This is a genomic window from Phytoactinopolyspora halophila (assembly GCF_003287285.1).
Taxonomy (GTDB): domain Bacteria; phylum Actinomycetota; class Actinomycetes; order Jiangellales; family Jiangellaceae; genus Phytoactinopolyspora_A; species Phytoactinopolyspora_A halophila.
In genome coordinates this window covers 459,239-516,163 of record NZ_QMIG01000001.1, presented here as the reverse complement: position 1 = coordinate 516,163, position 56,925 = coordinate 459,239, and the positions used below count along the sequence as shown (strand labels likewise).

At 67.6% G+C, this 56,925-nt stretch carries 53 protein-coding genes (1 of these 53 running past the window's edge); 31 read left to right on the top strand and 22 right to left on the bottom strand.

Annotation, left to right across the window (positions count from 1 at the left end; genetic code table 11):
- The 3 genes from DPM12_RS02290 to DPM12_RS02280 all read left to right on the top strand — a co-directional run.
- Window positions 1-9, top strand: the final stretch of a protein-coding gene (locus tag DPM12_RS02290) for a GuaB3 family IMP dehydrogenase-related protein (RefSeq protein WP_112256607.1). It extends 1,101 nt beyond the left edge of the window; the window shows 9 of its 1,110 coding nt (coding positions 1,102-1,110); its start codon lies beyond the left edge, outside the window; its stop codon occupies window positions 7-9.
- Between the two features lie 29 nt (window positions 10-38).
- Window positions 39-821, top strand: coding sequence for an enoyl-CoA hydratase/isomerase family protein (locus DPM12_RS02285; RefSeq protein ID WP_112256606.1), 783 nt, complete (start codon window positions 39-41; stop codon window positions 819-821).
- A gap of 84 nt (window positions 822-905) precedes the next feature.
- On the top strand, window positions 906-1,823 hold the full coding sequence (locus DPM12_RS02280) for a hydroxymethylglutaryl-CoA lyase (protein WP_112256605.1): 918 nt from the start codon (window positions 906-908) through the stop codon (window positions 1,821-1,823).
- Between the two features lie 106 nt (window positions 1,824-1,929).
- Here DPM12_RS02280 and DPM12_RS02275 read toward each other — a convergent pair whose 3' ends face one another.
- Complete coding sequence (locus DPM12_RS02275; RefSeq protein WP_211658241.1) at window positions 1,930-2,478, bottom strand: GtrA family protein; 549 nt, start codon at window positions 2,476-2,478, stop codon at window positions 1,930-1,932.
- Window positions 2,479-2,603: 125 nt separating this feature from the next.
- On the opposite strand from DPM12_RS02275, the gene DPM12_RS02270 reads away from it, so the two are divergent.
- From DPM12_RS02270 to DPM12_RS02250, 5 genes are all read left to right on the top strand, one after another.
- Window positions 2,604-3,758 carry a 5-(carboxyamino)imidazole ribonucleotide synthase gene (locus DPM12_RS02270; protein WP_211658240.1) on the top strand — a complete coding sequence of 385 codons (1,155 nt, stop codon included), beginning with the start codon at window positions 2,604-2,606 and terminating at the stop codon, window positions 3,756-3,758.
- Window positions 3,759-3,868: 110 nt separating this feature from the next.
- Window positions 3,869-4,399 (top strand): 5-(carboxyamino)imidazole ribonucleotide mutase, encoded by a 531-nt coding sequence (gene purE / locus DPM12_RS02265; protein WP_112256603.1) that lies wholly within the window; start codon window positions 3,869-3,871, stop codon window positions 4,397-4,399.
- Window positions 4,400-4,572: 173 nt separating this feature from the next.
- Window positions 4,573-5,391, top strand: coding sequence for an ABC transporter ATP-binding protein (locus DPM12_RS02260; RefSeq protein ID WP_170313656.1), 819 nt, complete (start codon window positions 4,573-4,575; stop codon window positions 5,389-5,391).
- Entirely contained in the window at window positions 5,388-6,389 is a 1,002-nt protein-coding gene (locus DPM12_RS02255; protein WP_112256601.1) for an ABC transporter substrate-binding protein, read from the top strand. The genes DPM12_RS02260 and DPM12_RS02255 overlap by 4 nt, the downstream gene beginning before the upstream one ends.
- A gap of 74 nt (window positions 6,390-6,463) precedes the next feature.
- Window positions 6,464-8,542: an iron ABC transporter permease gene (locus tag DPM12_RS02250; RefSeq protein ID WP_123788343.1), complete on the top strand. Its 2,079-nt coding sequence runs from the start codon at window positions 6,464-6,466 to the stop codon at window positions 8,540-8,542.
- Between the two features lie 25 nt (window positions 8,543-8,567).
- Here DPM12_RS02250 and DPM12_RS02245 read toward each other — a convergent pair whose 3' ends face one another.
- Window positions 8,568-9,929: an 8-oxoguanine deaminase gene (locus DPM12_RS02245; protein ID WP_112256706.1), complete on the bottom strand. Its 1,362-nt coding sequence runs from the start codon at window positions 9,927-9,929 to the stop codon at window positions 8,568-8,570.
- A 19-nt stretch (window positions 9,930-9,948) separates the two neighbouring features.
- Window positions 9,949-11,580: a PucR family transcriptional regulator gene (locus DPM12_RS02240; protein WP_112256599.1), complete on the bottom strand. Its 1,632-nt coding sequence runs from the start codon at window positions 11,578-11,580 to the stop codon at window positions 9,949-9,951.
- Between the two features lie 133 nt (window positions 11,581-11,713).
- On the opposite strand from DPM12_RS02240, the gene DPM12_RS02235 reads away from it, so the two are divergent.
- The 6 genes from DPM12_RS02235 to DPM12_RS02210 are packed head-to-tail and all read left to right on the top strand — an operon-like array spanning window position 11,714 to window position 18,386.
- A complete protein-coding gene (locus DPM12_RS02235) occupies window positions 11,714-12,568 on the top strand; it encodes an FAD binding domain-containing protein (protein WP_112256598.1) in 855 nt (284 codons plus the stop codon).
- A 7-nt stretch (window positions 12,569-12,575) separates the two neighbouring features.
- On the top strand, window positions 12,576-13,043 hold the full coding sequence (locus tag DPM12_RS02230) for a (2Fe-2S)-binding protein (protein WP_112256597.1): 468 nt from the start codon (window positions 12,576-12,578) through the stop codon (window positions 13,041-13,043).
- A 3-nt stretch (window positions 13,044-13,046) separates the two neighbouring features.
- A complete protein-coding gene (locus DPM12_RS02225; RefSeq protein WP_112256596.1) occupies window positions 13,047-15,314 on the top strand; it encodes a xanthine dehydrogenase family protein molybdopterin-binding subunit in 2,268 nt (755 codons plus the stop codon).
- On the top strand, window positions 15,311-16,684 hold the full coding sequence (locus DPM12_RS02220; RefSeq protein WP_112256595.1) for a DUF6986 family protein: 1,374 nt from the start codon (window positions 15,311-15,313) through the stop codon (window positions 16,682-16,684). The genes DPM12_RS02225 and DPM12_RS02220 overlap by 4 nt, the downstream gene beginning before the upstream one ends.
- Window positions 16,681-17,904: an allantoicase gene (alc, locus tag DPM12_RS02215; RefSeq protein WP_112256594.1), complete on the top strand. Its 1,224-nt coding sequence runs from the start codon at window positions 16,681-16,683 to the stop codon at window positions 17,902-17,904. The genes DPM12_RS02220 and alc overlap by 4 nt, the downstream gene beginning before the upstream one ends.
- 56 nt (window positions 17,905-17,960) lie before the next feature.
- Window positions 17,961-18,386, top strand: coding sequence for a pyridoxamine 5'-phosphate oxidase family protein (locus DPM12_RS02210; protein ID WP_112256593.1), 426 nt, complete (start codon window positions 17,961-17,963; stop codon window positions 18,384-18,386).
- 101 nt (window positions 18,387-18,487) lie between these two features.
- On the opposite strand, the gene DPM12_RS02205 is transcribed toward DPM12_RS02210, so the two are convergent.
- From DPM12_RS02205 to DPM12_RS02195, 3 genes are all read right to left on the bottom strand, one after another.
- Window positions 18,488-19,534 (bottom strand): phosphotransferase, encoded by a 1,047-nt coding sequence (locus DPM12_RS02205; RefSeq protein WP_211658239.1) that lies wholly within the window; start codon window positions 19,532-19,534, stop codon window positions 18,488-18,490.
- Between the two features lie 72 nt (window positions 19,535-19,606).
- Complete coding sequence (locus tag DPM12_RS02200) at window positions 19,607-20,332, bottom strand: class I SAM-dependent methyltransferase (protein ID WP_112256592.1); 726 nt, start codon at window positions 20,330-20,332, stop codon at window positions 19,607-19,609.
- A gap of 86 nt (window positions 20,333-20,418) precedes the next feature.
- Window positions 20,419-21,810 (bottom strand): glycoside hydrolase family 5 protein, encoded by a 1,392-nt coding sequence (locus tag DPM12_RS02195; protein ID WP_211658238.1) that lies wholly within the window; start codon window positions 21,808-21,810, stop codon window positions 20,419-20,421.
- Between the two features lie 428 nt (window positions 21,811-22,238).
- On the opposite strand from DPM12_RS02195, the gene DPM12_RS02190 reads away from it, so the two are divergent.
- The 5 genes from DPM12_RS02190 (at window position 22,239) to DPM12_RS02170 (ending at window position 28,250) form a co-directional block, all read left to right on the top strand.
- Window positions 22,239-23,555, top strand: a complete 1,317-nt coding sequence (locus DPM12_RS02190; protein ID WP_112256591.1) for an ABC transporter substrate-binding protein — start codon at window positions 22,239-22,241, stop codon at window positions 23,553-23,555.
- Between the two features lie 61 nt (window positions 23,556-23,616).
- Window positions 23,617-24,597 (top strand): carbohydrate ABC transporter permease, encoded by a 981-nt coding sequence (locus DPM12_RS02185; protein ID WP_112256590.1) that lies wholly within the window; start codon window positions 23,617-23,619, stop codon window positions 24,595-24,597.
- A gap of 145 nt (window positions 24,598-24,742) precedes the next feature.
- A complete protein-coding gene (locus tag DPM12_RS02180; RefSeq protein ID WP_342778735.1) occupies window positions 24,743-25,513 on the top strand; it encodes a carbohydrate ABC transporter permease in 771 nt (256 codons plus the stop codon).
- A 16-nt stretch (window positions 25,514-25,529) separates the two neighbouring features.
- Window positions 25,530-27,689, top strand: a complete 2,160-nt coding sequence (locus DPM12_RS02175; protein WP_112256588.1) for a hypothetical protein — start codon at window positions 25,530-25,532, stop codon at window positions 27,687-27,689.
- Window positions 27,690-27,848: 159 nt separating this feature from the next.
- A complete protein-coding gene (locus tag DPM12_RS02170) occupies window positions 27,849-28,250 on the top strand; it encodes a VOC family protein (protein ID WP_112256587.1) in 402 nt (133 codons plus the stop codon).
- A gap of 8 nt (window positions 28,251-28,258) precedes the next feature.
- Here the strand turns inward: DPM12_RS02170 and DPM12_RS02165 are convergent, their stop codons facing one another.
- Complete coding sequence (locus DPM12_RS02165; RefSeq protein ID WP_112256586.1) at window positions 28,259-29,488, bottom strand: MFS transporter; 1,230 nt, start codon at window positions 29,486-29,488, stop codon at window positions 28,259-28,261.
- Between the two features lie 30 nt (window positions 29,489-29,518).
- On the opposite strand from DPM12_RS02165, the gene DPM12_RS02160 reads away from it, so the two are divergent.
- The gene (locus DPM12_RS02160; RefSeq protein WP_211658237.1) at window positions 29,519-30,157 is read left to right on the top strand and encodes a CGNR zinc finger domain-containing protein; all 639 of its coding nucleotides are present in this window, start codon (window positions 29,519-29,521) and stop codon (window positions 30,155-30,157) included.
- Window positions 30,158-30,200: 43 nt separating this feature from the next.
- On the opposite strand, the gene hutI is transcribed toward DPM12_RS02160, so the two are convergent.
- From hutI to hutH, 5 genes are all read right to left on the bottom strand, one after another.
- On the bottom strand, window positions 30,201-31,391 hold the full coding sequence (gene hutI / locus DPM12_RS02155) for an imidazolonepropionase (protein WP_112256584.1): 1,191 nt from the start codon (window positions 31,389-31,391) through the stop codon (window positions 30,201-30,203).
- Between the two features lie 69 nt (window positions 31,392-31,460).
- Window positions 31,461-32,864, bottom strand: a complete 1,404-nt coding sequence (locus DPM12_RS02150) for a formimidoylglutamate deiminase (protein ID WP_112256583.1) — start codon at window positions 32,862-32,864, stop codon at window positions 31,461-31,463.
- Window positions 32,861-34,090, bottom strand: coding sequence for an allantoate amidohydrolase (locus tag DPM12_RS02145; RefSeq protein WP_211658236.1), 1,230 nt, complete (start codon window positions 34,088-34,090; stop codon window positions 32,861-32,863). The genes DPM12_RS02150 and DPM12_RS02145 overlap by 4 nt, the downstream gene beginning before the upstream one ends.
- A gap of 34 nt (window positions 34,091-34,124) precedes the next feature.
- On the bottom strand, window positions 34,125-35,789 hold the full coding sequence (locus DPM12_RS02140) for a urocanate hydratase (RefSeq protein ID WP_112256581.1): 1,665 nt from the start codon (window positions 35,787-35,789) through the stop codon (window positions 34,125-34,127).
- Between the two features lie 35 nt (window positions 35,790-35,824).
- The gene (gene hutH / locus DPM12_RS02135; RefSeq protein ID WP_112256580.1) at window positions 35,825-37,438 is read right to left on the bottom strand and encodes a histidine ammonia-lyase; all 1,614 of its coding nucleotides are present in this window, start codon (window positions 37,436-37,438) and stop codon (window positions 35,825-35,827) included.
- Window positions 37,439-37,754: 316 nt separating this feature from the next.
- On the opposite strand from hutH, the gene DPM12_RS02130 reads away from it, so the two are divergent.
- Window positions 37,755-38,531, top strand: coding sequence for an IclR family transcriptional regulator (locus DPM12_RS02130; protein WP_112256579.1), 777 nt, complete (start codon window positions 37,755-37,757; stop codon window positions 38,529-38,531).
- A gap of 66 nt (window positions 38,532-38,597) precedes the next feature.
- On the opposite strand, the gene DPM12_RS02125 is transcribed toward DPM12_RS02130, so the two are convergent.
- Together DPM12_RS02125 and DPM12_RS02120 are read right to left on the bottom strand one after the other, a co-directional pair.
- Window positions 38,598-39,884 carry an MFS transporter gene (locus DPM12_RS02125; RefSeq protein ID WP_211658235.1) on the bottom strand — a complete coding sequence of 429 codons (1,287 nt, stop codon included), beginning with the start codon at window positions 39,882-39,884 and terminating at the stop codon, window positions 38,598-38,600.
- A gap of 2 nt (window positions 39,885-39,886) precedes the next feature.
- Complete coding sequence (locus DPM12_RS02120; protein ID WP_112256578.1) at window positions 39,887-40,993, bottom strand: flavin-containing monooxygenase; 1,107 nt, start codon at window positions 40,991-40,993, stop codon at window positions 39,887-39,889.
- Window positions 40,994-41,070: 77 nt separating this feature from the next.
- Here DPM12_RS02120 and DPM12_RS02115 point away from each other — a divergent pair, with 77 nt between their 5' ends.
- From DPM12_RS02115 to DPM12_RS02095, 5 genes are all read left to right on the top strand, one after another.
- Window positions 41,071-41,403 carry an ArsR/SmtB family transcription factor gene (locus DPM12_RS02115; protein WP_112256702.1) on the top strand — a complete coding sequence of 111 codons (333 nt, stop codon included), beginning with the start codon at window positions 41,071-41,073 and terminating at the stop codon, window positions 41,401-41,403.
- A 161-nt stretch (window positions 41,404-41,564) separates the two neighbouring features.
- Entirely contained in the window at window positions 41,565-42,338 is a 774-nt protein-coding gene (locus tag DPM12_RS02110) for an SDR family NAD(P)-dependent oxidoreductase (RefSeq protein ID WP_211658234.1), read from the top strand.
- 77 nt (window positions 42,339-42,415) lie between these two features.
- Complete coding sequence (locus tag DPM12_RS02105) at window positions 42,416-42,850, top strand: YciI family protein (RefSeq protein ID WP_112256577.1); 435 nt, start codon at window positions 42,416-42,418, stop codon at window positions 42,848-42,850.
- A 118-nt stretch (window positions 42,851-42,968) separates the two neighbouring features.
- Window positions 42,969-44,213, top strand: coding sequence for an RNA polymerase sigma factor (locus tag DPM12_RS02100; RefSeq protein WP_112256700.1), 1,245 nt, complete (start codon window positions 42,969-42,971; stop codon window positions 44,211-44,213).
- Window positions 44,214-44,342: 129 nt separating this feature from the next.
- A complete protein-coding gene (locus DPM12_RS02095) occupies window positions 44,343-45,305 on the top strand; it encodes a hypothetical protein (protein WP_123788345.1) in 963 nt (320 codons plus the stop codon).
- A 20-nt stretch (window positions 45,306-45,325) separates the two neighbouring features.
- On the opposite strand, the gene DPM12_RS02090 is transcribed toward DPM12_RS02095, so the two are convergent.
- Window positions 45,326-45,571, bottom strand: a complete 246-nt coding sequence (locus DPM12_RS02090) for a GntR family transcriptional regulator (RefSeq protein WP_112256575.1) — start codon at window positions 45,569-45,571, stop codon at window positions 45,326-45,328.
- A 250-nt stretch (window positions 45,572-45,821) separates the two neighbouring features.
- Window positions 45,822-45,986, bottom strand: a complete 165-nt coding sequence (locus DPM12_RS23020; RefSeq protein ID WP_158542678.1) for a hypothetical protein — start codon at window positions 45,984-45,986, stop codon at window positions 45,822-45,824.
- A gap of 517 nt (window positions 45,987-46,503) precedes the next feature.
- Here DPM12_RS23020 and DPM12_RS02085 point away from each other — a divergent pair.
- The 3 genes from DPM12_RS02085 to DPM12_RS23015 all read left to right on the top strand — a co-directional run bounded on the left by DPM12_RS02085 (window position 46,504) and on the right by DPM12_RS23015 (window position 50,702).
- Window positions 46,504-48,759 carry a terpene synthase family protein gene (locus DPM12_RS02085; protein WP_112256574.1) on the top strand — a complete coding sequence of 752 codons (2,256 nt, stop codon included), beginning with the start codon at window positions 46,504-46,506 and terminating at the stop codon, window positions 48,757-48,759.
- A gap of 5 nt (window positions 48,760-48,764) precedes the next feature.
- Window positions 48,765-49,700 carry a hypothetical protein gene (locus tag DPM12_RS02080; protein ID WP_112256699.1) on the top strand — a complete coding sequence of 312 codons (936 nt, stop codon included), beginning with the start codon at window positions 48,765-48,767 and terminating at the stop codon, window positions 49,698-49,700.
- Window positions 49,701-50,549: 849 nt separating this feature from the next.
- The gene (locus tag DPM12_RS23015; RefSeq protein ID WP_158542676.1) at window positions 50,550-50,702 is read left to right on the top strand and encodes a hypothetical protein; all 153 of its coding nucleotides are present in this window, start codon (window positions 50,550-50,552) and stop codon (window positions 50,700-50,702) included.
- Here DPM12_RS23015 and DPM12_RS24210 read toward each other — a convergent pair.
- Window positions 50,671-50,928, bottom strand: a complete 258-nt coding sequence (locus DPM12_RS24210; protein WP_112256572.1) for a helix-turn-helix domain-containing protein — start codon at window positions 50,926-50,928, stop codon at window positions 50,671-50,673. The genes DPM12_RS23015 and DPM12_RS24210 overlap by 32 nt on opposite strands.
- Before the next feature lie 178 nt (window positions 50,929-51,106).
- Here DPM12_RS24210 and DPM12_RS23010 point away from each other — a divergent pair, with 178 nt between their 5' ends.
- Together DPM12_RS23010 and DPM12_RS02065 are read left to right on the top strand one after the other, a co-directional pair.
- On the top strand, window positions 51,107-51,271 hold the full coding sequence (locus tag DPM12_RS23010; protein ID WP_158542674.1) for a hypothetical protein: 165 nt from the start codon (window positions 51,107-51,109) through the stop codon (window positions 51,269-51,271).
- Window positions 51,252-52,574, top strand: coding sequence for a glycosyltransferase (locus tag DPM12_RS02065; RefSeq protein ID WP_123788347.1), 1,323 nt, complete (start codon window positions 51,252-51,254; stop codon window positions 52,572-52,574). The genes DPM12_RS23010 and DPM12_RS02065 overlap by 20 nt, the downstream gene beginning before the upstream one ends.
- Before the next feature lie 607 nt (window positions 52,575-53,181).
- On the opposite strand, the gene DPM12_RS02060 is transcribed toward DPM12_RS02065, so the two are convergent.
- From DPM12_RS02060 to DPM12_RS02040, 5 genes are all read right to left on the bottom strand, one after another.
- Complete coding sequence (locus DPM12_RS02060; RefSeq protein WP_211658230.1) at window positions 53,182-53,946, bottom strand: DUF3800 domain-containing protein; 765 nt, start codon at window positions 53,944-53,946, stop codon at window positions 53,182-53,184.
- A gap of 106 nt (window positions 53,947-54,052) precedes the next feature.
- Window positions 54,053-54,775 (bottom strand): hypothetical protein, encoded by a 723-nt coding sequence (locus DPM12_RS02055; protein WP_112256570.1) that lies wholly within the window; start codon window positions 54,773-54,775, stop codon window positions 54,053-54,055.
- 214 nt (window positions 54,776-54,989) lie between these two features.
- Complete coding sequence (locus tag DPM12_RS24045) at window positions 54,990-55,115, bottom strand: hypothetical protein (RefSeq protein WP_281269612.1); 126 nt, start codon at window positions 55,113-55,115, stop codon at window positions 54,990-54,992.
- A gap of 26 nt (window positions 55,116-55,141) precedes the next feature.
- Window positions 55,142-56,305 carry an acyl-CoA dehydrogenase family protein gene (locus DPM12_RS02045; RefSeq protein WP_112256569.1) on the bottom strand — a complete coding sequence of 388 codons (1,164 nt, stop codon included), beginning with the start codon at window positions 56,303-56,305 and terminating at the stop codon, window positions 55,142-55,144.
- A gap of 9 nt (window positions 56,306-56,314) precedes the next feature.
- Window positions 56,315-56,920, bottom strand: coding sequence for a GNAT family N-acetyltransferase (locus DPM12_RS02040; RefSeq protein WP_123788348.1), 606 nt, complete (start codon window positions 56,918-56,920; stop codon window positions 56,315-56,317).
- Window positions 56,921-56,925 lie beyond the last annotated feature (5 nt).

The following is a 56,925-nucleotide window of genomic DNA, read 5'->3' as shown; positions in this document are numbered from 1 at the left end:
CTCGGCTGACGCCACGTCTGCCGGGGTAAGGTCGGTGGATGGAGACTGTCACGGTCCGGCGGATGGAGCCGGAAGGGGTCGTGGAGGTCGTGCTCGACCGCCCCGATGCACTCAACGCGCTCTCAACCGATCACGCCCGGGCGATAGCCTCGACCGGCACCAGTCTGGCGGCGGACACCTCGGTGCGCGCCGTCGTCGTGTCGTCGAGCTCGGACAGGGCGTTCTGTGTGGGCGCCGACCTCAAGGAACGGCACACGTTCACCGACGACGACCTACGACGCCAGCGCGAGGTGATGCGGCAGGCGTTTGCCAGCGTGCTCGAACTGCCGGTCCCCACCATCGCCGCCATTCACGGGTACGCGCTGGGCGGTGGCTTCGAGCTGGCCCTGTCCTGTGATCTGATCGTCGTCGACGAGTCCGCCGTGGTCGGGCTGCCGGAGGTGTCCGTCGGGCTCGTTCCGGGTGGCGGCGGTACTCAGCTGCTGACCCGCAGGGTCGGGTGGGGGCAGGCCGCCGACCTCGTCTTCACCGCACGCCGGGTCGACGGTGACGAAGCCTACGAGCTCGGCCTCGCCGACCGCCTGGTCCAGGCCGGACAGGCACGGGAGACGGCGCTGGAGCTCGCCACGCGGATCGCGGCGAACTCACCCGTCGGCGTGCGGCAAGCCAAGGGCGCGATGCGCCTGGGCATGGACACGTCGCTGGCGGCGGGCCTCGAAATCGAAGACGCCGCGTGGCGGGCGACGGCGTTCAGCCCGGATCGCCGGGAGGGAATCGCGGCGTTCAACGAGAAGCGGAGTCCGATGTGGCCGGGCCCCTAGCCGATGTCGTTGCGGGGTTCCCGCGCACCGATAGCCGTCGCCGGTGCCGCCCGGTCACGTTGGCACGGTGTGAGGTGAGCAGCTGTGAGTGAACTACCGAGCCGGGTGAGCTTGCGGGAAGTGGGTCCCCGCGACGGGCTGCAGAACGAGGAACCCATCTCGACGGAGTCGAAGGTCGCGTTGCTGGACGCGCTGTCCGGTACCGGCTTGCGCCGCATCGAGGCGGTGTCGTTCGTGCATCCGCGGGCGATACCGCAAATGGCCGACGCGGACGACGTCTGGAGCCGAGTGCGTCGCAACCCGGAGGTGCGCTACTCCGCGCTCGTGCCGAACCGGCGCGGGCTGGAACGCGCGATGGCGGCGGGCTTCACCGACCTCGAAGTCGTGATCTCGGCATCCGACACGCACAACCGTGCCAACATCAACCGATCCACGGCCGAGTCACTGGCCGACCTGCCCGAGCTGATCGCCGCCGCGCACGAGGCTGGCGCGAGCTTGCAGCTGATCGTGTCCACGTCGTGGGGTTGCCCCTACGAGGGCGACGTTCCCGTGGAACGGGTGCTGTGGGTGGCCCGGGAGGGCGTTGCCGCCGGCATCGACTCCCTCGCGTATGGCGACACCACGGGAATGGCCACGCCATCGCGGGTGATCCGCCTCGTGGGCGAGACCCGGTCGGCCCACCCGGATCTTCCGCTCGGCCTGCACTTTCACAACACGCGCGGTACCGGCCTGGCGAACGTGTACGCCGCGTTGCAGCTCGGCGTCGACGATTTCGACGCGGCCGTGGCCGGGCTCGGCGGCTGCCCGTACGCACCCGGCGCGTCGGGAAACATCGCCACCGAGGAAGTGGTGTTCATGCTCGAAGACATGGGCGTGGAGACCGGGGTCGATCTCGAAGCCCTCCTGGAAGTCGGGCTCATGGCCGAACGGTTCGTGGGGCACCGGGCGCCGTCGCAAGTGCTGCGTGCCGGGCCGCGCACCCGGACCGTCGCGGCTCCGTGACCCGTCTGGTGTGTCGCGACGGCAGCCGTAGCCGCTGCTGGACCGCCCGCGAGCTGTGGGCGAGGAGAACCTGTTGGCGAGCTATGGGCGAGTGGAGCCGTCCGGATCACACCTGGGCGGGCTCGGGCCGGTGCGCGGGGAACACCCACGTGCGATATGCCCAGTACCGGAACAGTGTGCCGAGCACCAGCCCGACGATGTTCGCGGAGATGTTGTCCGCGAGTGGTCCGGAGAGGTCGAGGACGTAGCGAGAGAATCCCAAACACGCCAGGGCGATACCCAAGCCCACGCCGTTGAAGACGAAGAACAGCGGGTAGCCGCGGGCGACCTTGACCGGTGCGCGGTGTCGGAAGGTCAACAGCCGGTGACCGATGTAGGTGACGATCGTCGCCGCGATGACCGAGAACGTCTTGGCGAGCAAAGGTTCGTCGTGGAGTGGTCCCGTACCGCCGCCGAACAGCAGGAGATTGAAGATGCCGATGTCGACGACGTAACCCACGCTGCCGACCATCGCGAACTTCAAGCCTTCGCGTACCAGGCGGTGCATCCGATACCAGAGCCGCCGCGCCGTGGAAGACACGCGTCTCGGCTCGGCGGATGGAGTTCGGCGCCCAGCGCGCGATGCGCGTTGCTGCCCCGGATCGGTATCGAGCACCCGCCAAGGGTAAAGCACATCGGGCAGGTATACACAGTCGAGGCCGCACGCGGGCTGGCCGGCGGGGCTTCGAACCCGGCCGAGGTGAGCGCGGTGAGAGACAGAGTCACGTAACCTAGGGCGCTGTGAACGATGCGTTGTGGCCGGTCGTCGGGATCGTCGGTGGTGGGCAACTGGCCCGGATGACGTACCCGGCGGCGTTGGAATTGGGTGTACGGCTGTCCGTTCTCGCGGCCCATCCGGATGACTCGGCCGCCCAGGTGGCGCGAGATCCGGTGGTCGCCGACGAGAAGGCACTGGACGATCTCGAAGCCTTCGCCAAGGCGTGCGACGTCGTGACATTCGATCACGAGCACGTGGCGCAGGAGCACCTCCGGGCTCTGGAAGCGGCCGGCGTGCCGCTCCGGCCCGGGTCGGATGCCCTGCTCTACGCCCAGGACAAGGTCGAGATGCGGGCCAGGTTGAGCGCTCTCGGAATTCCGTGCCCGTCCCACCGGATCGTGGCCGGGCCCGGGGGCGTCGCGAGCTTCCTGCGGGAACACGGTGGGCAGGCCGTGCTCAAGACCGCACGCGGCGGTTACGACGGCAAGGGTGTATGGCTGGTGGATGATGTCACGCCGGCGGAGGTCGTCGCCGAACCGTTCCGCGCTGGTGTCCCGGTGCTCGCCGAGGAACGGGTCGCGTTCCGGCGTGAGGTTGCGGCGATGGTCGCGCGTTCCCCGCATGGCCAGGCCGTGGCCTACCCCGTCGTCGAATCCGTGCAGCGTGACGGGGTCTGTGCCGAGGTGATCGCTCCGGCACCGGAGATGCCGGAGGAGCGGGCCGTGGAGGCGCAACGGATCGCGTTGACCGTAGCGGCCGAGCTCGACGTCGTCGGAATCCTGGCGGTGGAAATGTTCGAGACCACGGAGGGCGATTTCCTGGTCAACGAGCTGGCCATGCGCCCGCACAACTCGGGCCACTGGACCATCGACGGCGCGGTGACCAGCCAGTTCGAGAACCATCTGCGCGCCGTCTTGGACCTTCCGCTGGGTGAGCCGCAGGCACGGGCTCCGTATACGGTCATGGTCAACATCCTGGGTGGCGACCTTCCCGAGATCTATCCCGCGTACCGGCATGTGATGGCCCGTGATCCTGGCGTGAAGGTGCACTGGTACGGCAAGAGCGTGCGGCGCGGACGCAAGGTCGGGCACGTCACCGCGTATGGCGACGATCTGGAGTCGCTGCGCGAGCGGGCGTGGCACGCTGCCGAGTACATCCGCGGTGACATCGACGAGTGACATCGGCGGGGCAGGTGACGTCGCGGAACGGATGACGTCGGCGAGCGACCGAGCACGCACCGTTCGGTCGCGTAGCGCATCGAGAACGGGCAGTTGAACGGGAGGGATAGATGAGCGAGCTGGTGACCCGGCGCGGATCTGGCGAGCCGCTGGTCGGCATCGTTATGGGGTCCGACTCGGACTGGCCGGTGATGTCGGCGGCGGGCGAAGCGCTCGATGCCGTGGAGGTTGCCCACGAGGTGGGCGTGGTCTCGGCGCACCGGATGCCGCAGGCGATGCTGGATTACGGGGCGTCGGTGGCTGGGCGCGGGCTCCGCGTGCTGATCGCGGGTGCTGGCGGCGCGGCGCACCTGCCGGGGATGCTCGCATCCGTGACGTCGTTGCCGGTCATCGGTGTGCCGGTGCCGTTGAAGTATCTGGACGGTCTGGACTCGTTGCTGTCGATCGTGCAAATGCCGGCGGGCGTGCCGGTGGCAACCGTGTCGGTGGGCGGCGCCCGGAATGCCGGTTTGCTGGCCGCGCGGATCGTCGGCGCCGCCGACCCGCAGGTTCAGGCTCGCCTTGACCGGTTCCGGGCCGAGCTCGAGGAGACGGCTCGGGCGAAGGGCGATGCCTTGCGCCACACCCTTACCGAGGGTTGACACGTTTTCTCCGGCCGTAGCACGTCTACAGGCGTGTTACGGCCGGAGAAAACGTACCAAACATGATCATTCAGGGGCAGGTGGGTGGGGTGGGGGTGGTGGGATGTGAGAGATCGGCCCGATATGAGTTAGATTAGGCATGCCTAATACTTCTGACGGCGGAGGAGCAGAGCGTGCCTTCTACTCTCGTGGCCGAACAGGTTCGCGCCAGCTACGACAGTGAACCGGTCCTCACTGGCGTCAGCGTGGATCTCATACCCGGCGGTGTCACCGTACTCGTCGGCCCGAACGGTTCCGGGAAATCGACCCTGCTGCGTACCCTTGCCCGGCTGCACGTGCCGGACACGGGTACGGTGACCGTCGACGGCGTCGACACGTGCGGCCTGCGCGGCCGCGAGCTGGCCCGCCGGTTGGCGTTCCTGCCGCAGAGTTCCCCGATCCCCGCTGGCATCACGGCGCACGAGCTCGTCAGTCACGGCCGGTACGCGCACCGGGGTGCCCTCGGCCGCGCGCGGGACGCGGATCGCGAGGCCGTCGAGTGGGCGCTGCACGTCACGGGGACCTCCGAGTTCGCGGACCGGCACGTCGACGGCCTCTCGGGCGGCGAGCGGCAACGGGTCTGGATCGCGATGGTTCTGGCGCAGCAGACCGGCGTTCTCCTCTTGGACGAGCCGACTACCTACCTCGACCTGCGATACCAGGTGGAGATACTGAGCCTGGTCCGTCGTCTCGCCGACGAACACGGGATCACCGTCGGCCTCGTCTTGCACGACCTCAACCAGGCCGCGGCATACGCGGATCGGATCGTGGTGCTCGCCGGCGGCGCGGTGTACGCCGTCGGCGCCCCGGATTCGGTCCTCACCAACACCACGATCGAAGCAGCATTTGGCCTGTCGGTGCACGTCGTGCCGCACCCGTACACCGGCCGCCCCACGTGCCTGCCCTATGGACACGAGACAGTCGCAAACATCGTCGAAATGGAGTATCAATGATCGCGCTCGGCAAGACCCGGCCGTTCGCCCCCGCCGTCCTGTCCGCCGCGCTGCTGCTGGCCGCGTGCGGGTCATCCGAGGACACGTCCGACGACACCGCCACGACGGAGGACGGCGGCTCCGGCAGCTCCGGGTCGATCTCCGTGGAGACCAACCATGGCCCGGTGGAGCTGGACGAACCGGCGACGACGGTCGTCGCGCTGGAGTGGTCGTTCGCGGAGAACCTGGTGGCGCTGGGAATCCAGCCCGCCGGCGTGGCCGACGTCGAGGGGTATTCGCAGTGGGTGAGCGCCGGACCGGAGCTCGGCGAGGACGTCGTCGACGTCGGTACGCGCCAGGAGCCCAGCCTGGACCAGATCGAGGCTCTGGAACCCGATCTCATCCTGACCGACGACGACCGCTCGGTGGTGAATATCGAGGAGTTGCAGGACATCGCGCCGACCTATTCCTCGGACTTCTACGGCCACGAGGGAGGCCAGCTGCAAGCGATGCGCGACATCTTCCAGGACACGGCCGTGCTCACCGGAACCGAAGACGCCGCAGACGAGATCATGGCCGACTTCGACGCCCGCATGGAGGCATTCGAGAAGGCGCTCGACTCGGCCGATGCCGCCGGTGAACCGTTCCTCCTGGCACAGGGATTCACCTACGAGGGCGCGGCCACCGTGCGCATCTTCGGCAAGCCCACGTTTGCCTCGGAGCTGCTCGAAGCCGCCGGCATGGAGAACGGCTGGCCCGGCGACACCGACGAGTACGGCCTCACCGACACCGACGTCGAGGGACTCACCCAGGCCGATCCCGCGTCGTCGTTGATCTACGTCGCCCAGGAAGACGACAACATCTTCACCGAGGAGCTGGCGGACAACCCGATCTATCAGGGGCTGGAGTTCGTCGAGGAAGACCGTGTGCACCCCATCGACCCCGGCACCTGGCTGTGGGGAGGTCCGGTGACGGCGATCACGGTGTATGACGAGGTCCAGGCCGCGCTCGGGCTCTGAACGTGACACCTTCACGTCCCTCCACCACCGTGGCGGGTTCCGGGGCTCCTGACCGGACACGACAGGACGGCGGCGTGACCCGCGGGCTGGCGACACTCCTGATCGCCCTCGGGCTGTTCACGGGCGTCGTGGTGCTGCACGTCGGCCAGGGCAGCTCCGGGATCACCGGAGCGGATCTGCTGCGGCTGCTGACCGGCTCCGCCGACGAGCACGTCGCCGACATCTTCCTCGGTGCCCGGCTGCCCCGCTTGCTCACCGGTATCGTCGCCGGAGCGGCCCTGGCCGGTTCCGGAGCGCTGGCGCAGGCGGTGACGCGAAATCCCCTGGCTGCCCCGGAGACGCTGGGTGTCAACGCGGGCGGTTACCTCGCCGTGGTGATCGTCGCCGCGCTGGGCGTCAATATGGGCGCGTTCGCCTCGACCGGCCTGGCCACGATGGGCGGGCTGGCGGCCGCCGTCGCGGTCTGGGGCCTGGCCGGCCGCCGGGGCGTCGTCGTGGGCGGGCGCGTCCTCCTCGCCGGTGCGGCCGTGACGATGGCGTTGATGTCGGTGGCGACGCTGTTCCTCGTATGGTTCGAGCGCAGCACACAGGGCCTGTACTTCTGGGGCAACGGCTCCATCGCCGCGATCGATTTCACGCGCGCCATGCAGATGGGGCTGGCCGTCCTCGTCATATGCGGCCTGCTTGTCTTCTTGATCCGCGCGCTCGATCTCCTGGCACTCGGCGACGAGGCGGCGCGTGCCCTCGGTGGAAACGTCACGTCAACCAAGATCGCGGCACTGATCTTCGCGGTCCTCCTCGCCGCCACGGCGGTCACGGTGGCAGGCCCGATCGCGTTCGTCGGGGTCGTGGCCCCGGTGACCGTGCGGATGCTCGGTGTGCACCGGCACGCGTGGCTGTTGCCGTCGGCCATGGTGTTCGGTGCCGGGCTCCTGCTGGCTGCGGACGTCGTCGCACGATCGTTCCTGCGCAGTGCCAGTACCGGCGAGCTTCCCGCCGGTGTCATCACGGCCGTCGTCGGCGCGCCCGTGTTCATCATGCTGGCGCGCCGGATCCGGTTCGGCAACGTCGACGATCAGGCGGCCGTCACCGCGCAGCGCCGGATCCGGCCCGGCGTGGTGGCGGCGGTCGGGCTCGGGCTCCTGGTAGCCGCGCTGGCGACCGGTTTGAAGGCCGGCGACGTGAACGTGACCTGGGCCGACATCGGTGACTGGATCCGCGGCATGGACGTCTCGCTGGTGGATCGGCGATTCGGCCGCCTGGCGGTCGCCGCGGTGGCCGGTGCCTGCCTGGCCGTGGCCGGAGTGGCGGTGCAGGCGGTGGTGCACAACCCCATAGCCGAACCGTCGATCATCGGCGTGACCGGTGGCGCCAGTGTCGGCGCGGTGGCGTCACTCATGCTCGCGCCACAGGCACCGGCGTGGGTCCTGCCGATGTCCGCGCTGGTCGGCGGCGTCGGCGCGATGATCGTCTTGCTGCTGGCGGCGGGCACCCGGACCGGTGACGGGCGACGACGGGGGGACGGACAACGAGGGAACGGGCGGCCCACGCGCCGGTGGGAAGCACCGCTGGCGGGTATCACGCTCGACCCCACACGGGTCGTGCTGGTCGGCATCGGGGTGAGCGCCGTTTCCACGGCCGTCGTCGCCGTCATCGCGATGCAGGCTCAGCTCGCGGTGAACCGGGCGCTGACGTGGCTCGCGGGCAGCACGTACGGTCGCGGGCTGGACGATCTGCGGTGGCTGATCGTGCCAGCTGCGGTTGCCGCCGTGCTGGCCTTGCTCGGGCGGTCGCTGGACCTGTTCGCCTACGGTGACGACCTGCCGCGCGCGCTGGGGCTGAACCTGCACCAGATGCGGCTGGCCGTGCTGCTGTGCGGTGCGATCATGGCGGCGGGCGCCGCGTCGGTGGTGGGCACCGTGGGGTTCGTCGGTCTGGTCGCGCCTCACACGGCGCGGGCTCTGGTCGGGCCGTCGCACCGGCGGCTCGTACCGGTGGCGGCGCTGTTCGGTGCCGTGCTCGTCGTCGCCGCCGACGTCGTCGGGCGTACCGTCATGGCGCCCCGCGAAATTCCGGTGGGCCTGGTCGTCGCCCTGGTCGGCGCGCCCTACCTGGCGTGGCTGTTGCGCCGTTCCGGCCGCCGCCGGGTCTGAGCCCGACCTGCGACGGCACGGCGGCTCACCCCTGAAGGAGCCCGCGGCTCGCGGTGGTGGTCTCGCGGGCGATGTCTGCGGTATCGGCGGTGACGAGCTTGTCGTGCTCGACGACGATACGGCCATTGACCGCCAGCAATGTCAGGGGCGGCCGCGCACCCAGGGCGAGGGTGGCGATCTTGTCGTCGATCGAGGCGTGCTCGAACCCATCCACGTCCCAGACCGCGAGGTCGGCCTGCTTGCCGGATTCGAGGGAGCCGAGCTCGTCGCCGCGACCCAGCACCCGCGCGCCGCCCATCGTCGCGAGCCGCAGCGCCTGCCGCGCCGTCAACGCCTCGGGACCGCGACGTGCCCGGGCGAACAGGAGGGCGGCGCGTACCTCGGAGATGGCGCCGCCGCTCTCGTTGGAGGCCGCGCCGTCGACACCGAGCCCGACGGGCACCCCCGCCTCCAGCATTTCCGGGACGGGGGCGATGCCGGCACCGAGGCGACCGTTCGACGACGGGCAATGGGCCACTCCGGTGCCGGATTCGGCGAACCTCGCGATGTCGGTGTGCTCCACGTGCACGCAGTGGGCCAGCCATACGTCACTGCCGAGCCACCCGAGATCATCGAGGTACTCCACCGGCCGCACACCGAACTGCTCCAGGCAGTAGTGATCCTCATCGACGGTCTCCGAGCCGTGCGTGTGCAGCCGGACCCCGTGGCTGCGGGCGAGGGACGCCGACTCGCGCAGCAGATCGGTGGTGACGGAGAACGGCGAGCACGGCGCGATCCCGATGCGCACCATGGCGCCGGGTGACGGGTCGTGGTGCGTCTCGATGGCCCGCACGCTGGCGTCGAGGATGGTGTCGAGGTCTTCCACGGCATAGTCGGGTGGCAAACCACCTGCGGATTCGCCCAGGTCCATGGATCCTCGCGTGGCGTGCAACCGCACCCCGAGTTCCCGCCCGGCGCGGATAGTGGCGCCCAGCACGTCGCCACCCTCGCGCGGGAAGACGTAGTGGTGATCCGACGTGGTCGTGCACCCGGACAGCAGCAGTGCCGCGATCGACCCGCGGGCCGCGACGTAGACGGAGTCCTCGTCGATGCGTGACCAGAGCGGGTAGAGGGTCACCAGCCAGTCGAACAGGGTCGAGTCCTGGGCGAGCCCTCTGGTCAGCCACTGGTAGAAGTGATGGTGCGTGTTGATCAAGCCGGGCGTCACGAGGCGGCCCGTGCCGTCCACCCGGCGCGTGGGAACATCGTCGGCGTGGATCGGAGCCGGACCCTCGCCGACGGCGACGATCGTGTCGTCTTCGACCACCAGGTGGCCGCGGTCGATCTCGGTGTCGTTGGCGTCGACGGTGGCGATCGTGGCGTTGTCGACGACAAGGCGCTCCTGCATGGCGTCCACTGTGCCACGACTACGAGCCGGGCCGCGCGACCTTCAAGGCCAGGAAGACGTCGACGCGGTTTTCCAGACGCGACAGGTCGCGCCCGGTGAGCTCGGCGATCCGTTGCAGGCGGTAGCGGACGGTGTTGACATGGACGTGCAGCCGCCGCGCGCAGCTGCTCCACGATCCGTCGGCGTCGAGAAAGGCCTCCAGTGTCGGTATCAGCTCCCCGCCGTGATGCTCGTCGTAGTCGAAGACGGGCTGCAGGATGCGGGTGGCGAACGTGCGCCGCAGGCTGTCCGGCAGGGCGGCGAGCAGCGCGGCGTGCGAAGCCACGTCGTCGAGGGAGACGACGCTGACCCGTGCCGGCCACGTCGCCGCGACGTTTGTGGCGTGGTGGGCTCCGTCGAGAGCGCCGGAGAGCGTTTCGAAGTCGGCGGCGGTACAGACGCCCACGAGCAGCCGCTCGCGATCGAACGCCGGCGCCAGCCGTTCCAGCGCCGTGCGGAGCGTGCCGGTGGCTGCCGGGTGACCGGTCGCGATGGCGATCGCCCGGTCGCCGCGGATGCCGCTGATCGGATGGTCCGTCACGTGCAACATGGCATCGTCCAGTGCGGCGCGTGCCGATCCGTGGGCCGCTGTACGTGCGGGCGTGCCTGCTGGCGCGGCGATCGCGACGACGAACGGCCCGGCGGGATCGATACCCAGATCGGCCATGCGCACGGTCAGCTCGGCACCGGAGGTGTGGCCCTCGGCCAGCGCGGCGAGCACGTCGTCGGCGATGCGCTGCTGGGATCGGCGGCGCTCCTCCCACCGGTGCCGTTCGAGCAGGATCACCGAGGCGAGTTCACGCAGGCTGGCATGCACATCCTCCGGCCAGTGCTCGTGCTCGCCGGTGCAGACGAGGAACCAGGAGGCGACGCGCGCGTCGATGCGCGGCTCGACGGGGAAGATCGAGGTGGAGCTTCCGTCGGAGAGCGAGACCGTGACCGGAAGGCGGCCGGCCGTGAGGAAGGTGCGGGTGAGCCGGTCGACGTCGGCCGCCGGCATGTCACCGGTGTGTCCCGGGGTATCCGGTCGAGCGGACCGCTGGGCGGGCATGCCCGTGCTCGCCGGGGCGGGTGCGCCGGGAGCGGCAGCGACGAGCCGCCCGGTGGGGGTGCGCACGTGGCAGCCCACGCCGAGCTCGTCGCGGGCCAGGGCGAGCAGCTCGTCGAGGGAATGGCCTTCGGCGACGGCGGACAGGAGCTGGCGCTGCCGCCCCAGGGCGGTGGCCAGCGCGCGCCGCTGCTCGGCCTCGCGAGCGGTCGAGACGCGGTCGCTGATCTGGCCGAACGACACCTCGACGGGAACGCGGAACAGCGTGACGCCGTGGTGCCGGCACGCGGCGGCGACGTCGTCGGGGACCTCACCCAGCGCGGCCTCGCCGGCCGCGATGGCGATCGCGCCGCTGTCGACGACGGCACTCACGAACGCGTCGCTGTCTGCCGGTGTGCGGCGCCACATCAACCCGGTGAGCACGAGATCGCCAGGACGTACGTAGTGGCGGGGATCGCGGAGGTCGGTGGTGAACGCCGACGTGACCGGCTGGTCGAGCGCTTCGGTCCCGTGCAGCAGCGTCAGCCCCAGCCCGGGATCGTCGAGGAGCTCGCGCAGGATCATCGGTGAGGTCCCTTCACCCGTTTAGAGGATCCTACAACCCGTCCGCCTCCACACCCTCCCAGTTTTGTGTCCGATGCCGTTGGCCTGCCCGCCCGTTCCGCGATGTACTGCTTGGATACGACGAGGGGGCGCGATGGAGTTCCTGCGACCACGCACCTGGAACGAGGCGGTGGCGGTGAAGGCCGCGCACCCCGAGGCGCTTGCCCTCGCAGGGGGCACCGACGTGATGGTCGAGCTCAACTTCGACCGCACGCGCCCGGCGTCGTTGCTGGACTTGACCGGCGTCGACGATCTCGCGCACTGGGCGCTGGATGGCGACGTGCTCCGGCTGGGCGCCGGCGTCACCTACAGCAGGGTCGTCGACGAGCTGGGCTTCGCCCTTCCCGGGCTGGCCACGGCGTCCCGGACGGTGGGATCGCCCCAGATACGCAACCGCGGCACCATTGCCGGCAACCTCGGCTCGGCTTCCCCGGCAGGGGACGCGCACCCGGCGTTGCTGGCGGCGGGGGCGGAGGTCGAAGTGGAGTCGGTCCGCGGTGTGCGGCACGTCCCGGTGGCGGAATTCTTCGCCGGTCCGAAACGCCATGTCCTCGAACCAGACGAACTGATCAAGGCGATTCTGGTGCGCCCGGCGTCCGGACCGCAGGAGTTCGCGAAGATCGGCACGCGCAACGCGATGGTGATCGCGGTCTGCTCGTTCGGGCTCGCCCTGCACCCGCATGCACGTCGCGTGGGTACCGGCATCGGTTCCGCGGCCGCGACTCCACGCCGCGCCCTGGACGCCGAACGGTTCGTGTCGGAGGAGCTCGACTGGCAGGGGCGCGGCCCGCTGCCCGACGGCGTCGCCCGCCGGTTCGGCGAGCTGGTCGCGCACGCGGCGGAACCGATCGACGACGGGCGCGGTACCGCCCGCTACCGCGTCCATGCGCTGGCGGTGATGGCTCGCCGCACCCTCGGGTGGGCGTGGGCTGCCTATCGGAAGGGGTGAGGCAGGGATGCGGGTCAGCGTGACGGTGAACGGGACGCAGCGGCAGGTCGACGACGTGTGGGAGGGCGAGAGCCTGCTGTACGTGCTGCGCGAGCGGATGGGACTGCCCGGTTCGAAGAACGCCTGTGAACAGGGCGAATGTGGATCGTGCACGGTGTACCTGGATGGCGTGTCGGTGTGCGCGTGCCTGGTGGCGGCCGGGCAGGCCGCGGGGCGCGACGTGCGCACCGTCGAGGGGCTCGCCGCCGACGACGGGGCACACGCGCTGCGCGAGGCATTCGTGGAGGCCGGAGCGGTGCAGTGCGGGTTCTGTACGCCCGGACTGATCGTCGCGGCACACGACCTGCTCGAACGCGTGCCGCGACCGGACGACGCCGAGATCCGCGAGGCGCTGGCCGGCAATCTCTGCCGGTGCACGGGGTACGAGCAGATCCTCGACGCGGTACGCCGGGCCGCGGAACGGACGGTGGGTTGAGCCATGCCCGCACCATCGACCTCTCCCGCCCCTCCCGCGGCCGGTACCTCTACCCGGGTCACCGGTGGTGTGGGCGAAAGCGCGCGCCGCCCCGACGGAGCGCTCAAGGTCACCGGCGAGTTCGCGTACTCGAGTGACCTGTGGGCCGACGACATGCTCTGGGGGGCGACGCTGCGCAGCCCGCATCCGCACGCCCGGCTGACCGGGCTCGACATCGGCCCGGCGGTAGCGATGCCGGGCGTCTACGCGGTGCTGACGCACGACGACGTTCCCGGCCGCACGGTCTACGGTCTGGAGCGTGCCGATCAGCCGGTCCTGTGCGACGGCATCGCCCGGTACCACGGGGAACCCGTCGCCATCGTCGCTGCGGATCATCCCGAAACCGCACGGCGGGCCGCGTCCCGGATCGTCGCCGAGTACGACGTTCTCGAACCGCTCACCGACCCGCGTCGCGCGATCGATCCGGCGTCGGCGCCTCGCGTGCACCCCACCGGCAACGTGGTTCGCCACCTCGCCGTGCGCAAGGGAGATTTCGAGACCGGGCTGGACGTTGCGGCCGAAGTGACGGTCACCGGCGAGTACGAGGTGGGCATGCAGGACCAGGCGTTCCTTGGTCCGGAGTCGGGGCTCGCCGTGCCGGCCGAGGACGGCGGCGTGGACCTGTTCGTCGCCACCCAGTGGCTGCACGTCGATCGCGACCAGGTGGCGGCGTGCCTGGGGATGCCGCCGGAGCGGGTGCGGCTGACCCTGGGAGGCGTCGGTGGCGCGTTCGGTGCCCGCGAGGACCTGTCCATGCAGATCCACGCGTGCATGCTGGCCCTGCACACCGGCCGGCCGGTCAAGATGGTGTACTCGCGCGAGGAGTCGTTCTTCGGCCACGTGCACCGGCACCCGGCCGTGCTGAGATACGAGCACGGTGCCAGCCGCGACGGGCTCCTGCGCTACGTCAAGGCCGAGATCGTCCTCGACGGCGGCGCGTACATGTCGAGCACCCCGGCAGTCGTCGCCAACGCCGCCACCCTCGGCGTCGGCCCCTACGACGTCCCGCACGTGAGCGTCGACTGCTGGGGCGTGTACACGAACAACCCGCCGTGCGGGGCGATGCGCGGCTTCGGCGCGGTACAGGCCGCGTTCGGGTACGAGTCGCAGATGGACCGCATGGCCGCCGAACTCGGTCTCGACCCCGTGGAGTTCCGCATCCGCAACGCGATGAGCGAGGGCTCGACGATGCCGACCGGGCAGGCAGTGGACTCGCCGGCCCCCGTGGCGGAACTGCTGAAGCGGGTCAGCTCCGTGCCCTTGCCACCGAGGGAACGCGGCGACGACGGGTACGACCTGCGCGAGCTACCCGGGGGTGTGTCGAACACGACGCACGGCGAGGGCGTCGTGCGTGGTGTCGGCTACGGGGTCGGAATCAAGAACGTCTGCTTCTCGGAGGGCTTCGACGACTACTCGACCGCCCGTGTGCGGCTGGAAACGGTGGACGGCCGGCCCGTAGCCAGCGTGCACACGGCAGCCGCCGAGGTGGGCCAGGGCTTGGTCACGTTGCTCGTCCAGATCGCGCGCACCGAGCTGGGCATCGACGAGGTCACGATCTTGCCGGCCGACACCGAGGTCGGCAGCGCGGGATCGACGTCGGCGTCGCGGCAGTCCTACGTCACGGGTGGCGCGGTGAGGGCCGCCTGTGAGGCGATCCGCGAGCGCGTCCCGGATCCGGCGTCGCTGCCGGACGGGGAGGTGGTCGAGGAGACCGTCGAGTGGCGGCACCGCCCGACGTCGCCGCTGAACGAGCACGGCCAGGGCAACGCCCACGTGCAATACGCGTTCGCCGCCCACCGTGCCGTCGTCGACGTCGACACCGAACTGGGATTGGTGAAGGTGGTGGAGCTCGCCACGGCACAAGACGTGGGCAAGGCGATGAACCCGGACGCCGTCGTTGGCCAGATCAACGGTGGCAGCGCGCAGGGACTCGGCCTGGCGTTGATGGAAGAGGTGCAAGTGAGCGGTGGGCGGATTGGCAATCCGTCGTTCACCGACTACCTGATCCCCACCATCCTCGACATGCCGCCCACGCGAGTGGACATCCTGGAGCTCGCCGATCCGGAAGCTCCCTACGGGCTGCGCGGTGTCGGCGAACCACCCGCCATCTCGTCGACGCCGGCCATCGTCGCCGCCGTACGCGCGGCCACCGGCGCCGCGCTCACCCGGATCCCGATCCGGCCCGAGCACATCCTCGATCTGTCGGGAGTGTCGGAGGGAGAACGCACATGACGGCCCGGCTGGACGCCGACGTGCAGGGCGAGCTGGACAGCATGCTGGGCACGTCCGGCGGTTCCGGCACGCCCACCGAGGCTGCGACGGCGATGCGGCAACCGGTGCACACCGTATACGTACCGGCCGACCGCTACGAAGCGGAGCTACCCCGCTCGTGGGGCACGCGGGCGGCCGAAACGCTGGCCACCTACGCGCCGGACGCGGCGTCGCTGGCGCACGCGACCGGGATGAGCGACGAAGCCGTCGCCGAGGTCTTGCCGCTGATGGGGCGCAAGCTGGCCACCGAGCCGATCGAGGATCTGCGGGTGGACTTCGAGGACGGGCTCGCGCCGCTGCCCGATGCCGACGAGGACGCCCTGGCACGACATGCCGGCCAGGAGCTGGCCCGTGCCGTGACGTCCGGAATCTGCCCGCCGTTCGCCGGGATCCGGTTCGCGTCCCTGGAGCCGGCGACGCGGCGCCGGGGCGTCCGCACGCTCGACCTTTTCCTGGGCGCTGTCGTGGAGACCGGTGCGGTGCCCGAGGGACTCGTGGTCACGCTGCCGAAGGTGACCTCGGTGGCGCAGGTCGAGGCGATGGACCACCTGTGCGGCCGGCTGGAAACCGCGCACGGCCTGCCCGCCGGAAGGCTGCGCTTCGAGGTCCAGGTGGAGATGCCACAGGCGATCCTCGGTGCGGACGGCACGGCGACGGTAGCGCGGATGGTGCACGCCGCATCGAGGAGGCTGACCGGCCTGCACTATGGCACCTACGACTACAGCGCCGCCTGCGGCATCGCGGCCGAACACCAGAGCCTGGAGCACCCGGCGGCCGATCACGCGAAGGCCGTCATGCAGCTGGCGGTCGCGGGAACCGGTGTGCGGATCTCGGATGGCTCCACCAACGTGCTCCCGGTGGGGGACGGGGCGACGGTGTGCTCGGCGTGGGAGCTACACGCGCGTCTGGTGCGGCGCGCCCTCCAACGGGGTTTCTATCAGGGGTGGGACCTGCACCCGGCGCAGCTGCCGACGCGGTTCCTGGCGACGTACGCGTTCTTCCGGGCCACCGCGCCGTCGGCGGTCGCGCGCCTGCGCGCGTATCGGCAGGGCAGAGAAGGTAGACGCGGTGGAGGCGATGGCGACGGCCGCGATGGCGACGGCCGCGGAAGCGGCGGGAGCGCCGGATGCGGCGGGAGCTCCGGGAGCGGCGCGGATGCGGTGCCCGCGGAGCCCGCAGAACCTGCGGTGATAGACGAACCAGCCACAGCCCGGGCACTGGCGGGTTACCTCCTACGGGGCGTCGACTGCGGCGCGCTGACCGAAGACGACGTGGGCGTGCCACGCGGCGACTTGCTGGACATCGCGACGGGAACGGGAATGCTGCGATGAGCTGGCGGGAGTTGCCCGACCTTGCCGTGCGACATCGCGGCGGGAGCGTGCTCGCGGCCAACGACGAGACGTTCGGCGAGAAGGAGAACCTCCTCACGCCGGATCCCCCACGGTTTCAGCCCTACACGTTCGGGCACCGGGGCCAGATCGTCGACGGCTGGGAAACGCGCCGCCGTCGTGAACCCGGCCACGATTGGGCGCTGGTGCGGCTCGGGCTGCCCGGCCTGGTGCGTGGTGTGGTCGTCGACACGTCGTGGTTCACCGGCAACTACCCGCAGGAATGCTCGGTAGAGGCGGCGTGCGTGGACATGCTCGGAACCCCTCCCGGCGCGGAGGAGCTGGGCGCAGCGGAACTGGACGCGGTGGAGCGCCGGGCGCGCCAGCCCGGGGCCGTGGAGTGGACCGAGATCGTCCCGCGCACCGCTCTGGAAGGAAACACCGAGAACGAGTTCGGCGTCCAGCACGAGCACCTGGTCACGCACCTGCGGTTGCGGCAGTACCCCGACGGCGGCATCGCGCGGCTGCGGGTGCACGGCGAGCCGGTCGGCGATCCACGCTGGGTGGCCGGCCGGGTCTTCGACCTGGCGGCGCTGGAGCACGGTGCTCGCATCGCCGACTGCAGCAACCGGTTCTACTCCACACCGGACAACCTTCTCGCGGCGGGTCCGGCACGGGTGATGGGCGAGGGTTGGGAGACCTCGCGCCGCCGGGATGCGGACCACGACTGGGTGGTCGTCGATCTCGCCGCAACGGGAACGGTGCGCCAGGTGGAGATCGACACCTCGTGCTTCATCGGCAACGCTCCCGGTGAGGTGGAACTCACCGGGATGGGCGCGGAGCGGGTCGAGCTGCTGCCACGTGCCGAGCTGCGTCCGGATACGGTGCACCGGTTCCTGCTCGCGAGCGACGTCGCGGTGGAGCGGCTGCGCTTGGACATCTATCCCGACGGGGGCTTGGCACGGCTGCGTGCTTCCGGTGAACCGAGCCCCACCGGGCGGGCAGCCTTCTTCCTTCGCTGGTACAACCGCTTGCCGTCGCAGGTCGCGGTGGCCGCTTTGACGGGATGGGGTGGAGCGGACGAGACATGGGCGCGGGCTGTCGCCGACGGCCGGCCCTACGACGTGCCAGATCTGGCAGAACGGGTGCGGGTGTTCCCGGGGTTGGCGCCCGATCCGGCGGCCTGGCAGGCGCTCACCGGCCTCCCGTGGGCGCATCGATGAAGGCTTGATCCGTCGACGCGGCCGCGTTGTCGGACCGGGACGCTAGCGTTTCGGACATGGCTCTTTCCATCGATGAACGCGAACGGTTTCTCGCCCAGCCCCACGTCGCCGCGCTCTCCGTGGCGGCCGGAGCGGACCGCGGTCCACTGACGGTGCCGATCTGGTACCAGTATTCGCCCGGCGGCGAGGCTTGGATCCTCACCCAGAGCACAGGGAGGAAGACCGGGCTCATCGAGGCTGCCGGTCGCTTCTCGCTGATGGTCCAGCGGGTCGAACCGACGGTGCGCTACGTATCCGTCGAGGGTCCGGTCACCCGGACCGTGCCCATGACCGACGCGTTGCTGGCCGAGCTTGCCCACCGCTATCTGCCGGAGGAGAAAGCAGGTCCCTTCATGGAGATATCGAAGTCCGAACACGGGGACCAGGTCGTGATCTTCATGCGTCCAGAACGCTGGTTCTCGTCTGACCTGGGCGCCTTCTGATGAGCATCTTCATCGACGGCCCACCTCGCTGAACCCTGGTCGTGTCGCTGAGCTTGGTGGTGCGGTGCACGTCACGAGCAGCGCTCGGCGAGGTGTGGTGATCAAATAGTCGTGCTTGTCAGGCCGAGCTCGTGCAGAGATGCGAGCGCGAAGCGCGCCAGGCCGGTCGGAGCCAGCACCCCGTGGAAGAGGGCGAGGGCGTCGGCGCGTTCGTCGTCGGTATATCGCTCCGCGTCGATGGTCTGCTCCGCGGTCTCGGCGAGATCCTCGAGCGCGCGGGTGCACTGGTAATAGGCCAGGCGAGCAGGGTCGATCTCGGCAGCACCGTAGCCGTCAAAAAACCACGACCGTTCGTGCTCGCTTACGGGCGCGAACGGCAGTACTCCACCGCCAACGACGAACATGAGGTCGCGTTCTGCCGGCGCGATGACGGCGTCGTCCCAGTCGATGAGCCACGTGCCGGCGTGCTGGTCGATCAGAACGTTCCCCAGGTGGGCGTCGCCGTGGCAGATGACGCGGGGTGCCGGCGTGCCGCGGAGCGTCTCGCCTAGCTGATCGGCGTGGTCGAGAAGCGTCATGATGAGGTCTGCGGCATCGTGCCACGCACCGGCTAGCGAATGCGTGAGATGATCATCAGAGGTTGGCGGTTCCATCGCCTCGTGGTCGGGCGTGTTCAGCCGGCGGTGCAGGCCGCGCACGGCAGTGCTCCAGCGGTCGTGGGTGTAGTCCTCGTGCGGCAGGAGCTCGGCGACGGCATCGGTCACCGGCGTACGGTGCACCTCGGACAGCAACTCGCCGTACGATCCCCAGTGTGCTGCGGTCATCTCGGTGTCCAGCGCCCCGACGTCGGATACCCACGGCACCACGGACAGCCGGCGGCCGGCGCGGCTGCTCCACAGCCCTTCCGCGAGGGTCGGCACTGGTGCGGCGACACCGGAAACGCCGTATCGGGCGAGGTGAGCCGACAGCAGCAGACCGGTCGGTGTCCGGCCGCCGCTCCACTTGACCGCGTACTTCTCGCCGTCGGGGGCGCTGCCACACCACGTCTGGGCGGCGAGGTCGGCACCCGCTCCTACCAGGTCGAGGTTCTCCAGCTCGATGCCGAAATCTTCGTGCACCCACGCGCGCACACGTTCGTGATCGGACACGGCGGGAATCGTAGGCAGGTGCTCCGCACCCAAACCATCGATTTTCCCGATCGGCTGCGCGCGCTCCGAGTGTCATCCGATGGTCCGGTTCACATCCTGTTGATACTCGGTTGCCTTGTGCGCCCGGATCAGGAACCGGTGGCTCGTGACGGCGAAACCTCCGGATCTGCGGATATGGGTATCGATGTCACGCAGGCGCGCGTCAAACATGTCGATGTCGAATCCCGGCACCTGCCAGGGGACGGCGCGTAGCTGGTACACGACCGCGCCGACGTCGCGGTATCGGGTGACGGGAAACTCCTCGTACGCGATGTCGACCACGAACCCGGCCGATTCGAACGCGGCGACGGTGGACCGAAGGGTGTGGGCCTCCAGGTCGATGGCAGGCGATACTCCGAGCGCCTCGTTGAACTCGATGTCGTTGCGGCTGCCGACCTGCTGGGTGAGAAGGACACCGCCCGGCGCGAGGACGCGCACGATCTCACTCGCATTGAGTCCCCCGTGCCGGTTCAGGACGAGATCGATGTCGTCGTCGGCCACGGGGAGTGCCGTGGCAGTTCCCGGCCGGACGTCTACCGGTAGCCCTGCCAGCCGTTGTCGGGCTCGGGGCACGTTCGGCGGATACGGCTCCGTGGCGATCGTGTTCGGCGGCGCCGAGTGCCCCGTGAGCAGATCTGCCAGCATCTCGCCGCCACCCGTGTCGATGTCCAACACGGACGTGGCGCGGCGCACGGCATCGCGGGCCAGGTCAGCATAGTTCCAGGACAGGCCGCCGCTGTCGGCGCGCCCGGCGAGCACCTGTCTCCACTTGTTGGGTCTGCGGAACGTCTAGAGCCGGATTTTGCCTTCTGGACGTTCCGCAGACCCAACAAGTGCCCATCGGCTCATCCACTCATGAGGTGATCACGTAGCACCGCGGCCAGTTCGGTGCGGACATGGCAGGAGGAGAGCGCGAAACAGGATGCCAGCTCCTCAGCTCGTTCGGGGCTGAGCCCCTGAAAGCAGCGCCCGAAGTACTCCGCAGCGGGCTCGGCGAGCATGATGTTGCGGATCAGCAGGGGTATCCACTGGCGCTGGCCCCACGGATACGGGTGGAAGTCCGGGAATTCGTCGGCGATCAGTTTCTCGATTGGCTCCATGACGTGACGGATGTTCGCATCCGAGCCGCCCCAGGAGTCGGTGCCCAGCCTGGTCTTCTGCTCCAGCGACGGGGCGATCTGCCGGATGTAAGGGCTGTCCTCGGGGACGTGAGCCAGACCCTGCCGGCCAATGTCCTTGTAGGTCCACAATGACCAGCTGGCGTCGTGCGCGCGGTAGATGTCCAGTTGGTCGCGCAGGAGCTCATAACACGCTTGGTCGCGTACCGGATCACCGGTGTAGATGGGTCCGAACTCGCCGATCCAGATCGGTGTCCCGGTGCGCCGCATGAACTCGGTGCGGCGCAAGAAGGTCTGTTCCACGACGTGACGGTCGAAATACTCGCCCCTCGTGATCCCCGGGTACTCGCTCACCCGGGCGATGCCGGGCAAGGCATAGTCGTGGGCGGTGTAGACCGTGTTGTCGAACGGCTCCTCGAACGTGGAGAAATCACTGGAGTAGCGGTTGCCGTCGAGAAAGAGAACGTGATTCGGGTCCACCGCTCGGATGGCCTTCTCGAGGCGCTCGTAGAACGGGCCGATGACGGAGCCCGATTCGTCGGCGGGCTCGTTGAGCGGGTTGTAGCCGGCCACGGCCGGGGTGTCGCGGTAGCGCTCGGCCAGGGCTTCCCAGAGGTGCACCACCCGGTCCTGGAAGTGCCGGTGCTGCCAGAAGAGCGGGACATGGGTGGGGTTGTCACTGTGCCAATGGTGGTTCTGGCAGCCGGGCGCAGCGTGGAGATCGAGGATGGTGTAGATCCCGTGCCGGGCGCAGATCTCGATGATGCGGTCGAGTAGGCCGAACCCGTCGTCCTTGAGCACGAACGGCTGGTCGTCGTCCTCGAAATGCCGGTAGTTGAACGGGACCCGCACGCAGTTCATGCCGAGCGACGCCACCAGCTGGGCATCGTCGTCGTTGAAAAAATCCCGCATGAATCGTGCGAAGAACCGCTCGTAGCCCTCGGCGCCGAGGTTCGCTCGCATCGAAGCCCTGGCCTGTGACTCGGTGCCCGGGTATCCGGTGATGAAGTTCTCCATGTTCATCCAGCCGCCGAGACCGACTCCGCGCAGCACGACTGTCCGTCCCGCGTCGTCGGCGAGGCGGCCTTCTTCGACGTGGATCCAGGGGAGAGAAGTCACGTGGGGCTCCGGTGATGTGTAGGGACGGTGGGGCGGGTTGGAGATGGCGGGTGGTTGGAGTCGGGAGCCTGGGGTCGGCAGCCCACGACATTGAATCGTTGAAACCGGTTCCTCGTATCGTCTGGCAAAAAACTGCTGTTCGTGAAACGATCCTGTCACAAGGTCTTGTACCGTTTCAAATTTCGTGCCATTTTGAGAAACCGGTAACACACCCGGAGCTAGTGGAGGAGGTCGTTCGCTGTGGCCGAGCCATTCGTGCAGATCAGCAGCTGGGCGTCACGTCTTTCACGGGTCGCGGGTGCCGTGAAAGCGGTTCAAAGACCTTGGGGCTGGCGTTGGCCCGCCGCGGCGAACGACATGAACAGCGAGCCGCGCGGCCCCGTAGACCAGATGGTTTGACGCCATCGAGGCAGGACGAGGAGGAAGACATGATGCGCTGCAATGACGCGCGGGCTTTCGGGCGCCGGGCAGCCGGATGCGCGATGGTGACGACGCTGCTCATGGTCACCGCGTGTGGTGGCGATTCGGATTCCGCGGAAGCTGGTGGTGACGTGACCCTGCGCTTCGCATGGTGGGGCAACCAGGAACGCGCCGAGCTCACGCAACAGGCCATCGACGTGTTCACCGAGGAGAACCCGAACATCGGCATCGAGCCGGAGAGCGTGGACTTCGACTCGTACTTCGATCGTCTGGCCACCAGTGTCGCCGCGGACGACGCCCCAGACGTTTTCACCCTGGGTGGCGCCTATCCCCGCGAATACGGTGATCGTGGAGCGCTGCTCGACCTCTCGACCGTGGAAGAGCACCTCTCGCTCGACAACATCGACGAGGCCGCGCTGAGCAACGGATTCTTCAGCGGCGTCCAATACGGCGTCCCCACGGGTGTCAACACGTATGCCGTCGTGGCCAACCCCGAGGTGTTCGAGGAAGCCGGTGTCGAGATGCCGGATGATGATACGTGGACCTGGGACGATTTCGTCGAGATCGCCCAGGAGATCTCCGACAACACGCCGGATGACACGTATGGAGCCGTGGATCCGACGGGATCGGACGCCCTGGATCTGTACTCGCGGCAGCGTGGCGAGTCGCTGTACACGGAAGACGGCGAGGTCGGCATCAGTGAAGAGACGGTGCAGGACTGGTGGGACATGACCTCCGCCATGAGCGAATCCGGCGCCACACCCCCGGCATCGATCACTGCCGAGCTCGCTGGACAGGCGGCGCCCGAGCAGACACTCATGGGACGGGGCCTGGCCGGAATGCAACTCGACTGGAGCAACCAGCTCAACGCCTTGCGGAGCGCGTCCGGAGCGCCGCTGGAGCTTTTGCGAGCGCCGGGTGAAACCTCGAACGAGGCTCCGGGGATGTGGTTGCAGGCGTCCCAGGTCTATGCGATCGGTGCCAACACCGATCACCCCGAGGAAGCCGCTCAGCTGGTCGACTTCCTGGTCAACAGCGTGGAAGCCGCAGAGTTCACGAAGGCGGACCGGGGTATCCCGGCGAACTCGGAAGTGCTCGAGGCCATCACGCCGAAACTCGACGAGGACACAACGGTGCAATCGGAATTCGTGGCGGAGGTGACTCCCGAGGTCGGCGATGCGCTGATCATTGGCCCTACCGGGTCGACCGAGACCCCGTTCATCCTCGAACGGCTCAACGACGAGGTGCTCTTCGGCCGGGTCGGCACGGCTGATGCGGCATCACAGTTCGTGGAGCGCGTGGCCGAAGAGATCGACCAAGGCTGAGGGCGGTTAGCCATGTCTGACGCCATGAGTGAGGCACATGCGTGCGGATCGCGGGACGGCAATGTCTGAGACGACTCAGCGGCCGTCGGAGAGCGAGACGGGCGACATCGCCGGTGGCGGTTCCCCGGCCGGATTCGTGGACCGCCACCGGCGCAAGCGCGGCTCCCTCGCCAAACGTGAAGGGCGTGCCGTCTTCATCTTCCTGGGACCGTGGTTCATCGGGCTGGTCGGCATCACCATCGGCCCGATCCTCGCGTCGCTCTATCTGTCGTTCACCCGGTACAGCCTCCTGGAGCCGCCGGAGTGGATCGGGCTGGACAACTTCCGCCGGATGTTCGAAGACGAGCGTTTCTACGCCGCGTTGCAGGTGACGGTCACGTACGTACTGGTCTCGGTGCCGTTGCAGCTTGCGCTGGCGTTGGCGCTGGCGTTCTTCCTGGACCGGGGCGTCCGTGGTCTGGCGATCTATCGTTCGGTCTACTACCTGCCGTCGCTGCTGGGCACGAGCGTGGCGATCGCGATCCTGTGGCGTCAGGTGTTCGGCACCGAAGGGCTGCTGAACCAGGTCCTCGCGATGGTTGGCATCGAAGGTGAGGCATGGGTGTCTCACCCCGACTACGCGCTGGGCACGCTCATCGTGTTGAACGTGTGGACATTCGGATCACCGATGGTGATCTTCCTGGCCGGCCTGCGGCAGATTCCCACGATGTATTACGAAGCTGCCGAGGTCGACGGCGCGGGCGGATTCACGAAGTTCTGGCGGATCACCATTCCGCTGTTGACCCCGATCATCTTCTTCAATCTCGTCTTGCAGCTCATCGGCGCGTTCCAGACCTTCACGCAGGCGTTCGTGATCAGCGGTGGAACCGGTGGCCCGTCGGACGCCACCCTCTTTTACACGTTGTACGTCTATCAGCGCGGGTTCGGGTCCTTCGAGATGGGCTACGCCTCCGCGTTGGCATGGTTCTTGCTGGTGCTCATTGCGGGATTCACCGTTGTGAACTTCTGGGCAGCGAAGCGGTGGGTGCACTATGGCGACTGATCTCGAAAAATCTTCCAGCCCGGCGCCCGAGCCGGCTGACGGCACGGAGCAGCCAGGAGACCGAACGGCGGGGGCATCCAAGCGCCCGGGTGATGCCCGGAGGCGATTCGGCAAGCATGTCGTGCTGATCCTCTTCGGCTTCGCGATGCTGTATCCGCTGCTGTGGATGGTGTCGAGCTCATTCAAGCCAACGGAATTGATCTTCCGGGAGCCGTCGATCATTCCGAGCGCGCTCGACATGACGAACTACACCGAAGGGTGGAATGCGCTCGCCGAGCCCTTCCATCACTACCTGCTGAACTCCGGGATCGTCGTTGCCGGTTCGGTGCTCGGCAACCTGCTGACGTGTTCCATGGCCGCCTACGGGTTCGCCCGCCTGGAATTCCGCTTCAAGAAGGTCCTGTTCGCAGCCATGCTGGGCACCATCATGTTGCCGGTCCATGTGGTGATCGTTCCGCAGTACATCCTGTTCTCGGAGCTGGACTGGATCAACACGTATTATCCGCTGATCGTGCCGAAGTTCCTGGCCACCGATGCGTTCTTCGTCTTCCTGATGGTCCAGTTCATCCGTGGACTGCCGCGCGAGCTGGATGACGCCGCCCGCATTGACGGGTGCGGGCACTGGCGCATCTTCTGGCGAGTGATCATGCCATTGTGCACACCCGCTTTGGCGACCACGGCGATCTTCACGTTTATCTGGGTGTGGAACGATTTCTTCAGCCAGTTGGTCTTCCTGACCGATCCGGACATGTACACGGTTCCGGTGGCACTGCGGACGTTCATGGACTCGCAGGGTGAGTCGTCATGGGGGCCGCTGTTCGCGATGTCGGTTGTGGCACTCGGTCCCATCTTCGGGTTCTTCCTCGCCGGGCAGCGATACCTCGTCCGTGGCATCGCGACGACGGGTATCAAGTAGGGAGGTGTACTGGAACATGGGGGCGGTCATCGACCGTCGCGCCCTCGTCCGACGTCACAACGTGGTGTTGCAGGGTGCCGACGTACGATCGCCGCTGTCTGTCGGCAACGGCGAACTGTGCTTCACCGCTGACATCACGGGTTTGCAGACCTTCCCCGAGTGGTATCGAGTGGCTGGCCGCGGTGGCGAACCGGACGGCACCCTGCTGGGGACCCAGGCACAGTGGGCGTGGCACTCCACACCCGGCGGTGACCAGCACCAGCTCGACGAGGTCCTGGTCGAGTACGACACTCCGACCGGGCGGGTTCCCTACGTCGACATGATCGGCACGATCGGCGGCGAAGGCGAGCGCGCCGCCTCGGAGACCGAACGGTGGCTCCGGGCCAACCCGCATCGGCTCGATCTCGGCCGTATCGGGTTGGAGTTCCTCGACTCGGCGGGCACTCCGGTGACCGCCGGCCTGGCGGACCTCACGGGTGTTCGGCAGGAGCTGGACCTCTGGCACGGACTCTTGCGCAGTACGTTCACCGTGAACGGTGATGTGGTGCGGGTTCAGACGGTCTGCCACCCTGCCGAGGACTCGCTGGGTGTGCGTATCGAGTCGGCAGCTTTGCGGGCGGGACGGCTGGCTGTCCGGATGACGTTTCCGTACGGGTCGGAGCAGTGGCACGACGCGGCGGACTGGGCCCGTCCAGCTGCCCACACGACGACGGTCGAGCGCGTGGACGGTGGGTGGCGAATCGCCCGGCACCTCGACACTGCCCGGTACGACGTCACGGTGACAGCGCATCCCGAGGGCACGCTGGAACGCCTCGGGCAACACGAGCTCCGCCTGTCGACGGGCTCGGATCGGCTCGACCTGGTGATCGCCTTCACCCGGGCCGGGCCGACGACGAGCGATGCGCCCGCAGGTGTGCCGGGAGCGCAAGGCCGGTCGCCGTCCTTGCCGCCTCCTGTCGATCAGGTGGCTGCCGCAGCGGCCGAGCACTGGTCCCGCTTCTGGTCGACCGGCGGCGCGGTGGAGCTTGCCGGGAGCTCCGACGGTCGAGCACACGAGCTCGAACGCCGCATCGTCCTCTCGCAGTACCTGACCGCGATTAACTGCTCCGGCTCGTTGCCCCCGCAAGAGACCGGACTGGTGTGCAATTCCTGGTATGGGCGATTCCACCTGGAAATGCACTGGTGGCATGCCGCGCACTTCGCGCTCTGGGGCCGCCCGGAACTGCTCGAACGGAGCATGGCGTGGTACCGCACGGCGATGAAGGCCGGCCGGGAAATGGCCGAACGGCAGGGGTACGCCGGGGTGCGCTGGCCGAAACAGGTGGGTCCGGATGCGCGGGAAAGCCCGAGCCCGGTCGGTCCATTCCTGATCTGGCAGCAGCCGCACCCCATTTACCTGGCTGAACTGCTGTACCGGGCGAAGCCGTCGCGCGACATTCTGGATGCATACGCCGAGATCGTCTTCGAGACGGCGGAGTTCATGGCGAGCTTTGCCGCAGAGACATCGCGTGGATTCGAGCTCGGGCCCCCGTTGATCCCGGCGCAGGAGTCCTACGCCTCGATGCGCGGGCGGCTGTCCAACCCGACGTTCGAGCTCGCCTATTGGCAATGGGGCCTGGAAACGGCGGCGCGATGGCGCGATCGGCTCGGCCTGGATCGACGTGCCCGGTGGGCCGAGGTGGCGCGCGGTCTCGTACGTCCACACCAGCGTGCTGGTGTCTACTCGGCCATAGATGTCGAGCCGTACACCCTGCGTACGGACCATCCCTCGATGCTGTGCGGGCTGGGTTTTCTCCCCCGGACCCGATTGATCGACCCTGCGGTGATGCGGCCCACGCTTGAGGACGTCCTGCGCGACTGGGATTGGGCCAGTACCTGGGGGTGGGATTACCCGGTCATCGCGATGTGTGCGACCAGGCTGGGCCAGCCGGAGCTGGCGTTGTCGGCGTTGGCCATGGACGTGGCGAAGAATGAGTACCTCCCCAACGGGCACAACTGGCAGACGCCGTCGCTGCCGCTGTACCTGCCGGGGAATGGCGGGTTGCTGGCCGCGATCGCCCTCATGGCGGCTGGATGGGATGGCGTCGACGGGATACACGCGGGCGTGCATGCACCCGGCTTTCCGGACGACGGATCGTGGACGGTCAGATGGGAAGGGCTCATGCCGAGTCCGTGAGACGTCTCTGTGTCGACTTGTTGGGTCTGTGGAACGGCCAGGGACCACAATCCGGCTCTGGACGTTCCACAGACCCAACAAGATGTGCTCCTCGTGCATCGGGCTCGATGTCCGATTCGTTCAAGACGGGGTCTGGTGCCCGGCCCTATCGTGTCCGGCATGACACCACGCATGACGGTCATCGAATTGGTCACCGCCGACATGAGCCGTTCACTCACCTTCTATCGCAGGCTGGGGCTCGATATCCCTGCCGAGGCCGACGAACAGCCGCACGTCGAGGTCGAGTTGCGCGGCGGCATCCGGCTGGCCTGGGACACCGTGGAAACCATCCGCTCGTTCGACCCTGCCTACGAACAACCCGGCGCGAGCCAGATCGGCCTCGCCTTCGAATGCGACGACCCGGGGCATGTCGACGCCATGTACAAGGAGCTGGTCGACGCCGGTTATCGGGGGCGGCACGAGCCGTGGGACGCGTTCTGGGGCCAGCGCTACGCCACCGTGCTCGATCCCGACGGCAACGGCGTCGATCTCTTTGCCGCGCTGCCGGTCGATCCGTCGTAACCGTGTTTTCATGCTGGCCGTGAGACTGATTGATCGCGGCCACGAGACGGCGGATGCCGGTGCCGCCCGACGCAGGGAAGGGCGGAGGCGGCGACGACGAACGCGACAGCGAGGACAAGTGACTGCCCGCCCGCGCCCGCGGCGAGTCCGAAGATGGCCGAGCCCGCGGCGGCGAAGGTGAGCTTCAGGCTCGCCCCCACCATGAACACCTGGGTCCGAGCCTCCGGCGGGCTTGCTGTCGTGCGCACGTGCAGTGTCGTCGCGAGCAGCGGCCCGTCGGCGAATCCCGCGAGGGCGAAGAGCGCGGTGGCGGCCGGGACGGATGTGGCGAGCGCTGCGAGCCCCAGGCCGGAAGCCATCAAGAGGAGGCTACCGAGCACCACGGGAATCGGTGGCACTCGTTTGGCCCACCGAAGGGCCATGGCCAGCGAGCCGACGCCCGCGCCTGCGGCGAACGCGGACAGGAAGAGCCCGCCCGCGCTTTCCTGCGCACCCAGGTGGACGGCCAGCAGCGGAGCGATCACGTCCAGCCCGCCCAGCCCTCCGTGGGCAAGCGTCGTCGCTGCCGTCGTGGTCCGGAGCTCTCGGACGTCCCAGAGGAATCGGAACCCATCGAGCATGCTGCCGCGGCTGGAAGCCGATGGGCGAGTCCCCGGCTGCGGGATGGCGGTGCACGTCAGCGCTCCGATAGCCGCGAGTACAGCGAGGGAGATCACGCCTGTGGCCGCGGACGCGTATGCCGTGATGCCCGCCCCGAGTGCTGGGCCGCTGACGCCTGCCACGTTGTAGGTCGCGGAGTCGAGAGCGTGCGCGGCGCGCTGGTGTTCGGGTGGGGCGAGGCCACCGACCATGCTGGAGAGGCCACCGAGAAGCAGCGGGACGGCGGCCCCGGCCAGCAGCGCGGTAACAGTGACGACGGGCCAGGGCACGTGGCCGATGACGGCGGCGAGGGTGGCGATGGCCGCGGCCGTGATCGTGATCGCTGTGGCGGTGACGGCAACGGGCCGGCCGAGATGGTCCCGGAGGTGCCCGGTGAGTGGACCTGTGACGACGTGCGGCAAGGTCATTGCCGCGACCACGAACCCGCCGAGCCACGCGTCGCCGGTTCGCTCTAGAACGAGTAACACGAGCACGACGGGAGCGCCTTCGGTCGCGGTCCGGCTCAGCAAAGCGGTGCCGAGGTAGGAGACCGGCAGGGGACAGCGCAGGCCTCGAGAAGTCCGATGTAATGGGTTCATTAAATGGCACGTTACAGTAACCTGGGAGGGGTGGATACGATCCGGCCCTTGCAGCGGCTCGAAGCCCTGGCGAACGTGGTCCCGGACCTCCGTGAGATCGGCGCGGAGATCGGCGCGCCGGACGGCGTCGGCGCGACCACGGCGACCCGTGCGGACGGCGAACCCGGCACGTTCGAGGGCGTGGATGTCGACGAGCTCGCCGGGCGCCTCGTGGACGTCTTACGTGCGCACGGCGAGACGCTCGATCGGCTGGAAAGCTCGGATGTGGTTGAGCTGCTGCGTTCGCTGGATCGGCTGCGGGCGCTGTTGTGCATCGGCGAGGTCGATCGTGCAGCGCAGGCACTCAACGACCTCTTCGACGAGGTGGGGGCGCGCCCGCGCCTGTCGCGGCACGACGGTAGCCCGTGGCATCTGCACGTCGATCCCGACGACGCGGGTTGGGGGACGTGGCTGCTTGCCAGCAGCGCACTGGCGCTGGCGATGTGTCTCCAGGAACACGGACGGATCACCTGGGGCCGGTGCGAAGCCAGCGGTTGCCGCCGGTATTTCGTCGGCGATGGCCGGGGCGGTGCACGCCGATACTGCTCGGAGCGCTGCGCGAACCGGGCCAGGGTGGCACGTCATCGTAGCCGCCTGCGTCCGGCCGATGCCCGTGACCACGAGGCCTGAAATCCCGAGGCCTGAAATGCCGATGCCTATGACGCTGCTGCGCTCACAGTTCGAGCGTGGAGGCGATCGGCACGCCGGGACGGTAGGGCAGGTGCCGGTACGACGGCGCGTCGAGAACGCACAGATGCGGCCGGGATCCCGGACGCAGGTTGCCGACATCGGTCCGGCGCAGCGCGCGGGCACCGCCTTCGGTGGCTGCCCAGAGCGCCTCGGCGGCGGTCATTCCCATATCCCGCACGGCGAGCGCGATGCAGAACGGCATGGAGGAGGTGAAGCTGGAGCCCGGGTTGCAGTCGGTGGCCAGCGCCACGAGCACGCCGGCATCGAGGAGCCGGCGCGCCTGCGGGTACGGGGATCGGGTGGAAAATTCGACACCGGGAAGCAGCGTCGCGACCGGTCCGTCGGGAGCGGCCTCGGCGAGCATGGTGATGTCGGCGTCGGTGAGGTGCGTGCAGTGATCGACACTGGCGGCTCCGAGTTCCACGCCGAGTGCGACGCCGGGGCCAGGGCCCAGTTGACCAGCATGGACGCGCAGCCCGAGCCCGGCCTTGCCAGCTGCGGTGAGCACGGCGCGGGACTCGTCGGCGTCGAAGGCGGTGGGTGCGCCCGGCTCACAGAACACGTCTGCCCAGCGGACATACGGCGCGCATGCGTCGAGCATGGGTCCGCTGACCAGATCGACGTACGCGGCGCGATCGTCGCGGTATTCGGGAGGAACGACGTGCGCGCCGAGGAAGGTTGTCTCGGGCGTCAGCGTGGCGGCGGCGCGGAGCATCCGGACCTCGTCAGCGACGCTCAGTCCATAGCCGCTCTTGATCTCCACGGTGGTGGTGCCCTGCTCGTGCATCTCGGTCAGGAGGGAACGTGCGTTGGCGGCGAGCGTCGGCTCGTCCGCGTCACGGGTGGCCGCCATCGTCGTCGCGATGCCGCCGCCGTCGTAGGGGTCCCCGGCCATCCGGGCTTCGAACTCGCGGGATCGATCACCGGCGAAGACGATGTGGGTGTGCGAGTCGACGAACCCGGGGATGACGGCCCGGCCGCCCAGGTCGACGTGCTCGTCCGCGTCGGGTGCGGTGGACTGCGGGCCGCTCCAGAGCACCGCATCGTTGTCGACCACGATCGCGGCTCGTTCGATGACACCCAGGTGCGGGCGCGTGGCAGCGCTGGGTGCGGGGCCATGGGCAGGGTCCATGGTGACGAGCTCGCTGATCCCGGTGATGAGAGTCGTGCTCACGCTTCCTCCTCTCTCCCGATGATCATGAACACTAAGCTGCCTTCTGACGCACGATAGTGTTCATGATCATCAGAAGGGGGTGTTCCAGACGGCTTCGATGCTCTCGCGGAGCAGGTCGGTGACGTCACCCAATCGGTGAATTCCTCGGTCGACGATCGTTTCACCCCCGACGATCACTGATCGTACGTCCACCCCCGCCGCCGAGAACACGAGCTGCTCCGGCTGCGATCCGACACCCCGCACCGAATTGGCGTCGATCGTCACCACGTCCGCCGCGCGCCCGGGAGCGATACTCCCATCCTGGGACCGCCCGAGTGCGGCGTACCCATCACGGGTTAGTGCGCCGACGAGCTCGGCCGGAGAGAAGTTTCCGCGCCGCCCGCTCGCCAGCCGTTCGTGCATCTCCAGCAGGCGCGCCTCCGCGAGCGGATCGACGACGACGTGCTGGTCGCTGCCGAGACAGATCGGGCTCCCCGCCGTGGACAACTCGCGCATCGGCCCGATGCCGTCGGCCAGATCCTGCTCCGTTGTCGGGCAGGCGCACCCGGCCGTGCCGGATTCTCCCAGCAGACGTATGTCGTCGCTGTCCAGATGGGTGGCATGAACGGCCGTTGTGCCGGGACCGAGCGCCCCCGCGTCGGCCAGTACCCGAGCTGGCGTGCGCCCATACGCGGCCAGGCAGGACTCGTTCTCCTGGACCTGCTCGGAGACGTGGACGTGCAAGGGTACGTTCGCCGATCGTGCCCATCCGGCCACGGCACGGATGTCGGGCTCGGACACGGTGCGCACGGAATGCACGGCAGCGCCGACGACGGCGCTGGGATCGCCGGCGATGACAGCAGGGCGTAGATCCTCGACACGTGCGATCCATCGATCCACGCTGCCGTCCCCGAACCGGCGCTGCGGCCCCTCCAGCGAGGTGTCGAAACCGCCTCGCAGGTAACAGGTGTCGAGGAGAGTGAGCCGGATTCCGGCGTCGGCGGCAGCATGAGCCAGCGCCGAGCCCATCGCGTTGGGATTGGCGTAGGAGGCGCCGTCCGGAGCGTGGTGCAGGTAGTGGAACTCGCCGACTGCGGTGAAGCCGGCCAGCGCCATCTCGGCGTATACCGCCCGGGCCAGCGCGTAGTAGGTGTCCGGTGTCAACCGTTCCGCCAGCGCGTACATGGCGTTGCGCCAGGTCCAGAACGTACCTCCGTCGCCGTGCGTGCGCCCGCGCAGCGCACGATGGAAGGCATGGGAGTGTGCGTTGGCGAAGCCGGGAAACGTGACGCCTGGCAGGCGAACGTCGTCCGGGGCGGGATCGACACCGGTGGTGACGGCCGTGATGTATCCATCGGTGACGACGATCCGCACCCCGTGACGCAGGGTGGGAAGCTCGCCGGTACCGGGCGCCGACGGGTGGGCAGCGGCGGGTACCGAGGGATCGACCCACGCATGCTCGGCCCAGAAGGATCGCGGTGATCGTTCGCTCATGCCGTCAGCTCCGCGAGGCATCGTGCCAGGGCACTGACACCGGCGAGACAGTCGTCGCGCTCGGCCAGCTCGTCAGGAGCGTGTGACACCCCGGTGGGGTTGCGCACGAACAGCATCGCCGTGGGCACGCCGGCCGTGCTCAGTACGCCCGCGTCGTGTCCGGCGCCGGTGCCGAGCAGCGGCGCGGCCGGCCCGTCCTGCCCGCCGACGACGACGCCGAGCCGTGCGGCAAGATCGGTGTCGAAGACCGTTGCCGGTGTCCACGATTCACGTTCCACGCCAGCCTCGACGCCACCCTTGAGGCCAGCCTTGATGCGGGTCTCAAACCCGAGCTCCACGTCGTTCACGACCTCCTCTACTGCTACCTGCTCCGCTGCCCGGCAGTCCAGCCACGCTGTCACGCGTGCCGGTATCGCGTTCACACCGTTGGGTTCGACATGCACCTTGCCGATGGTGGCAAGGGCGCCATGCCGACCCGCACTTTCCCGGACCTCGGTAATCAGCGTGGCGAGATCGAGCATCGGGTCGCAGCGCTCGGCCAGCGGGGTGGTTCCCGCGTGGTTGGCGCGGCCGGACAGGGTGATCCGCCAGCGACCGTGTGGCCAGATCATGCTTGCCACCCCGACCCGAGCGCCGAGATCGGCGAGCCCACGCCCTTGCTCGACGTGCAGCTCGACGAAGGTGGCGACGCGCCGCAATGCCTCGGGATCGGTGCCCACGTGATCCGCAGGGAAGCCCGCACGCCGCATCGCCTCGGCCATGGACACGCCGTCGTCGTCGGCGAGCGCCAGCGCCCGTGCCGGTTCGAGCTGGCCGGTGAGCAGCCGTGACCCGGCACAGGCGACGCCGAACCGGGCGCCCTCCTCGTCGGCGAAATTCACTACACCGATCGGGCGCCGTGGTTTCCTGCCCTGCTCGCGCAGGAGATCGATCGCCAGAAATGCGGACACGACACCGAGAGGGCCGTCATACGCGCCGCCCCCGGGTACCGAATCGAGATGGCTGCCCGTGACCACGCCCGGAGTGCCGGCATCTGGATCGCCCCACCATGCCCACTGGTTCCCGGCGCGGTCGACAGTGATATCGAGTGCGCGCCGGGCCGCTTCGGCAGCGAACCATTCGCGCAGCTCGGCGTCCTCGGGTGTCCACGCGAATCTCCGGTACCCGCCGTCGGCCCGGCGGCCGATGGGTGCGAGCTCGGCCCACATCCGGTCGAACTCGTGCATCGCCCTTCCATCGACGATTGCGTCCATCGTGGTGTCACCGATCGTTGACGATCATGGGAGCGGCAAGTCCGCGCTCGCTCGCGGCCTCGGCGGCGCCCTTGTACCCGGCGTCGACGTGGCGCAGGACAGCCGTGGCGGGATCGTTGGTGAGTACCCGCTCCAGCTTGGCCGCGGCCAGCTCGGAGCCATCGGCGACGCTGACCTGTCCGGCGTGGATGGATCGGCCGATGCCCACCCCTCCACCGTGGTGAATGGACACCCATGACGCGCCTGACGCCGTGTTGACCAGTGCATTCAGCAGTGGCCAGTCGGCGATCGCGTCCGAGCCGTCGGCCATGCCCTCGGTCTCCCGATACGGTGATGCCACCGAGCCGCCGTCGAGGTGATCTCGCCCGATGACCACGGGTGCCGAGATGCGTCCGTCGGCGACCATCTCGTTGAACCGCATACCTGCCAAGTGCCGCTCGCCGTGTCCGAGCCAGCAGATCCGGGCGGGCAACCCCTGAAACGCGATGCGATCCTGCGCCGCGCGAATCCACCGGCGCAGGTGATCGTCGTCGAACAGCTCCAGCACGGCCTCGTCGGTGGCCGCGATGTCACGCGGATCGCCGGAGAGCGCCACCCAGCGGAACGGGCCCTTGCCCGCGCAGAACAGGGGCCGGATGTAGGCCGGAACGAAACCGGGGAAGGCGAAGGCCCGCTCGAACCCGCCCTGGCGAGCCTCGTCGCGGATGGAATTGCCGTAGTCGAACACCTCCGTGCCCGCATCGAGAAAGCCGACCATCGCCTCGACGTGTCTCGCCATCGAGGCGCGTGCCCGGGCAACGAACTCCGTGGGCTGCGCGGCGGCGTGCTCGTGCCACTCTTCCACCGGGATGCCCTCGGGCAGGTAGGCGAGCGGATCGTGCGCCGACGTCTGGTCGGTCACGATGTCGACGGCGACGTCGCGGCGCAACAACTCCGGCAGGACCGTGGCGCAGTTGCCGACCAGCCCGATGGACACCGCCCGGCGGTCGCGCTTGGCGTCCTCGGCCTGGCGGATCGCGTCGTCGAGGTCGTCGGTGTAGGTGTCGAGATAGCGCTGCCGCATGCGGCGGGCCAGCCGGGCCTCGTCCACCTCGACGATCAGGCACACACCACCGTTCAGCGTGACGGCCAGGGGTTGCGCTCCGCCCATGCCACCGCACCCGCCGGTGACGGTGAGCGTTCCGGCCAGATCCCCGCCGAACCGCTGGGCCGCGACAGCGGCGAATGTCTCATAGGTGCCCTGCACGATTCCCTGGGTGCCGATGTATATCCACGACCCCGCCGTCATCTGCCCGTACATGGTCAGACCGAGCTGCTCCAGCCGGCGGAACTCCGGCCAGGTAGCCCAGTCGCCCACGAGATTGGAATTGGCGATGAGCACGCGTGGCGCCCACTCGTGCGTCCGCAGCACACCGACGGGCTTGCCCGACTGCACCAGGAGTGTCTCGTCGTCGCCGAGGGTACTCAGCTCGCGGATGATCGCGTCGTAGCTGGCCCAATCCCGGGCGGCCTTGCCGGTGCCGCCGTAGACGATCAGTTCATCGGGCCGTTCGGCGACGTCGGGATCGAGATTGTTCATGAGCATCCGCAGCGGCGCTTCGGCCTGCCAGCTGCGGGCAGTGAGCGTGGTGCCGCGCGGAGCGCGAACGGTTCGAGCGCCGGAAGTGGTCATCGTGGGCTCCTCGTGCCGTGCGGGACTCGTTGGCCCTAGTACACCGTGTCGACGGTGGATTGGACAGCTTCGAGCAGCGTTCCGGCCCGGATCTGAGCGACGACGGTGTCGATCTCGGGAGTGAGGAACCGATCCGGTCCGGGTTCGGAAACCGCTGGTCTGTTGTGGGCGGGTGCCGACTCGTCGTCGGATGTCGAACTGGCGTGACCATCCCCCCGGATGGCCGAGCAGGCGGCCGCGATCGGGGCGGATGGCCTCAGCGGGGCGCGCAACTGAAGCGCGCGGGCGGCGGTCAGCAGTTCGATGCCGAGGACGCGAGTCAAACCGTCGACGGCGCGGCGCAGCTTGCGTGCGGCGGCCCACCCCATGGACACGTGGTCTTCCTGCATCGCCGACGACGGGATGGAGTCCACCGATGCCGGAGCCGCCAGCCGCTTCAACTCGGAGACGATTCCGGCCGAGGTGTACTGGGCGATCATGTGCCCGGAGTCGACGCCGGGATCGTCGGCGAGGAACGCCGGCAGGCCGTGGTTGCGCGTGGCGTCGAGCATCCGGTCGGTGCGGCGCTCGGAGAGGCTGGCGACGTCGGCCACGGCGATGGCCAGGAAGTCCAGGACGTAGCTCAGGGGTGCACCGTGGAAATTCCCGTTGGACTCGACCCGGCCGTCAGGCGTGATCACCGGATTGTCGATCGGTGCCGACAGCTCACGCTCGGCAACGTCGCGCGCGTGCCGCACCGTGTCGCGGGCGGCGCCGTGCACCTGAGGTGAGCACCGCAGCGAGTACGCGTCCTGGACGCGCGTGCATTCTGGTGTGCGGTGGCTGGCCATGATCTCCGAGCTGGCGAGCAGGGTGCGCAGGTTGGCAGCAGAGTCGGCCTGGCCGCGGTGCGGGCGCATGGCGATGAGATCGGTCGCGAACGCGGCGTCGGTACCGAGCAGCGCGTCGACGCTCATGGCCGCCGCGATGTCGGCGTGGGTCAGCAGGATTTCGAGGTCGTGGATAGCGAGGATCAACTGGCCGAGCATCCCCTCGGTGCCGTTGACCAGGGCCAGGCCTTCCTTCTCGGCGAGGGTCACGGGTTGCAGCCCGGCCGCGGCCAGCGCGTCACCGGCGGGGAGGAGCTGACCGGCCGCGTCTCGCACTGACCCCTCGCCAAGAAGGGCGAGCGCACAATGGGCGAGTGGGGCCAGATCGCCGGAACAGCCGAGTGAGCCGTACTCGTGAACCACCGGCGTCAACCCATGGTTGAGCAGGTCCGCGAGGGCTTGCGCGGTCTCCGGCCGCACCCCGGTGTGCCCGGTGGCGAGGGTCGAGAGACGCAACGCCATCAGCGCGCGGGTCACCTCCCGCTCCACCTCCGGACCGGATCCGGCGGCGTGCGACCTGATCAGGGACAGCTGGAGAGCGCTGCGTCGTTCGGGCGGGATGTGACGGGTGGCGAGGGCCCCGAAACCGGTGGACACGCCGTAGTGGGCGGCGTCGTCACTGGCGAGTTCGGCGATGATGGCACGGCTGGCCGCGATCGCCTCCCACGCCTCGGTGGTGAGGGACACCCGGGCGTCGTGCCGGGCAATCGCGACGACGGCATCGGCATCGAGGGGTCCGGTGCCGACGGCGACATGCGTGTCCTGGTCCGAAACGATCATCGGTTACTCCAGCTACGTGAGATCATCTGTCGTCGATCGTGGGCGCCGGATGCTCCTGTGATCGACACACGATCACGGCGTGAACGGGACTGCGGTACCCGGTGCATCTATCAGCCATTGCAGCGCACAACTGCCGGCGGTGAAATACGGATACGCGAGATAGTGTCTGAGATACCAGACACATGGCGCCGGCTCGCCGGTCGGATTCGTCGGCTCGCCGGCTGGACGTCGGGAGCCGGGTCGCCCGGGAACCGGACCGTCTAGCAGCCGGACCGTCCAGCAGCCGGGTCGCCGGGAGCGCGAGGAGAGGGGGCCGATGGGTGAGAGCAGCCGGGTGCCGGCGCTCCGGAATGGGGTACGGATCCTGCGCCAGCTCGCCCGGCACGGTGGCCCGATGCCGGCGGCCGCGCTGGCGGCGGAGCTGGACCTGCCCCGGTCCTCCGTTTATCACCTGCTCGCCGAGCTCGAACGGGACGGGCTGGTGATGCATCTGCCGGAGGAACGTCGTTATGGCCTGGGCATCGGGGTTTTCGAGCTGGGTACGGCCTACTCCCGGCAGGAGCCGCTCGCCCGGCTGGCGCGCCCCGTGCTCGCCCGTCTGGTCGACGATGTCGGGCACGGAGGTCATCTGGCCGTCCTGCACGGCCGGGAAGTGCTCTATCTCCTTGAGGAGCGGGCACCGGGAAGCCCGCCGCTGGTCACAGAGGTGGGTGTGCGGCTGCCTGCCCACCTGACCGCCAGCGGCCGGGCCATCCTGGCCGACCTGGCGTCCGCGCAGGTACGTGCCCTGTTCCCAGACCCTTCGGCGTTTGCCGATCGGCACGGGGTCGGTCCACGCAGCCTGTCGGCGCTGCGCTCGGTGCTCGCCGATGCCCGAAGCCGCGGGTATGCCACCGAGCAGGGCGAGGTGACGCCGGGGCTCGCCTCGATCGGAGTCTCCGCACACGATCACACCGGCTACCCGGTGGCCGCTGTCGCCGTGACGTTCCGGCAGGAGGCGGTGGGGCAGGCGCGATGGCCCCGGCTCGCCGCCCGCATCACGCGTGCGAGCGAGGAGCTGACCCGCCGGGTCGGTGGCGTGCCCGCGAGCTAGCGACGGTGTGCCCGCGAGCTAGCGACGACGCCCCCGCGTGCTGTGACGTTTCGGCCGGTTGCCGGCTCATCCACTGGTTCGGTGTTCGGATTCCGGTGCACCCCGTGGCACGCTGAGCAGAGCCACAGCCGCGCTGATGAGTCCCAGGGCGGCCAGCACGAGGAACGCGGTGGAATAGTCGCCCACGATGTCGGCCGTGACCGATCCCGACCACGGCGCCAGTGCCATGGTGACGGTGATCGGGGCGGAGAGAATCCCGGTCAGCCGGCCATAGTGTGCCGTTCCCCAGCGGTCGGCCACGGCCGTGGCTTGGAGCAGCGGTATCAAGCCGCGGGCCATTCCAGCGACGATCGACGCTGCGATCAGTGCCACCACGGCGGTCAGGACCCCGAGGAGGATCGTTGTCAGCGCGACGGCCAGCAGGATCAGCATCGTGCGCGCGCGCACGCCGGTGCGCCGGGTCAGGAGGGGATAGCCGAGACGCCCGGCTACCTGGCCGAGACCGCCGAGGCCGAGAGCCAGGGATGCGGTTCCGGTGTCGATGCCGCGCTCGACGAGCATCGGCACCAGGTTGATCACCACGGCGAAGGCGGTGAGCGACCCCAGCGCGATGGCGATCACCAGCATGACGAACGGCACGCTGCGCGCGATGCGGGCCGGGTCCGTGGGTCGTAGACGGGTGTCCTCGTGCTCCGCTGACCGGGCCGTCGTTACCGGGTGAGTGCTCGCCTCGCGCGCGGGCCACGGGCCGCGAAGGCCCCACCAATGTCCGGGCACCGTGATGCCGGCCAGGATCGCGGCCAGTGCGATGTACGCGTCCTGCCAGCCGAGGTGCTCCAACAGGAACGCGGTCAACGGGGCGAAGATCGTGCTTGCCAGCCCGGCAGCGAGGGTGAGGAGGGTCAGTGCCTTGACGCGTTCCGCGCCGTACCAGCGCGCAATTGCGGTGAAAGCGGGCGGATACAACACCCCGGCCATGCTGACCCCGGCCAGGATCCACCCCGCGGTGAAGACGGGGACGTTCGGTGCGAGCGCGACGAGCACGACAGAGGGCGCGGCGAGGGCCGAGCCCGCCGTCATGAGCGCGCGCGGCCCGTGCCGATCCAGCCACCTCCCGGCCGGAATTCCGAGGACCGCGGCAAGCAGCAAGCCGACGGAGAAGGCCGCCGTGAGCGACGTCCTCGACCATCCCGTTTCCGCGCCGATGTCGGTCAGCAGCACGGGAAACGCGTAGTAGAGCACGCCGTAGCTGACCGTCTCGGTGACGCACAACGTGAGCAGGACGCGGTGCCGCCCTGCCCGGTCGAGGATGCCCCGCGGTGCGGCGCCGGTGGGGTACTGGGATGCTGTCACGATCAGGACGCCGTACGGCTGATCGCGGGCTGGGGGTTGATGCCGGCCGCGGCTTTGGTGATGTGTGCAGCCAGTGGTCGCATGACATGCTCCGCGTCCCGATGTACTCCCCGCAGCGTATTCGACGAGAAGGAACGTTGAAACTCCAGGCCCACGTAGACGAGGCCGGGATGCGTGGTCGACATGCCGCCGACGTGTTGTGGCGTTCCGTCGGTGTGCAGCGCACCCAGCTGCTGGAGATAGGCGACATCGGGCCGGTACCCGGTGGCGAAGATCACCGCGTCGACGTGCTCGCGCGTGCCGTCTGCCCATACCACGTGATCGCCGTCGAATGCGGTGAACATCGGCCGGCGGGGGAGCAGGCCCGATTCGACGGCCTCGCGGTAGTTGCCGGTGTCGATGACCGGAGTGTGGCCGAACATGTGGGCCAGCCACGCGGGCGGCAGGAAGTCGAGGCCGGTCGTGTGCAGCCAGTGGTGGATGTCCTTGCCGAGCCGGCGCTGGTCGACGAAATGCACGGGGGCGCGGCTGGCGAGCGTCGTCGGCGTGACCCGTGCCAGCTCGTCGCCGATCTGCACGGCTGAGTTGCCCGCACCCACGACGACGACGCGCTGGCCGGCGAATGGTGCGGGATGGCGGTACTGCGCGGCGTGCAGGATCGTCCCGGTGAAGCCGGACTGTCCCGGGAGTTCGGGCATGATCGGGTTGGTGAAGGACCCGCTGGCGGCCACGACCCCGGCGGCGCCGAGTTCCTGTCCGTCGTCCGTGTGGACGACGAAGCCCTCGCCGTCAGTGTCGACACCGGTCACCCGGGTTCTGGTGCGGATCTCGACGTCCAGGTTCGCGGCGTAGCGGGCCAGGTAGGTGACCACGTCGTCGCGGTGGGGATAGGTGTCCGGCGTTCCCGGGAACGGGACGCCGGAGAGCGCGTTGTACTCGACGGGGGAGAACAGCGTGAGGCTGTCGTAGTAGTGCGGCCACGAACCGACGGGTCGCTCGCCGGCCTCCAGGATCAGGGGGCGAAGTCCGGCGTCGAGTGCGGCCTTGGCGGCGGCAAGGCCCGACTGTCCGCCGCCGATGATGATCACGGGTGTGGTGGGAGAAGCCATGAACGCAACATATCGTCATTTCGCGAAATGTCAAAGTGAACTACTCGCCCTACAGTGGTCGAGAGGAGGTCGATGACATGGCAGAGGCGGTCGCGGTTGAGGCCGATGGCGCAGGCGAAGTCCCGGTCGAACTCAGCTCGGACACCCACGATTTCCTCAAGGCCCTGGCCAGCCCGACCCGGCAGCGCATCATGATGCTGTTCTTCCAGGGGGCGGAGCTGTCGGTCGGCGAAGTGGCCGAGCGTGCCGGGCTGGGACAGTCCACCGCCTCGGAACAGCTGGCGCTCATGCGCCGCGGGGGAATGGTGACCGCTCGGCGGGACGGCAAGGTGATCCGGTATCGGGGTGACCGGGACGGAATCCGCCGGGCGCTGGCCGAACTACAGGCGTATCTCGAGGTCTGCTGCTAGCGTTTCGGGCGCCTCGAGTGCCCGCGCGGTCGATGGTGGTGCCGTGAACCGTGCTTTGGCCTGGCTGACCTTCCGTCGTGTTGGTGTGACGCATGTCACTTCATTTTCGTGCCGTCACTGTCGAAATGCGTGCCGTCCGGTCGACGTCTTGACGAAGCCGCATGACAACACAGAAGGGACGGCTCGGCATGGTGCTAGAAGGAAAAGTCGCCGTGATCTACGGCGCGGCCGGGGCAATCGGCGGGGCTATCGCGCGGGCCTTTGCTCGTGAAGGAGCCAGTGTCTACCTGGGTGGACGGACTCGGGACAAGCTCGAGCCGCTGGCCGACGGGATACGGGCGAAAGGCGGCATGGCCGACGTCGGGACCGTCGACGTCACCGACGAAGAGGCGGTCAACGCCTACGTCGACGCCATCGCCGCACAGGCCGGGCATGTTGATATCTCGGTCAATGTCATCGGGCTCGGAGACGTCCAGCAGCCGTTGCCGGAGATCTCCGTCGCGGACTTTCTCCAACCCGTCACCACGGCGGTTCGGACGCACTTCCTGACCACGAAAGCCGCTTCCCGGCACATGATGAGACAACGCTCCGGCGTGGTTCTCGCCTTCGGAGGCGCTGGCGCGACGACGATGCCGGGTTTGGGAGGGTTCGTGGTCGCCCTTGATGCGATCGAAAGCCTGCGCCGGCAGTGGGCGTGCGATCTTGGTCCGTATGGCATCCGCGTCGTCACCCTGAAGTCGGCGGGCATACCCGAGACCATTCCCGAAGACTTCCCCAACCGGGACCAGATCGTCGCCGGCCTGCCGCCGGCGCTGCTCGGCGAACGGGCGACGCTGGAGGACGTGGGAAACGTCGCCGCCTTCGTCGCGTCGGATCGGGCCCGTTCGTTGACGGCGACGGCGGTCAACATGTCAGCCGGGGCGATGATGGATTGAGCTCGCCGACCACGCGATCACGGTGGTGGCGATTCTGGAACTGGTGAAGGCACCTATATATCGATGAGGAGACAGCGATGCGCGTTCTGGTGATGGTGAAGGCCAACGAGGGGTACGAGGCAGGAACCTCGCAGCCCAGCGAAGAACTGATGGCAGCGATGGCGAAGTACAACGAGGAGCTGGAGAAGGCGGGCGTGCTGCTCGCGGCCAATGGCCTGCAACCCAGCTCCGAAGGGGCCCGGGTGGAATTCTCCGGCACCCGGCGCACCGTGGTCGACGGGCCGTTCTCCGAAACGAAGGAGCTGGTGGCGGGGTTCTGGCTGTGGCAGGTCGCGTCGATGGACGAGGCCATCGAATGGGTGAAGCGTTGTCCCAACCCGGACGCCGAGGACGGCGTCGTGGAGATCCGTCCCGTCGCGGAGGCAGCGGACTTCGACGATCTCGTGACACCGGAGATCCGGGAACAGCTGGAACGTATCGACATGCGGGGGTCGGAGACGGCGACCGAGTGACCGGTGCAGGCAGCCGCGCGGTCACCCGAATAGCGCGGCTGCCGCGGTCCTCGCCGTGGATGTTTCCCTTGTGGCCCGTCGCCGAACCTGCTCTGATGGGCTCGTGCCGGAGTCGGACATGCAGCGGACTGTCGAGGCGATCTGGCGGATCGAATCGGCGAAGGTGATCGCCACGCTGGCGCGGATGGTGCGCGACGTTGGCCTGGCCGAGGACCTCGCGCACGACGCGCTGGTGGCCGCGTTGGAACAGTGGCCGACGACGGGAGTTCCGGACAACCCGGGTGCGTGGCTCATCACCACGGGCAAGCGTCGCGCGATCGATCACTTTCGGCGCCGAGAACGCCACGAGACGAAGGTGGGTGAGCTGGGTCGCGAGCTCGAGGCCCAGCAAGCCACCACGGACGAGGAGCTCGTGTCGGCAGTGGACAATGACATCGATGACGACGTCCTCCGGTTGATCTTCATCGCCTGCCACCCCGTCCTGGCGCCCGAGGCACGCGTGGCGCTGACGCTGCGCCTGATCGGAGGGCTGACGACGGCGGAGATCGCGCGTTCCTATCTCGTTCGGGAAGCGACCGTGGCGCAGCGTATCGTCCGGGCGAAGCGCAGGCTCAGGGCCGAGAAGGTGCAGTTCGAGCTCCCGCCTGAGGAGGGCCGCGCAGCTCGCCTGTCGTCGGTGTTCGAGGTCATCTACCTGATCTTCAACGAGGGCTATTCCGCAACCTCGGGTGCGGAGTGGATCCGCCCGGAGCTGTGCGAGGAGGCGTTGCGGCTGGGCCGGATCCTCACCGCTCTCGTCCCTGCCGAACCCGAGGCGCACGGGCTCCTGGCGTTGATGGAAATGCAGGCGTCGCGGCTGCGCGCCCGGACCGGACCGTCGGGAGAGCCCATCCGCCTTCTCGATCAGGATCGCTCGCGATGGGATCACCTTCTCGTTCAGCGAGGTCTGTCGGCTCTGGAGCGAGCCGAGAACCTGAGCGGCGAGCGTGGCCCGTATACCCTGCAAGCGGCCATCGCGGCATGCCACGTGCGCGCTCTCGTTCCGGAAGAGACCGATTGGGTACGCATTGCCGCGCTCTACGCGGCACTGTCGCAAGCCGCACCGTCGCCGGTGGTGGAACTCAACCGTGCGGTGGCGCTGGGGATGGCGTTCGGCCCGGAGGCAGGGCTCGAGATCGTCGACGATTTGCAGGCGGATCCGGCCCTGAAGGAGTACCACCTGTTGCCGAGCGTCCGCGGAGATCTGCTGGCCAGGATGGAACGCTACGACGAGGCCCGGCGCGAGTTCGAACGCGCCGCATCGCTGACGAAGAACGAACGTGAGCGTGCTCTCCTGCTCCAGCGTGCAGCGAGCGGGCGATAGCAGTAGGCGGGCCGGAGGGGTGCGCGACCGAACGGGGCTGTCCACATCCGCTCGTGACGATACATCGGTTATCCACAATTTGCCTCTGCTTGCTTCAGTTTTCCGGTGTTTAATAGCAATATCCTGTGCATGTCGAAATCCAATTCCCTTTCCCGCAAACGTCGCGCGCAGCGGCGATCCGCACATGCACGCCAGACGCGCCAGGGCGTGGCGAGTCCGCCTGGCGAGCCCGAACCCGCAATCACCGAGCGAGACCACCTTCTGCTGTCGGAAGCCGTGGTCGCCGAGCAATGTGGCGATCTGCGCCATGCCTTGCGCTGCCTTCAGGAGGTGTCGGGACCCGCGGTCGATCCATGGGAGGGCGATCTGATCGCGATGATCGAGCTCGGCGATCAAGCAGAGCCGTGGCATTGGGCCCGGTTCACCATGGGAGCCGCTCGCCGCTGGATCCTCGGCCTGCCGATTCCGTTGGTGGCGCGGGTGCAACGCGAAATCGCGGCGGCTGCCGGGGGCGTTACCGGAGCGTGCTGGCACGAGTCTCTCGGATGGGTGGCTGGCACATCGGCCATTCCTACCGCGGCGGCGAGCTACATGTTATTCGACGAGCTCATGATCGAGGTCTTCCTGATCCAATGTGCGCCCATTCTGGCCAAGCGTAGTGGCGACGGCCGCACATGGGCGGAAACACCGGGCAGGGTGTGCGAGCTCGTGGGCGTTGACGGTATCGAGCTGCGGCTACGCGATCGCTCAGATGGGAGCGAGTATGTGGCCAGGCATCTGAGCGAGCTCGTGGGCCGGAGCGAGGGTGATCTGGTGTATGGGCACCTGATCGACGTGCCAGGTGATCCGGGGCTCGTGTTCGCCATGCGGCCGATCGTGGTCGACGAGCTCGTGGCTCAACGTCTCGTGCGTGGCCCGGACGAGGACGGCACGTTCCCGGAGTCGGTCGAATCTCGATGCGCCGCGCTGGGAGCAGCGGTGCGGTCGGGGGAGCGCTACTGTCAGTCGTTCGCCACGTTGGCCGACCACCAGTGCGTTGTTGGAGCCGGCGAGGACTGTGAGGTGAGGAGGGGAAACGTGCCCCTTTCGTGAAGGCCGCCGTGGGCCGCGCATCACGTAGCCTCCCGATCTTGTGGGGGTACGTATGTGCCACGGGCGGGCAAGGTGATCACCAGGCCCTCCTCGCGTAGTACCCGGATCGCCCGGCGTACGGTCTCGCGCGCCAGGCCGGTCTCTCCGACGAGTTGGGACTCGCTGGGTAGCTGATCGCCGGGCCCGTACTCGCCGGACTCGATGCGCGCACGCAGGGCAGCGGCGAGCTGCAGATACGTCGGGGTCGCGTCCCACGGGTTGATCATGATCGTTCACCGTAGGAGGACATACAGCCCGTAGCGGACTTGGGCTACGTTCTAGACGTCTTAGACGTTTGCCCCATACGGTTGACGGCAGATGAAAGGGCCCTGTCCGGCAATCATGGCCTGGCAGGGCCCGTCGGCTCACCTGCTGCGGAGGTGAGAGTCGTGCGTCAGACCACCGCTACACAGTGGCCACGATCATCATGAGAGGCAGTGCGTTGTGACCGGAGACATCGACACTGTCGAGGAGTACTCAGGCTGTCCTCGCTGGTGTACACAGAATCACCATGCTGGCCACCGACACGTCCGCGCCATCGGCGACGTCGAGTCCGGCGAGATGGTTATCTCGGTCTATCTCACCGCCGCGCCAGGCGAACGGGATCCGCAACTGGTCCTCGCGGTGGGGTACCGGGGTCACCGGCCCCATAGTGCGACGACGTTGACCTGGCCAGCTGTCAAGACACTGATCAGCCTGTTGGTCGACGCGCATCTTCAGTACACCAGATCACAGCACGTCAGGCCTAGACGGCCGTAGCCATTGACGGTCGTCTGACTTGCGTCCTGATGCGTGTCAGGTGAAAACGGGCTCCCCGTCGCATGATTTGTCAGGTGCGGATGATCGGTAAGATTGTTGATGCGCCGTGAGCACGTGCAGGCCATCGGTGAATGTGCGGTTCATTTGAGGAGTTCCATGAATTCTCGCCAGCAGGGTGTCGTATGCAGAAATAGGGCGCATCGTTACCCGCGCCAAATGGATAATCTGGTCGATACTGAATTCGTGACTGCGGAAAGATAGCAAATAACTTCCCTTGTGACCTGCGTTCCTGCCAGGCCGGCATGGCCAGGAAGCACATTTTCGTAACACGGTGCGGTATCCACCTCTGATGTCGATAACCGTCGAGATCGTGCACCGTTCATCAGGGAGAGTGTGCAGTATGCCACCATATTCGCTGCCGGAATTCCACATGCCCTACATCGCTCGGCTAAATCCGCATCTGGCTGCAGCGCGGCAGCACAGCATCGAATGGGCGCACGACATGGGCATGATTGGAAGTCCCGGGGCCATCTGGACTCAGCACGATCTCGACTCGCACGATTACCCGCTGCTGTGCGCGTATGCCCATCCCGACGCGAGCGGTCCGGAACTCGAACTGGTCACGGATTGGTACGTGTGGGTGTTCTACTTCGATGACTATTTCCTGGCCGCGTTCAAGCACACGGGCGACATGGCGGGTGCGGCTGACCATCTGGCGCGGCTGTCCGCGTTCATGCCCCTGGATGGCCGGCCGGCTGCTGTGGCGCACACCAGTGTCGAGCGTGGTCTGGCAGATCTGTGGACTCGAACCGTTCCCGGCACGTCACGACGGTGGCGGGAACGGTTCGCGCAGACCACCCGGGAGTTGTTGGACGAATCCCTGACCGAACTGGCCAATCGAGCGCAGCAGCGTACTCCGAACCCACTGGAGTACATCGAGCTGCGCCGCAAGGTCGGTGGCGCCCCCTGGTCAGCCGCGCTGGCCGAACACGCTGCGAACGCCGAACTGCCACCCGCGCTCGCCGCGTCGCGTCCGCTGCGCGTGATCACCGACACCTTCGCTGACGGCGTGCACCTGCGCAACGATCTGTTTTCTTATCAGCGTGAACTCGACCAAGAAGGCGAGTTAAACAATTGCGTGTGGGTCACCCAGCAGTTCTTCGACTGTGATCCACAACAGGCGGCCGATCTCGTCAACGATCTGCTCACCTCGCGCATGCAGCTGTTCGAGCAGACTGTCGCCTCGGAGCTGCCCGCGTTGATGCGGCAGCATGACGAATTGCTGCCTGCCGAGCGGGAGCGTGTTCACCGGTATGTCCAGGCGTTGCGGGACTGGCAATCAGGAGGCCACGAATGGCATCGTCGCTCGTCGCGCTACATGAATGCCGCGACCCGTCACCTGCCGCCGCCACAAGCGGCGATCGGCGTCCATGCCGGATACGGCACGGCTGCCGCGCGGCTGCTCCCTCCGCCGACAGCACCCCACCCACGTCGGCGCCCTGGACGGACCGCGCGTGTATATGGGGCTATGCCATCGTTGCCGCCGTTGCCCTTCGCGCTGCACACCAACCCTCACCTGGATCATGCTCGTGACGCGTCCCTGAGCTGGGCACGGCGGCTGGGCTTGCTGGATCCGGTGCCGGGTGTCGCCGGCAGCGACATCTGGACCGAGGATGCGCTGCGCGGCTTCGATTTCGCGCTCTGCGCGGCGGCGATGCATCCATCCGCGTCCGCGGAGCAGTTGGAGCTGTCCACCGAATGGCTGATCTGGCCCACGTGGATCGACGATGGCTTTCCGTCGATGTTCCGCCATCCCCGAGACGAGCCCGCAGCTCGGGCGTTTCTCGATCGGCTGTACCAGTTCATGCCGCTGGATGGCGGTCAGGTCCCGGCGTGCACCAACCCGGCGGAACGCGGCCTGGCCGACACCTGGGCCCGCGCCATCGTCGACATGCCCACGCCCGATCGGCAACGTTTCCGCCAGGCCGTGGTGCGCTGGCTGGACAGCCACCTGTGGGAGTTCATGCACAACAGCACGGGACAGGTTCCGGACCCTGTCGACTACATGGAAATGCGCCGCCTCACCTTCGGGGCTGACATGACGATGACCCTGTCCCGGATCGACCTCGGAACGCGCATCCCGGACGACGTGTATCACAGCGGCGTCGTCCGGGAGCTGGAAATAGCCGCGCAGGACTATGCCTGTCTGCTGAACGACCTCTGCTCCTATGACAAGGAGCTCCACGTGGAAGGCGAGACGCTCAACGGGGTGCTGGTGATCCAGCGGTTCCTCGACTGCGACACCCCTCGGGCTATGGAAGCTACCGCAGAGCTCATGCGGGCCCGGCTGCGTCAGTTCCGGCACATCGTGAACCACGATCTTCCCGCCCTGGTCCACCGGCTCCACCTCGATTCCGAGGCGCGGGATGGGCTCGCCCAACTGGTGACGGACCTGCAGAACTGGATGACGGGTATCCATCATTGGCACGTCACCTGTAACCGATATTGGCCCGATGCCGTCCACGCTCGCGGCGGGCACCTGCGCCGCCAGCGGTTGAGTCGGCCGGCTGGCCTCGGCACCGCCGCCGCCCACGTTCGCCCGCCCGGAGGCGGGCACCGCCTCGCTACCGCCCACACCGAAGGAGGGTCGTCGTGACCGATCTGCTCTCTACGGACGCCGTTACTGGTGATGGCCACGCCCCGAGCGGCCTGAGCCCGGACGCGGCCCGGACGCTGGCCACCACCACCAAGTCCGCGCCGTACATGCCCAGCATCACATCGCGATGGCTGTTGCGACGCTTGCCCTGGGTCGAGGCCACCGGTGGCACCTACCGCCGCAATCAGACTGTCACCGCCCCCGATGGTCGCGAGATCGACATCGACATCGTGGCCGGGCAACTCGACGGCGCGCCGACGCCCGCCGCGTTCGTCGACTACGATCCCGATCCGCCCGAGCACGATCTGCACGCGGCGCAGACCATCCTGCGTGTTCCCTCGCGGATCGCCGATCTCTACAACGGCCCGTACAACCAGATCGAGCAGCAGATCTTGCTGATCATCCAGGCGCTACGAGAACGTCAGGAATACGAGATGGTCAACAACGGCGACATCGGGCTGCTTCACGTTGCCACCCCAGAACATCGTCTGGCCGCCCATGACGGCACTACCCTCCTCGACGATCTGGACGAGCTTCTCGGCCGGCGCCGCAACCCCCACATGCTGTTGGCGCATCCGAAGGCGATCGTCGCGCTCGGTCAGGAATGCACCCGGCGCGGACTCACCGTGGAGTTCGTGGACGTCGACGGTGACCGGGTCCCGGCATGGCGTGGCGTGCCCGTGTTTCCGTGCTCGAAGATTCCTATCACTGAGCGGCGCAGCACCTCCGTGATCGTTCTTCGCACCGGTGAGGAAGATCAGGGGGTCATCGGTCTGCATCAGACCGGACTGCCTGATGAATGGGAGCCCAGCCTGAACGTGCGGTTCATGGGTATCGACCACCACGGCGTCATCCACTACCTGATCAGTGCCTACTACTCTCTCGACGTCCTGGTGCCCGATGCTCTCGGCGTCCTCGACAACATTCCCCTGGGCACATGATCGAGCGCAGCGTGATCTGGCCGCTCTTGGCTGTCCCGTCGCCGTCCACCCCGTGCCACGACGATCGTGGCCTCCCGCACATGCGGAGCTCCTGAACTGGTCGGGCGTTGCCCTTGAGTAGTTGTCTCGCCATGACGAGGCGCTGGATCTGGTTGGTGCCCTCGTAGATCTGGGTGATCTACGGAATGGCGATCGCCACCTGCACCGATTCTCCGAGATGTCGTTCTGACCAGCACATAAGCCGTTTACTGTCGTTGTTGGTTGATGGCCCTTGTCGGCTGTCTCACGGAGCAGTAACGGAGCAGAGAGCATGCGGCTCTCGTCGCCGTCTGCTTCGACGAGCGCCAGCACATCGAAGTCGTCATCGAGCCCGAGCGCGACGTCCTCACCGGGCGCCAGTCGGTGGCTCTCAACTTCGGACCCACGCTGGCCACTGATCATGAAGGCTGGATCGCGCTCGGGCACGTGCTGCGGGATCGCATCGCGCCGCAGGGTGGTGCAGAGTAGCCCATGGCTGGACCGTCTCGACCGGGACCCGTACATGGGGCCGTGCCCGGACTGGTGCACGCAGGCGCCGACCGAAGACGAGGACGGTGGGCACCTGGTCGCGGCTAGGGCGTGTCCATGGGCCGGCCATTCTGGCCCACACAGCGCCGTGGTCGGCGAGATTCAGCTACCCGACGGTCCCGCCTACACGGTGTGCGTCTGGGCCATTGCCGGCGGTCAGCGCACCGCCCGTAAGCTCACGATCCGACAAGTATCTGACCACCGGGACCTAGGGCCGTGCCGGTCGTAAATGGGGGTTGTGTCCGGGGTTTGGCGCAAACTCCAGCAATCGGGGGTGAGTTTGTGGAACGGCATGACGTGAGCGAGCGGTGGCGTCCGGTGGTGGGTGAGCTGGACGACGCGATCGAGCATCTAAACGGGGCGCTGGCGGCGCTGCGGGATCTGCGGCGCCGGGTCGAAGAACTCAGCCGGGATGTTGACGGTGGCGACCGATGAGACCGGCGCGGCGCAAGATCTCGGCGAGGTCGACGTCAAGGGCACGGGCGATGTCGTACAGCTCGACGGCGTCGAGGCGCCGCTCGCCGGTTTCAGACCGATTTATCCATTCTTGGTACGTGCCGAGACGGTTGGCTACCTCTCGCTGGGTCAGGCCGCGTTCGTGGCGTATGTCGCGGATGGCGGTAAGCAATCTGTCATATTCCGGACGGTCTCGTGTAGCCACGTGACCAGCTAAGACGACAAACTCTGTAATACCAAAAGGATCATGACGATTTACGTCATGACGAAAATCGCATAAGGTGCATCCGGTCCCTTGGCGACCAGAGTCGCGTCCCGCACCTCCCGGCGGGCTTGCGGGGCACGGCCCGAGCCGCCAAGGGCTCAGAAAGAGGGGATCCACTATGTACGATGATGGCCTTGCTGCTACAGGTTCTGGCGCGTTGCTGCTTGGCGGGCATACGATCGGCCTACCGACAGTGATCACACTGGCGGTGTCGGCGATGCTCGCCGGGCTGTTCACGTTCCGCCTGGCCACGAGGAGCCGTCGTGCCTCGGCACGCGGTTGATCGAAGCCAACGCGCGATGGCAGCGGCGGGCGTCCTCGCGGCGCTCGCCGTTGCCACGTGGGCTGGCACGCATCGGATCCATCTCGGGCAGAGTCTTGACCTCACCGCCGTGTTTCCGGCGTTCGTCTTGATCGTGGTCGTGTTCTCGGTGGCAGTTCCCAGCCGGCGTTTCGCGACTCGTCCTATGGCCGCTGGGAAGGTTGTCGCCGTCATCCCAGCGTTCAACGAGGATGCCGACGCGCTGCACGGGACCATCCGCTCATTGCTCGCCAGTACACGCCCACCCGACGAGATCCACGTCGTCGACGACGGCTCCGACGAACCCATTCCCAGCTTCGAGCATCCCCGGGTGTTCTGGTACCGGCAGCTAAACGCCGGCAAGCGCCGAGCCCAGGCCCACGCACTCCGCAACGCCACCGCGGTCGACTTCGTACTCACCGTCGACTCCGACTGCACGGTCGACCGATTCGCCGTCCAACGCTTGCTCCAGGCAATGTCTGACGGGGACGTGCAAGCCGCCACCGGACTGCCGCTTACCCGCAACCGGTCGACGTGGCTGCCGCGAATCATCGATCTGGAAATCGCCTCGATCTGCCTCACCTACCGCGCCGCACGATCCCGCCTGGGAAGCCTGACCACATGCTCCGGTGCGCTATCGATGTACCGGGCCGACGTCGTACTCAACAACCTCGACGACTACACCAGCTCAACCTGGATGGCCGGAGACGACCGACGGCTTACTCACTACGCGATGCTGCGCGGCAAGGTGGTCTCGGTGGCCGACGCCGTCGTTCACACCGACATGCCAGACAAGATCAAGAAGCTGTTCCGCCAGCGGGTACGCTGGTCGACCTCACACTGGCGGTACTTCTTCTGGGAGATCGCCCACCTTCCGTTGATCGCTATGCTGTGGACCAGTTACCTGACAGTCCTGTACATTATCGTTCCGGCGACGCTGATCTGGACGCTCATCGTGTCACCGCTCCTCGGCCTCGGCTTCGCCGGCCAAGTACTCGCCTACTGGCTGTCCATCCTGTGGCTCGTCAACATCAAATATCTCGTGGGTCGCCCACATATGCCGGTGCGCGAACGGCTGGTGAACTGGGCTGTCGGAACGCCAGTGCTGCTATGCGTACATCTCCTCGTGTTGCGCCCGGCGATGATCAAAGCCCTGTTCCGTACCCTGCTCGGACACACACGGACCGCCACCTGGGGCACGCGCGGAGCCACACGAACGGCTGGCCGGTATCGCCTCCGGCCAGCTGGTCGCTACCGGGGTGGGCGTATCTCAATACTCGCGTAGACGTCACATCGATGCGCCGTGCACCCGAGAGGGAGGGGCCATGCGGCTATGACCTGCTACGACGCGACGCGCCCCGACCGAGATCGTGAGAACCGCCCGCACGCAGCGTCCGCAATGTCTCCGGTCTGTGGTCTCCGGCCGGGCCAGCATTGTCCACATCGGCGGCGTGGGCCACGCAGCGCAGGGGGTCATCTACTCGGTAGGGGTGTTCTCCGGCCGGGGCCCTGCTCGTCAAGGGGCCATCCACCGTCACGCGCACCCTCGATCCACGTACAGCGCTACCCGTCACGCGCCAGGTTGGTGGGGCGGATCTCCGAGTCTCAGTTCGACGGCAACGGAACGGTACGCCACTCCCGGCTACCGCGGCGGTGGCCTTCATGCTCGGGCATGTGACCGCCCTCCCTCTGTCTGACGTGGTCAACATGTTCAGGGAGGAACAGATGCGCAAGACCTGGGCGCGCTGGGGTGCGCCGCGACGATTGGCTTGTGGCGCTGCGCGAGGAGCGAGGCTGGACACAGGTTGTCGAGACCTGGTGGGACCGCGTCTGCTGGGCAACACGCACAAGAAATATCCTACTTTTTCAGTAGGGATATAGGTGAATTATCGTTACCGTGCCGCTCTTGCCCTTGATCTATTTATGCGGTGTACTAGAAGTGCCGGTGACAAGAGACCCAGGGGGTCTCTTCCCTTCGGGGATAGCCGGCACATTTGCGCCGAAGACTGGCCCCATGGGGTAAAGAAGGATTTGAGCGTGGGTCTTACGCACGGCTCATACCAGGTACACCTCTTGCCTTCGAGGACGCGTTGGGCAGCCCACAGTCCATAGTCGGCGACCTGAAGTCCCCATGCAGTCGAACAGTCCCACACGCAGAGCACGATCTCGCGATTCACCTGGCCACACACATCTTCGATCGCCGTCTTCGCTGCTGTCGCTCTGGCGTTGGTTCCCAGCGAACTCACGATCGCGTAGAGCGTGTCGTCTCGCGCAGCGACCTGCGTGGCTATCTCCTTAAAGTGCAGGAACCAGGCCATCTTGTACAGGTACATCTCACCCTGGCGCCTGACGCTTGAGTAGGCGTTCGACTTGCACAAGAAGGTCATGTCGAACCGTGGCGCTTGATTCTTGATAAGGCCGAACATCTGGTTGCGCGTCCGTGTGGTGTCATTTACGGCATGAAACCCTCGCGGCAACTGGAGTCCGTGATGGGCGAGGTCTGCCCTCAATTGTTGGCCCTGCCACAGCTCTTCGCCGTGCTCTCCATGGAACACCGCCGTACCGAAGCCGAAATATGTACTGGCACCTTGCTTGTCGGAGCCGCCCTCATAGTCGAGGTTGCCCGTCTCATCGGCATACATGTAGACGTCGGCCACCGGTGAAGGTTAGCCTCCTTGATCAGCCAAGTCCATCATGCACGAAGCACGCGTGTAGCACGACGATGCCCCGGCCGTTCCGTGCTCGGCAGGGGAATCGTGGAGTTCAGAATGGTAGATCGTCCACTACGGCAACATGAACTGCGCCTCGGAGCGTCAGTTCCCCGGGCGGCTCGACGACGAAGTCCGCGTCGATGTTCGTCTCGGTGACCGCATTGTAGAGGCTCTTGATCCACTGACCCCATGCGTGCTCGGCTTCGGTCTCTCGCACCTGAACGGGTGGTCGACGATTCCTGATCGGTAGGCGTGCAGGACAGGCGCCGAGCGGTCCAGACTGAGGTTGAGCTTGGACCGCCGTCGACACGATCTCGATTATCTCGAGGCGCTCCTCGGGGCTGCTGGTGACTCTGGTGACGTCAACGGCCTTGCCGTCAAACGTGCTCTTGAGAGTGTCGCTCCCACATGGTGCGAGATCCTCTCTCTGTGTGTAGCCGGGCCCGCCTCTCTCGGGCTCGGCCAGAACGCGCCAGTGATCGCGATGGACCACGTTGGTTCGGTACTCAAGGAGCAGGTCGTGGCAGTCCGAGCAGAGCGAAGAGTTGATGCTTTCTCGGCACAGATCGGCTATGGTCGGGCGGATATCGGTAGAGCACGAGCAGACGCACGGCCGATCATCGATGTCGTAGATGGTCACGGTCTCCACGCCGTGGGCTGAACACTCTTCCGGCAGATCGTAAGCTCTGCGCCGCAGATCGATGCCGCAGCCGAACGGGCCGTGCCCGGCGATGTAAGCGACGTGATTCGCCGCCGGTGTGATGGTGCTGGTCATATTGCTGTTCCCTTTCTGGTGGCAGTTATCGTCTGGCTCGTCAGGCCCTTGTGGCCGTACGGGCGAGCTTCAACCGTGCCGTGACCAGCGCATACGCTCGGTGTAGGTGTTTGATGCAGAGCAAGACGTCGGTGTCCTCGTCGGCTGCTTCGGCCGGGCACTGCTCTCCTGACCTGCGCACGTTGCGGGTCTACGCGCACATGCAGAGGTCGAGTCACGAGCGGGCACGCAAGGCGATCGATGCCAGGATGTTCAAGCCGCGTGCGGTCCCGGCGTTCAAATCCCACGGAGCAGGGTGCGTGATGACGGTGACGGCGTTCCCGACGGCATCCGCGGTCATGACGACCGCAACTGCCTCTGATCTGCCTATGCGTAGCTCTTCAGCAGTTGGCGGGCCATCACCAGGCGCTGGATCTGGTTGGTGCCCTCGTAGATCTGGGTGATCTTCGCATCGCGCATCATGCGCTCGACGGGATAGTCCCGGGTGTAGCCGTAACCGCCGAAGAGCTGCACGGCGTTCGTGGTGACTTCCATGGCGACATCGGAGGCGAAACACTTGGCGGCGGCGCCCAGGAAAGACAGCCGTGATTCGTCGCGTTCGCTGGCAGCCGCCGCTCGATACACCATGTGGCGGGCGGCCTCGACCTTCATGGCCATGTCGGCCAGCATGAACTGCACCCCTTGAAAGTCCGATACCGGCCTGCCGAATTGCTGCCGTTCCTGCACATAGGCGGTGGCGGCGGCCAGCGCGCCGTCGGCGATCCCCACCGCCTGCGCGCCGATCGTGATACGCGTGTGGTCCAGCGTCCGCAGTGCGATCCGCAACCCGTGTCCTTCGTCGCCGACCAACCGGTCAGCCGGGATGCGGCAGTTGTCGAAAAGCAGCTCGCGGGTAGGCGAGCCCTTGATGCCGAGCTTGCGTTCCAGGGCGCCGACCGAGAATCCCTCGTCTCCCTCCTCGACGACGAACGCACTGACACCTCCCGTGCCGGCGTCGGGGTCGGTGACAGCCATCACGGTGTAGTGCGTGGAGACACCGGCGTTGGTGATCCAGGACTTCTGGCCGGACAACACCCAGCCGTCGCCGTCTCGTACCGCCCGGGTCTTCATCGATGCCGTGTCCGAGCCGGCCTCGCGTTCGGAGAGCCCGTAGGAGAACATGGCGTCGCCGCGGGCGACGGGCCGGAGGTAGCGTTCCTGGAGCTCGTCCGATCCGGCAAGCAGTAGCGGCATGGTGCCGAGCTTGTTCACCGCCGGTATGAGCGAGCTGGACGCGCAGGCGCGGGCGATTTCCTCGACGACGATGCAGGTCGCCAGGGCGTCGGCGCCGGCGCCGCCGTATTTCTCCGGGATATGCGGCGCGTGGAAGTCGGTGGCCCGCAGCGCGTCATAGGCCTCCCGGGGAAAGCGCGCCGATTCGTCGACATCGGCGGCGTGCGGCGCGACTTCCTTGGTGCAGACGTCGCGGACCGCGTCCCGGATGGCCTCGTGCTCCTCGGAGAGCTGGTAGAGATCGAAGTCGGCGCTCATGACCACATGTTACTGGTTGGTAGTATCGCCAGGATAGTGAGACATCGCCCACAATGTGGGGCCGTCGGGCGGGAGGTCGAGGGTGCTGGTGACCTCGAACCCGTGTGCCCGGTAGAAGGGCACGTTCTCGGGATTGGTCGTCTCCAGCTGGACGGGTAGTCCGCGTCGGCGCGCCTCATCGAGGCCAGCGCGTAACAGGGCCGTTCCGTGCCCGCGGCGCTGCCAGTCCGGATGCACGGCGAGGAATTGCAGATAGGCGAATGGATGGCTCGGCGTGACCGATTGGATCGCGCGCAGGCCGTTGCCGACGGCTCCCGCACGTTCCGTCCCGATGAGGGCTGCGAGTAGACCGCCGGCGGTCGGCAGGCTCCCGTCGGGCGGTGCCGACCCTCCGGGCAGTTGCCACACGGCGACGGCGTGTGGGGTCGGTGCCCCGTCTGTCGTGATGCTGCCGGTGGCGAAGTATCGCTCGGCCAGCACACCCAGCCACGCGGCAGTGGACTCCAGCCGGTGCTCGTCGTCGGGGAAGATCCATCGCATGAGGGGATCGGACGTGTAGGCGCGCGCGAGGATCGAGCGGATCGCGGGAAGATCTCCTGCCGTCGCATGTTGCACGTGAT

What these genes read in the sequence shown, in the direction of transcription:
- DPM12_RS02115 (WP_112256702.1), top strand. Translation starts at nt 41,071, where the DNA reads ATGGCAGAGGCGGTCGCGGTTGAGGCCGATGGCGCAGGCGAAGTCCCG.
- DPM12_RS02095 (WP_123788345.1), top strand. Translation starts at nt 44,343, where the DNA reads ATGTCGAAATCCAATTCCCTTTCCCGCAAACGTCGCGCGCAGCGGCGA.
- DPM12_RS02185 (WP_112256590.1), top strand. Translation starts at nt 23,617, where the DNA reads ATGTCTGAGACGACTCAGCGGCCGTCGGAGAGCGAGACGGGCGACATC.
- alc (WP_112256594.1), top strand. Translation starts at nt 16,681, where the DNA reads ATGAGCTGGCGGGAGTTGCCCGACCTTGCCGTGCGACATCGCGGCGGG.
- DPM12_RS02165 (WP_112256586.1), bottom strand. Translation starts at nt 29,488, where the DNA reads ATGAACCCATTACATCGGACTTCTCGAGGCCTGCGCTGTCCCCTGCCG.
- DPM12_RS02120 (WP_112256578.1), bottom strand. Translation starts at nt 40,993, where the DNA reads ATGGCTTCTCCCACCACACCCGTGATCATCATCGGCGGCGGACAGTCG.
- DPM12_RS02145 (WP_211658236.1), bottom strand. Translation starts at nt 34,090, where the DNA reads ATGCACGAGTTCGACCGGATGTGGGCCGAGCTCGCACCCATCGGCCGC.
- DPM12_RS02140 (WP_112256581.1), bottom strand. Translation starts at nt 35,789, where the DNA reads ATGACCACTTCCGGCGCTCGAACCGTTCGCGCTCCGCGCGGCACCACG.
- DPM12_RS02085 (WP_112256574.1), top strand. Translation starts at nt 46,504, where the DNA reads ATGCCACCATATTCGCTGCCGGAATTCCACATGCCCTACATCGCTCGG.
- DPM12_RS02180 (WP_342778735.1), top strand. Translation starts at nt 24,743, where the DNA reads ATGCTGTATCCGCTGCTGTGGATGGTGTCGAGCTCATTCAAGCCAACG.
- DPM12_RS02110 (WP_211658234.1), top strand. Translation starts at nt 41,565, where the DNA reads ATGACAACACAGAAGGGACGGCTCGGCATGGTGCTAGAAGGAAAAGTC.
- DPM12_RS02235 (WP_112256598.1), top strand. Translation starts at nt 11,714, where the DNA reads ATGGAGTTCCTGCGACCACGCACCTGGAACGAGGCGGTGGCGGTGAAG.
- DPM12_RS02175 (WP_112256588.1), top strand. Translation starts at nt 25,530, where the DNA reads ATGGGGGCGGTCATCGACCGTCGCGCCCTCGTCCGACGTCACAACGTG.
- DPM12_RS02105 (WP_112256577.1), top strand. Translation starts at nt 42,416, where the DNA reads ATGCGCGTTCTGGTGATGGTGAAGGCCAACGAGGGGTACGAGGCAGGA.
- DPM12_RS02240 (WP_112256599.1), bottom strand. Translation starts at nt 11,580, where the DNA reads ATGATCCTGCGCGAGCTCCTCGACGATCCCGGGCTGGGGCTGACGCTG.
- DPM12_RS02220 (WP_112256595.1), top strand. Translation starts at nt 15,311, where the DNA reads ATGACGGCCCGGCTGGACGCCGACGTGCAGGGCGAGCTGGACAGCATG.
- DPM12_RS24045 (WP_281269612.1), bottom strand. Translation starts at nt 55,115, where the DNA reads ATGACCGCGGATGCCGTCGGGAACGCCGTCACCGTCATCACGCACCCT.
- DPM12_RS02090 (WP_112256575.1), bottom strand. Translation starts at nt 45,571, where the DNA reads ATGATCAACCCGTGGGACGCGACCCCGACGTATCTGCAGCTCGCCGCT.
- DPM12_RS02225 (WP_112256596.1), top strand. Translation starts at nt 13,047, where the DNA reads ATGCCCGCACCATCGACCTCTCCCGCCCCTCCCGCGGCCGGTACCTCT.
- DPM12_RS02230 (WP_112256597.1), top strand. Translation starts at nt 12,576, where the DNA reads ATGCGGGTCAGCGTGACGGTGAACGGGACGCAGCGGCAGGTCGACGAC.
- hutH (WP_112256580.1), bottom strand. Translation starts at nt 37,438, where the DNA reads ATGATCGTTTCGGACCAGGACACGCATGTCGCCGTCGGCACCGGACCC.
- DPM12_RS02045 (WP_112256569.1), bottom strand. Translation starts at nt 56,305, where the DNA reads ATGAGCGCCGACTTCGATCTCTACCAGCTCTCCGAGGAGCACGAGGCC.
- DPM12_RS02210 (WP_112256593.1), top strand. Translation starts at nt 17,961, where the DNA reads ATGGCTCTTTCCATCGATGAACGCGAACGGTTTCTCGCCCAGCCCCAC.
- DPM12_RS23010 (WP_158542674.1), top strand. Translation starts at nt 51,107, where the DNA reads ATGTACGATGATGGCCTTGCTGCTACAGGTTCTGGCGCGTTGCTGCTT.
- DPM12_RS02055 (WP_112256570.1), bottom strand. Translation starts at nt 54,775, where the DNA reads ATGACCAGCACCATCACACCGGCGGCGAATCACGTCGCTTACATCGCC.
- DPM12_RS02245 (WP_112256706.1), bottom strand. Translation starts at nt 9,929, where the DNA reads ATGCAGGAGCGCCTTGTCGTCGACAACGCCACGATCGCCACCGTCGAC.
- DPM12_RS02170 (WP_112256587.1), top strand. Translation starts at nt 27,849, where the DNA reads ATGACACCACGCATGACGGTCATCGAATTGGTCACCGCCGACATGAGC.
- purE (WP_112256603.1), top strand. Translation starts at nt 3,869, where the DNA reads ATGAGCGAGCTGGTGACCCGGCGCGGATCTGGCGAGCCGCTGGTCGGC.
- DPM12_RS02190 (WP_112256591.1), top strand. Translation starts at nt 22,239, where the DNA reads ATGATGCGCTGCAATGACGCGCGGGCTTTCGGGCGCCGGGCAGCCGGA.
- DPM12_RS02285 (WP_112256606.1), top strand. Translation starts at nt 39, where the DNA reads ATGGAGACTGTCACGGTCCGGCGGATGGAGCCGGAAGGGGTCGTGGAG.
- DPM12_RS02150 (WP_112256583.1), bottom strand. Translation starts at nt 32,864, where the DNA reads ATGAGCGAACGATCACCGCGATCCTTCTGGGCCGAGCATGCGTGGGTC.
- DPM12_RS02255 (WP_112256601.1), top strand. Translation starts at nt 5,388, where the DNA reads ATGATCGCGCTCGGCAAGACCCGGCCGTTCGCCCCCGCCGTCCTGTCC.
- DPM12_RS02130 (WP_112256579.1), top strand. Translation starts at nt 37,755, where the DNA reads ATGGGTGAGAGCAGCCGGGTGCCGGCGCTCCGGAATGGGGTACGGATC.
- DPM12_RS02100 (WP_112256700.1), top strand. Translation starts at nt 42,969, where the DNA reads ATGCAGCGGACTGTCGAGGCGATCTGGCGGATCGAATCGGCGAAGGTG.